This is a genomic window from Prosthecobacter debontii (genome assembly GCF_900167535.1).
Taxonomy (GTDB): domain Bacteria; phylum Verrucomicrobiota; class Verrucomicrobiia; order Verrucomicrobiales; family Verrucomicrobiaceae; genus Prosthecobacter; species Prosthecobacter debontii.
The window spans coordinates 1-52,767 of record NZ_FUYE01000027.1 but is presented as its reverse complement, the minus strand read 5'-3'; the positions used below and the strand labels follow the sequence as shown (position 1 = coordinate 52,767).

Genomic DNA, 52,767 nt, shown 5'->3' with positions numbered 1-52,767 from the left:
CGATACGTTCACGTAAATCCAGAGAAAGAGTGGCCATGCTCAGACTATCTCACACTCCCTCTTGTTACGCTATAGAATTATTTAATATGCTCTAGGGTGGCCACATTCCGACGAAAGCGGTGTCGTCGAGGAAAGGGCTATGCTCTTGCCTCTCTGCCACCGCACTTCGGGACGCTGTCGCGACTGCACAGCCCTCTCTCAAGCGACCTTCACGATCAGTTGGAAGGATGCACCGCGCCCGTCGGTCTTTTGATGCACCAGATCACCGCCCAACTCGCGGGCCAAACGGCGGCTGAGCGCCAAACCCAGACCCACGCCTGGAGCGCTGTGGGCGGCCTCAGTGGCGGATTTGCTGAAGGGCTGGAACAGACGTTTCTTTTGGGCCTTCGGCAAGCCGGGTCCGTAATCGCGCAGGGTGAAGCTGATGCGGTCCCCCAGGCGATGCACCTGGAGATCGAGTGCGCGGGACTGGCAATCCGGGGCGGCGTATTTACTGGCGTTGTCGGTGAGGTTGAAGAGGATCTGTTCAACGGCCATAGCATCCACACGCACGTCGGAGGCGAGGGCTGAGGGTTCGGCTTGGAGATTGATCTGGAGATCCACCTGATCCGCACGTTGACGCAGGCGCGGGAGGATACGGTCTAACAAACTTTCCACTTGAATGGTTTCCATTCGCCCCGCCGTGCGACCGCGCTCAATGCGCGAGTAAGCGAGCACGTTTTCCACCAGATGCATGAGGCGGGTGGATTCATCGCAGAGGGTTTGCAGATAACTGCGACGCTGAGTGGCATCGGGCACCATGTCATCGGCCAGCATCTCTGAATACAGGCGGAAGGTGGTCAGAGGCGTGCGTAGCTCATGTGTGACCGCCGAGACAAAGGCACCGCGTCGTTCACTGAGGCGCACGGCCCGATGCAGCACGAAGGCGATGGCAAGGGAGGCGGCAATCAAACAGAGCCAAGCGATGGCGAGTGTGGGTTTCAGGGCCGAGCCGAGGTCGGCGGGCGAAACAGGGACCCGCCCCGTGAACAGTTTGACTGGGAGCGTGACGAGAGCCAGCGCATCGGTGCGTGCAGCGGAGGGGCTGATGGACTGCAAGCGCGCCTCAGGCAGAAGGTCGCGCACGCTATCGAGCAGACGGGTTTGCAGTTGCTCCCAGTCTAACCAAACACCTTGCAAACGATTTTGGCCTTCGAGTGTGGCGGTGCGCAGCAGCAGCAGTTCATTCTCCAGCCAGACCGCTTGCAGATCTCCTGCCAGGGATGGGAGCGACTGCCGTTGTGTTTTGTCTGCAGAGGGCGTGCCGGAGTCTGATTTTTGACTGCGATATCGGCTGGTGATGATGTCCAGGGGTGAGCGAGTTTCGGCTTCGGAAGTAGAGCTTTCTGCCAAAGTGGACGTGGCGACCTCGGCGACCTTGGAAGGTGGTGGTGCGACCTTCTTTAGAGGGGGTTGATAGCGTTGCTTTTCCTGAGCCGAGACATTGCTGGTGACGATGGCGGAGCGCTGTGTTTGTTCGATGGAATTGGCGACACTTTGCACATCCAATTTGTCGTCCTTACTCATGACAGCCTTGGCCTTTTCTGCCTCTGGCGCGGCTGGCGTCGTGGGTTTGATCTGGATGAGCTGGGTGCTGGTCTGGGCCGTGGCTTGCTTCACCTCGGGATGCCTTTTGAATAGAGTCTCCAGAGTGGTCAGATTCTGTTGGGTGTCTCGGTTGGCTTGGGAATTGAGCACATACCAGCTCGTGGCGAGTTCGCGCTGCGCGCCGCTCGGGGCCTGAGGGCTGGTGAGGGAGACCTGGGTGGTGGGCAACTCAAAGTGCAGCTTCACCAGATCGGGAAGATTCCCAAACAGTGGCGAAGGCATGAGGGCTTGCCCTTTGGGGATGCTCTCGGTCTTGCTGGCAAACAAATCATCGGGCGCATAGAAGGCCTGATAGTGATAGGCTGGGCGTGAGTTTTCCCGGATCAACAGCGCACTGGCCAGGGAATCCATACGCCAGAGCGCGAGCCGCACCTTTTCCTGCACCTGGGCATCCTCAGCCGTGAGCTGGCGCTGATGCTCCAGATCCAGCATGCGTAGGCTGATCCACACCATCGCTCCGGTGAAAACCAGGAGGCAGAGGGTGAAGAGAAACCAGCGGAGGAAAGGGCGCATGGGAGGAGGTGGAGTTCAGTAAGCAGTGTTCAGTGTTCAGTGTTCAGTGTTCATGAAGGTCATATCGGACACGTGGGGGATGATTGAATACTGTTTACTGAAAACTGATCACTGTATTGTCACTGGCTCAACATATAGCCCTTGCCTCGGACGGTGAGCAGGAACTTGGGTTCGCTGCCGTTGTCTTTGAGCTTGGCGCGGAGATTGGCGATGTGCATGTCAATGGTGCGGGTCTCCATCTGACGCGGTTCGATGCGCCAGACGCGGCGGAGAAGTTCCTCGCGTGAGATGGCGCGACCCCGATGAGCGGCGAGGTATTCGATGAGCCCGCATTCGCGATCCGAGAGTTCTTCACGTCCACCGTCATGGTAGCGGAGTTCCATGCGTTCGATGTCAGCGACACCTGAAGGAAAGGGGATCTGCTGAACAGGCTTGGGACGTTCAGGGGATCGGCGTAAAACGGCCTCCACGCGTGCCAGCAGTTCGCGCACGCTGAAGGGTTTCACCACATAGTCATCCGCGCCTAACTTTAAGCCTTTCACTCGATCCGCCTCCTCGCCTCGTGCTGAGAGAATGATCACAGGGGTGCCGGGACGATGATCGCGCAAGGCACGCAGGATCTCGAAGCCGTTGTAGTTGGGCAGCACAAGGTCCAGCAGCATGAGATCAAAGGAAGCCTTCTGAGCCTGCTCCATGCCAGAGCCTCCCTCCGCAGCTTCGAGGACTTCGTAGCCCGAGAACCGCAAGGCATCACACACACCACGCCGGATGGCGCTGTCATCTTCAACAACCAGGATCGTGGACATGGGCGGTGATTCGAAAGGAGACGATTGTGTCCCATGAGTCCTATAAGACTGATGGGACACATTCAAGAACGAAGCGAAGGTTTGGCTATGACGATCACTTAAACGTGATGGCCTTCTTGGCGGCCTGTTCACGCACCGCTTTCACCATGGCTTTGTCAAGGGTGTCGTCAGCGCCACTTTCTTTGGCTTTTTCAGCCACATATTTCTGACGCTCTTCATTGAGCTTGTTGATCTGAGTTTGGATCTTTTCGCGCTCGGCGGCCTTTGCATCCAGGTAGGCCTGACGCTTCTCGGGTGCCAGATCTTTGAGTTCGATTGGCAGCTCGGCTTCGGGGATTTTGTCCAGTTTAACGCCAGCTTTTTTGTTCGCATCCACCAGATCCCAGCCTGTGTTGCTATAGTTAGAGCTGGCTTTGGTCAGGGCCCGCTGCACAGCGGCTCCGGCTTTTTCATAGAAGCTTGCGTTGCTGTCCTGGGCAACCTGATTGGAGGCTCCTCGGTGGCCATCTTTTCCATACATGATGTAGGTCTTGTTCAGCTCGATGCTCAGTTGAGTGATTTCTTTATCCTGCGGAGCTTCGATGTGAACGATGGCTTTATCTTGATCAATGGTCAGGAAGCGACCTTCCGCCAACGCGGCTCCGGTGCGCCAGCCGCCGTTTTCGCCATCCCCCTGATTGCCGCAATGGATGGTGTTGACGACGACGCCTTTCTGGATGGCGGCTTTACAGGCGTCTTGCGAGTTCACCGGTCCTTGGGTGAAGGGCTCATTCCCAGCGATGAAGATGGCCTTGTAAACCTGACCATCTTTGTCCCAAGCCAGTTTGTCCAGAGCCTCGCGAATGACGGCGCCGCAGTATTCATCTCCACCATTGGTGGTGAGTTTGAAAAGCTGCTCGGAGACCTTATCGAGATCGCGCGTGAAGGGCAGCACCTGGCGGATGTAGTTGCTGCCGACACTCAGCCCATTGTTACCGTATTCATATAGAGCTACCTGCACGACCGGGGTTTTGTCGCCCTGCTTGGCGTCGTTGAATTCATTGACGATTTTCCAGAGCTGGGTCTTGGCTTGCTCAATGAGGCCATTCATGCTGCTGCTGGTATCCAGGAGGATGGCAATTTGAACCAAGGCCTCCTGGTCGGTCACGGGTTTGGTCTCGATGATGGTCTGAGACTTGTCTTTTTCCGTGATGGTCACGGTGACGGTGCCCTCAGCGGCGGTGGCTTGAGTGGCCAGTGCAACGCTGCTCAGCAGGCTGAGGCAAGCGGGGCGAAAGAAAGAAGGAAGGGTAAGTGCTTTCATGGCACCCCCAGCCTCACCGACAGACTTCTCGGCGTCTGTAAAGCGTGTGTAAAACGATACCCGTTTTATCCTCCCAGATATCGGACCCAAGGAAGCTGCGTCAAGGTGCCTTGTCTGGAGTTGGTGCAGGCACTTCTGAAACCAGCACGGAGGTTTGGGGGGCCTTGCCGTAGTAAAAAGACAAGTAGTGCATGCCCTTGATGAATGTGGCGTTCACATTGCCAGCATCAAAGGTCACTTTACTGCCAAGTGCGACCACTTCGGAAGGTGGCCAAGCGAGGTGACTGTTAAACACTTGGTTAGGATTCACCACCCTTCGACGCAGAATGCCTGCGCCACGGTGATAGTAATAGTTGCTCAGCAGTCCGGTTTCAGCATCCAGGACGAGGCTGGGGGTGGAGGCGGAGACATCGCCGATGTTGGTGCGCGTGCGTGTCCAGGTCTTGCCGTAGTCTGTGGAAGTGATCTGAAACTGAGCGCGCTCGGTGGTGGTGCCGCCGAGTTCGGTGCGCGCAATGCAGAGGATCTTGCCATCTCCCAGATAGACGGCGGCGGGCTCGGTCGGCCAGTCGCCTCGGAGCAGGCCAGTCTCGATGGGCGTTTGCGTCCAGGTGGCGCCGTTATCACCGCTGGTCAGGGTGCCCCAGGAATTGGTCGGCTTATCTCCGTAATCCCCGGCGAACCACAGGGCCATGAGACCGACGGTGGGGACCTCGAAGACATCGGTGATCTGCATGGGATTGACCTCGAGCTTCGGAGTCGCTACGAGGGTGAAAGTCACGCCATCCGTGGTGCGGTAGAGATCGTGCTGCCACGGCTTACCCACACGCCGTACCCAGAGAAGCATCGTGCCATCCGCATCCAGGCCCTTACCGGTGGGCACCTCGCCATAGCCAGGTGTGTTGGCGACGACGGTTTCATCGGTCCAGGTTTTGCCGCCATCCGTGGAGGTGCGGGCATAAACCGCACGGGCGTCTTCCCCAATCGTGTGCCCTTGGCCACGCGTGTAAACGCAGACCAACTTGTTGCCGATGGCCTGCATCATGGGCCAGGAGTTATAGCCAGGAACATCCTGCACGACATGAACCTTGGCGGGAGCTTCTACTGGCGTCACCTTGACCATGATGAGTCCGGCGGGTTTGATGAAGGTATCGGCTGGATCTCCCGGCTCACGCTGAATGCGCAGCCAGAGAGGTGCATCGGGCACCACCTCATAGCAGGACTCCAGCAGGATGGTCCGGGTCTGAAGTGGTGCGGCGGGAAGCGCGGTCCGCACGGGCATGCCTTGATGGTAACGATCCATCACGGGTGCATGATCCACCAACTGAGAGAGGTGAACTCGATAAACATCTTCAAAGTTAGGGCCGGTGGTCGGATCATTCGTGGTCACCACGATCTCGACCTTCACCGCCTCACATTGACGGGGGAGGGTGACAAGACCCGCAACGGATTGCCCAACGGTACCCCCTGACAAAGACCAGACCGGAATGTGCACGGAGCCGCTGGACATGAGCACCAACGACGGCTGACCGGTCGCGATGGACAGTTGATTGGCAGTCAGGCAGATCGAGTCGGCTTGATGGTGTTCACCGGTGGGCGAGAGTGATGAGCTCTCTCCAAAGCAGGAGACAGTGGCGGTCAAAAGGGCTGCACAGAGAAGGCTGTTTTTCATGGTGGGTCAAAATGACGCAGCGGGATGTGACTCTCTATCGGGATCATTTTCCGCAGGCTGAGAATCTGCGATGTTCCCTAATGCCCTGTAACTGAGTGCGAATTTTTAACTATGGATTCCATACTGGTGATTGGTTGCATGACTTTAAGTCTTATGCAGGGTTGGCATCGGCATGGTGCGGTTTTGTTGGCGGATGGCGATGCGATGCTCGGCGACAATGGTTTTCTTGCGTCCGGCGCGATGATGACGTGCTTTGATACAGCCGGTCTTGCGGCGTTGCAGGAGAAGCTTTTTGACCATGCCTAAAGACACATCGAAGCGGCGAGCGATCTCGGGTTGAGTGCCCTCGCCTTGATCATAGGCTTTGACGATACGTTCACGTAAATCCAGAGAAAGAGTGGCCACGCTCAGACTATCTCACACTCCCTCTCGTTCCGTTATAGAATTATTTAATATGCTCTAGGCAATTTTCAGACCGTAACAACCGACCGGACAAGCGTCGGCTGTAGGTGCGAACGACGGTCCCCAAAATTCCGCTACTGCCGCTGAGGGGATTTCCGACCCACCGCCGCCACATGAAAATCTGTTGCAGACTTCAAATCTCATTCCCTCCCCTCTTTGCGATATCCGCTACCGAACTTCAAAATATGTGCGTATGAAAAAGTTTTTTGAAGTATTCTTTGGCCCTAATGCATGGAAGACGATCCTCGGTTTGGCGGCTATCTTATTCGTCTTTAGCTTTGTCGTTGTGGCTGTCCTTGCCCCTGCAGAGTTAGCTAAAACCTATGGGGCTGGATTTGCTGTAGCTTTGACAGTGCTGCTCAAGCGGTTTGAAATTAATACTCGCCGAAATAGGCTGCTCTATAGTGAACAATGGCATATGAGATGGGGCACTCATCTGCCACCTCAGCCTCACCGCCTCTCTGCGGAAAAATCCAACCTCCAGTGATCCGCCCTTCACGACCGATCACGGAAGACTAAAAACGGACCACGGCTTACGGATTCCTCTCCTTCACGCCTGCTTGCAGGCCTTCACGGTATTGGCCATGAGCATGGCGATGGTCATGGGGCCGACGCCCCCAGGAACGGGAGTGATGGCTTGGCACTTGGGGGCCACTTCATCGAAGGCCACATCGCCGACGAGCTTGTAACCCTTTTCGGTGCCTGGAGCTTCCACGCGGTTGATCCCCACATCAATGACGACGGCCCCTTCTTTAACGTGCTCGGCTTTGACAAATTCCGGGCGCCCGATGGCGGCGATGAGGATGTCCGCCTGTCGGGTGATGGAGGGCAGATCCTTAGTGCGGGAGTGAGCCACGGTGACGGTGGCATCTCCGCCGATGCCTTTGGCCATCAGCAGCAGGGCCATGGGCTTACCCACGATCATGCTGCGGCCCAGGACCACGACGTTGGCCCCTTTGGTCTCGATCCCAGCATCGATGAGCAGACGCTGGCAACCTAGCGGAGTGCAGGGGACGAAGCCGGTGGAGTCTTCCAGAGCCAGCTTGGCCACGTTCACGGGGTGGAAGCCGTCCACGTCTTTGGCCGGATCGATGGCGCGCACGATAGCGGCTTCATCGATGTGCGGTGGGGGGGGGCTCTGCACTAGGATGCCGTGGATGGCCGGGTCGTTGTTCAGCTTCTCCACCTCGGCCAGCAGCTCTTCCTGAGTCGTGGTGGCGGGCAGCTCCAGCTTCACGGAGTGCAGGCCCAGTTCACGGCATTTTTTGTCCTTGGAGCGGACGTAGGCGCGCGAGGCGGGATCATCTCCCACCAGCACCACGGCCAGACCTGGCTTCTTCCCCACCTTCGCCAGTTCGGCGATGTCACGGCGGCATTCTTCCAGGACTTTTTCAGCGACAGCGGGGCCAGAGATCAATTGCATCTCCCTTGGTGACGCAGGGCAGGGGGGGAGTCAACGGCGACGAAAAAACTTTCTGTAACCGGACCGGGCTTCCCGGCATTCGGGTTTCTGAAGGCGGTCACCGTCTTCGTGGAAAAAGAAACCCTCATCCATCTCGAACTCGAATCGCTATGAAAACGTCCGTCCTCATCCTTGCCCTTGGCATCGCCTCCACACTCAGCGTCAGTGCCCGTGACTTTGGCCGCACCACCACGCTGGTGAGTGGTCGCGGAGTCGCCACCCGTCAGGTCAGTGGCTACGTCGTCCCCGGTGCTGCCAGCCGCACCGCCAGCACCACCGGTCCCCATGGCCAAACGGCCACCGCCAGCCGCCAAGTCACTGGCACGGCGGGCAATCGCTCCACCACAGGCCTCTACACCGGGCCTCAGGGCCAGACCGTGAGCACCCAAGGCGGTGTGACCTACAGCAATGGCACCCGCACCGCCACGCGCAGTGCCACAGGGCCTCAGGGACAAACCAAAAGTGTGACGAAAACCACCGCCCGTCCCTGAACCCCTCTCCGGCTTCCCATCTCCTTTCAATGGCCATCCCTCTCCCCTTTGGGGAGAGGTTAGGTGAGGGGGCAGGGAGCCATGTTTATACCCTTTTAAACTTCACGTTAATCTCAGATCATGAAAAAATTCATCCTCATTCTCTCTCTCGCCGCCTTGTCCTTACCTGCGCTGGCGTTGCCTAAAATCGGTGCCATGCGCGATCTTGGTGAAGGCATTTTACCAGATGCCACCCGTGAATCGGTGCGCGAGGTCGTGCGCACGGCCGCTCGTCATCTGCTGAATTTCCGCAAGGAAACCCCGCTCAGTGATGAGCAGCGGCAGCAACTGAAAACGGTGCTGGAGACGCATCGTCCAGAAACCCGCGCTTTGGTGGAGCGTGGACGCGAAGCTCGCAAAGCCTATGCTGCGGCGGTGAAGGCCCATGGGCCTGAGGCGTCGCAGACCCGCGAGGCGGCGCAAAAGCTGGGCGACCTAGCCCGGGATCGTGCCCTGCTGATGGCGCGTGTGGCGGTGGAGGTGCGCCCCCTGCTGACAGACGACCAAATCAAGCGTCTGGAGACAGCGCGGGCGGAGATCGAAACCCTGGTGGATGAGGCGATGAGCGCCGCTCACTGAGGTCAACTGGACTCGGACTAACAAAAAGAACTTCTCATCGATCAACAGACACTCGTTTATGAAAACATGGACCCTACTTTTGGCCTCGGTCGGCTTTCTGACCTTTGGCACCTCGCTTAGCCAGGCTCAAAACTATGTGCTGGAGAGTAAAGTGGCGGTGGTGGCCGCCGTCACCACCCAAGGCACCGAAACCACCCGAAGCCTGCGCGGAGGTGCGGAGGTCACACGTCTCGGCGTCACGGTGAAACCGTTCACAAATCGGGAAATCCTGGCGGAGATGAGCACTCGCACTTTGCTGGATGGCAGCACCTCGGGCTGGTCCTTGGTTTACCTCATGGATGCCCAGCAGCAGGGCGGCATCTATGCCAGCAAGAGCGGCATCATCCCCGTGCCGGTGCCGGAGGATCTGGTCACGCTTCCCACCTACAGTGTCGGTTTGCAGACCGGCACGCAGACTCAGCATCCGGGTGGGGCTACCTACTCCGCGCTGACCGAATTGGCATTGGCTTCGGCTCAGGTTCGTGGTTTATCTGTGAGTGGTTTTGCCAGCAACGGCATCCGCAGCCTCACGGTCAAAGTGCAGGGCAGCACGTATCTCGTGGACACCGTGAGTTCGAAGTTCAACTTCACCGGCGGTGGGGAAGGGGAGTCTGGCGCTGAGTTGCTCAAAGGCAGCATCTCCATCGGCTCGGCGAAGCTATCCACCCTATCGGAGCTGCCTTGATCCTTCGTCACTTGTCGCTTCCTTGGTTATGCTGAAAATGCGGAGGGGCCTTTGGGGTTCCTCCGCCTTCGCCTTGACTCTATGTTCACCGCCCCCGCGCCTGATCCTGACCTGCCGCTCGTCCGTGCGGCTCAGGCGGGCGATATGGAGGCCTTTGATGAAATCATTCGCCGTTATCAGTCCCTCATGAGTGCCCTCCTGCATCGCTTCTCTCCCGCCCGAGCGGATCTTGAGGATCTCGTGCAGGAGACCTTTGTGAAGGCTTGGCGTGCGTTGCCGGAGTGGCAGCCGGAGCGGCCCTTTGCCCATTGGCTCAAGCGCATCGCGGTGCGCACGGGGCTGGAGTTTTATCGGCGGCGGCAGCACTCTCCCTTCTCTCGCTTGCAAGAGCCCAGCGCCGAAGGGCGTGATCCTCTGGACGATCTGCCCGCAGAGACGCCCGATGCCGCCCAGGGTGCGCTGGAGGAGGCGCAGTTCATCCTCTCGCATTTGCCTCCCGAGGATCGTGCCCTGCTCACCCTGCTGCATCTGGAGCAGATGCCGCTGGCGGAAATCGCCCAGCATTTTGGCTGGAGTCGCATCAATGCCAAAGTAAAAGCCTTTCGTGCCCGTCAAAGACTGCAAACCCTGTTAAAACGCCACGGTTATGAACTCCCCTAAACGCGACTGGAAGGATCTCACCGCTCAGGCTCGCCAAGCTTCGGCTCCGGCGGACCTGGATGTCCGGCATGCCATTCTCCAGGAGATCCGGGCTCCTCAGCCGACACGTGTTTCGGCTCCGGCGGAGCTGTGGACCGAGTTGTTTTCCCTGAGCCGGGCCGGTTGGCTCCAGTCCGGTCTGGCCTGTCTCATGGCCCTGGCAGGCTGGGCTTGCTGGCAGGGGCTGCCTGTTTTGAATGAACTGAGCCTGCTCTGGTCTTTGGAAGGACCTTTCTTAGCCCGTTTTTGATCGACGCCATGACCACGACTCCACCGCCTCCTGCTCTGACCTCTCCTGCGGCACCGCCGCGTGGACGGGCCTTGGTGCTTCTGTTTCTGGTCTTTCTGCTCGGTGCCGCCTCCGGGATCGGGGGAGGCCTGCTGCTGCTGCGCGGGCTGGCCCATCGGGCCTGGGCCGGGGAGTTGGGCGAGCACAGCCCCATCGAGATCGTCACCAGCAGCATGGAGCATCAGATAGCTGCCGAGCTCCAGCTGACCCCTGAGGAACGGCAGGCCGTGCAGGACGAATTGGCCGTGACCGTGCAACGCTTTCGCGACCTGAGGCTCAAGCTGCGGAGCGACAGCCGGGACATCGTGGAAGACACCGTGCAGCGCATCGAGCAGCGGCTGCCGCCGGAGAAGCGTGCGGAACTGCGCGCGCGCGCCGGTACGCGCCTGCGTCCCTGGGGCCTGATGAAATGAGAGGTGATCTGTGGGTAACCTCACCAGGACCGACAAAGAGATTGCCGGGGAGGGATACGGAATCGGTGAATGGGGAGACAGTTTGGAAAAAGCATGCGCGTTAGCGTTTCTTGTCCAATGCTGACTCTCCATTGACTTATGGACCAACCTGCTATGACCAGTCGCCGCACTTTCATCTCCGCCATCACCGCCGCGCTGGGCGGTTCTCTCTATGCTGCCGATGGCAGCCCGAAGCGCATCGTCCTCCAGTCCGCCTGGGATACGGTGAATATCGGTGACATCGGCCACACCCCCGGCACTCTGCACATTCTGGAGCAGCACCTGCCAGAACTACAGGTCACGGTCTGGGCCATGAAGCTGGATGAGCGTGTGACAGAGATGCTCAAGCGCCGTTTCCCCAAGGTCACATTCCTGCAAGGCAACGTGCTCGGCAGCAGTGCGAAGGATGTGGAACTGCAAGACGCCATCAAGAACTGCGACCTCTACATCCGCAATTCCGGCATGGGTCAGGACACCACCTGGATCAAGTTTTGCCGTAAGGTGGGCAAGCCCTATGGCATGTATGGGCAGTCGTATTTTAAGACCATGGTGAGCGGTGAAAAGGGCGAGGAAAACATGCAATTCCTCAATGAGGCCTCCTTCATCTACACCCGCGAGAGTCGCACGCTGAAGATGCTGCAGGAGGCCGGTGTGAAAGCTCCCGTGTTGGAATTCGCTCCCGATGGCTGTTTCGGCATCGATGTGCGGGATGAAGAGCGCGGTCTGGCCACGATGAAGAAGCTGGGGTTGGAAGATCGCAAATTCATCACCGTGCTACTGCGCACGAACACGCCCAAGGCCCCTGGCGTCGATGATCCGCGCCCTGAGAAGCTGAATCCTCTGCACCCCACGCCGCAACAGGTGCAGGATGATGAACGTCGTGCCGCAGGCTTCCGTGAACTGATCACGAAGTGGGTGAAGGCCACGGGCAACAAGGTGCTGATCGCGCCTGAGACCATCAAGGAGATGGGGCATAACAAACGATTGATCTTCGACCCCCTGCCTGAGGAGATCCGCAGTCATGTGGTGAATCTGGAGTATTTCTGGAATGCCGATGAAGCCGCCTCCATCTTTGCACGTGCTCACACCGTGGTCTGCCATGAACCCCACTCGCCGATCATCGCCCTGGCCAATGGCACGCCGATCATCCATTGGTTCTCCGAATTCCATGGGCTGAAGTGCTGGATGTTCGAGGACATCGGCCTCAAGGAGTGGCTGCTGGAGATCGATACCGTCCCGGCGGAGAAGGTCTTCCAAGTCGTCATGGCAAATGAGCGCGATTACCCCGCCGCCTTAGCCAAGGTGAAAAAGGCCATGGACTTCGTGCATCAACGCCAGAGCGAGACCATGAAAGTGGTGAAGAAGGTGGTGGGATAAGGCGGCTCCATTCGAGACCGCTCTGCCTCAGAAGCCTGGTATCAGAATTTTGATGCCAGGCTTTGTGCATTTGGCGGTTGATGTTCTGCCTAGCTATGGTGATTGTGCCATGATGCAGGCAAAACATTTTGTATTCGGCTTGGGACTATTTTGGTTGGGGCTAAACGGCATGCCTGCTCAAGAAGCGGTGCCTGAAGTGGACCCTATCCCCCAGGACCCGAAAGCGTTTCTGGAAAAAGATTATCAACGAGAGATGCGGGCATGGGCGGAGCGCTCCCTTCTACAAGCGGCTCAGGAGCGCTGGAAAACTGCGCCCTGGGCGGAGGAAGCCACCGCTCTGGTGAAGGAGGCGTATAAGCAGTATGAGCTGGAGTATGCAGATGCCACCCAGTGTCTGAAAGCCTTGGCACCGCGCTTTAAGGCCCTGCTCGATCAAGGTGCCGATGATCCCCTGCTTTGTTTCTTGGGAGCACTGGCGCTGTATGATGAGCGATTGAATTGGCGAGATGCCAAAGAGGCTTTGAAGAAAGCGAGAGCCCGTTCTCACGAATTGAATGCGGCAGGTCACTGTCAGCTCCTCACGTTTGTCATGGAGCAGCCGGGCTGCACAGGGTCAGAGAGCGAGGAGCTCTTCAATGAGGCGATCCGATCTGTTACAGATGGCAGCTACGGGGAGGACGAAGTCAATGTGATGATCCGCCAGCAGATGGATCTTCTGGAAGCGGTCACGCCCAAAGATCCCAATGACGTGACGCGTTGGCAGCAGGCCATTGCCGACAGTGCCTGGCCTGAGTGGGCGAAGCTGACGCTGGAGGGGGCGGGTGAGGTCAAGCTGGCCTGGATGAAACGCTCCAGCAGTTGGGCGCGTGAAGTGAATGACGATCAGTGGCGGGGCTTTGCCGAGCACCTGAAACGGGGCCGCGATGTCCTGGCTAAGGCCAATCGGCTGCGGCCTGATCGTCCTGAGGCGGCCACAAAAATGATCACGGTCTGTCTCGGTGAGTCAGTGCATTTGTCAGAGCTGCGTGCGTGGTTTGATCGGGCCGTCAGTGCTCAGTTCGATTACCTGCCGGCCTACAAGGCCCTCCTGTGGGCTTATCGGCCACGTTGGTTAGGCAGTCATGAGTTGATGCTGGCTTTTGGCAAGGCCTGTGCGGAAACACGCCGGTTTGAGACGGCGGTGCCCAGCCGCCTGATGGTGGCCTGCGCGGACGTGGTCAGTGAGGTGAAGCAGCCTGAAGCCGTCTTCCGGCATCCGATCGTGAAGGAAGCGGTCAGCCTCATGAGCCGAGGTTATTTAGACACGGCGGGGACCCCACCTTGGACCCGGGCCATGCGGGTCTCTAATGCAACCATGTGTGCCTGGCTGGCTGGGGATTATCCTTTGGCGAAAGAGGCGCTGACTCAGGCGGGCCCACGTCTGCATCGGACCACACAGAATTATCTGGGAGCCATGCTTCAGCATGAAAAAATGTTACGCGCTGATGTGGCGGCTACACTGGGTGAGTATGGAGAAGCCATGCGCCATGCGGCAACACCTCCGCCGGAAGCGACCCTGGAAGAGATGCGCAAACGCCTGATGGCGGTGGATGAAAAGACCCTGTCTCCGGAAGCGCTGGATTACTTCAAGGACGGCAAAGATTTGTTCGAGTTTCAAGAAGGTCTCAACAAAGGTGATTGGGTGAAGATCACGCCTCGGCAGCACCTCTCACAATTCGGCGCGGAGGGAGGGAACTGGGAGGCCGAAAACGGAGATTTGGTTCTCACCGGGCAGGATGAGCGCTGGGTGACCCTCTTTTTCCGGGTGCCGACGAAGGACGATCTCGAGATGCGGGGCGAGCTGGTTTTTGACGTGCCTGAAGACCTCGAGTTCTCTTACGGTAGCTGCGGGTTCGGCCCCTTGCTCCGCTGGCTTCCGCATGGAGTTGGGCGGTCAGAGGGTGGGGTTCGATTCATGACCTTCATCGTTAAAGACCGCAGCGCTTACACCCATGCCTATGGCGTTTCTTCAGACAAAAGCACTCGGCAGCAGCGGTTAAAGCTTCAAGCGGTGAATCCTTTCAGCGTCAAGATGGCTAGCCAAAAAATCAGTTATGACATGAACGGTAAAACCATGGCTCAACGTTTCGCGCTCAGCAAAATGGAGGTGGAGAACGAAGGCGGTTTTGTCGGTTTCACGGCCTACAACATCCCTTGGGGAGCCAAGGTAAGGGTCAAGAACATCGAGGTCCGAAAGATCACCGCCAAGGCCTTGGAGCCTGCTGTGGTGACGAAGCCTGCCGAGTCGGCGGTGAAGCGGGTTCAGGAATCCCTTGAAGCAGCCAATGAAAACGATCGCTCGATTCAATGGGCCATTCTTGCGGCCGTGTTGGTGGGGGGCTTTTTTATCCTGCGGTTGGTGAAGCCATCGGAGGGGTGATGAAGATCCCAGACTCCAGCATGGGTGTTTTTCACGGAGCACGCTTTTCAGCGTGCCCAAGACGGATGTTGGATATCACCCTTCAAGGGTTAGTCTTGCTGGTCTGGGTCCAGGTGGTAGGATGTCGATCCCGCGAAACCGCTTCGTCAGCGGCCACTCCAATGACTGCACAGCCGTGCCCGAAGATCACGAAGGACGATGTCCATCGCATCATCCGGCGTGATTTTGGCACCAATCAGGTGGCGCGAGTGAACGCGATTCTAAGTCGATATGGAGAGGCGGATTGGCAGCGTGAACCTGATCGGGTTCATTTAGCGATCCTCAAGATGGCTCAAGGCGATATCGAGAAAGTGGAGTCCTGCACCACGACAGCATGCTCGGATTATCGTGATGTGCTCGTGGCCGCCGAATACCGCCGTTATGCCGAGCTCACGTGGCCAGGGCGATCCACACCGGCTCTTGAGCAGGAGAAGGCTGCCGAGGAAGATCGAGCCGAGTGTCAGGCTTGGTTGAGGCGATAGGGGAAGCTCCAAGTAAGCTTGTTTGTTTCACGGCTTTGAGGCTGCAAGCAGCTAGTGTGCACACCGACTCTTCACCCCACGGTCATTTAGCTTAATAGGCTCCAAAGCGCACCTTCACCTAGCCTAGCCTCTCCCTGAGGGAGAGGGACTATCGTTTGGAGCCCTATTGAGCTGTAAAAGACGTTCTGCCTCGCCCCACTTGCGGGGCTGCGGAGCCGCCAAGCTCAAAGGGTGCTAGGCTAATTACAAGAGCAGAATTTCGCTCTTTATACCAAAGTGAAATTTAAAGTGGTAAAACATTTCAGCCCACTGCCCACCCCACGAATGAATGTGAAGCGTTATTTCGTCAGGCGGGAATAAGAGGGCCTTGCGGTCCAAAGGACCGCCGGATTCAGCCCAGGGCGAAGCGAAGCAAGCCCTGGGTGGGTGAGAAGAGGCCCACCTCTCAAAAGTCGCGGCCTGAAGGGTCGCGAGAGAGGGAATGGGAGGTGAAAACGTGCCGCCCGTTCCCGCGCTCCTTCAGAGCGCGACGTGGGTAAATCGACGGCGCTCGGGGTTTCCCAGGCCTTGCGGCCTGGGCTGAATCCTGCGGCCCTTCAGGCCGCGCAGATGTCTGAGCCCCTGATGAAAATGAAAGGGTAGAAACAGGACTCTGACGCCCCCCACCTCACCTTTCGCGCCGCGAAAGAGCTGGAGTGAGGAGCGGACTCGATCTAGCCCACGAATTTAACTCATTATTTCATCAGGTTGGTATTATTTCGTCAGATTGGTATAACGAAGCATCTTACCAATGTGCATTCATGAGGATGCTTGAGCTTGCCTCGTGGACTGCTGAGTCGGAGACAGCGATAACTTCATCCGTCTTCCACGCAGTAACCCGCACACGGAGTGTGCGGACCACATCGATTCGCCCTCCTCGCCTATCACCCCACGACAACCCCACAAAAAACGGGCCGCTGGTGAGCGGCCCGTTTGTGAGGGGTAAAGAATGCAAGGGGTTTAGACCTGATCCAATCAGCCTTCGCTGTTTTCGGAGGAAACTTCGGCCACTTCGCGCACCGGATTTTCGGCGGCGAATTTGAGGCGCTTGGTTTCGGCATCGAAGGTGACTTTGACCTGATCACCTTCCTGGATGTTGCCACTCAGGAGGTGCTCGGCCAGCGGGTCTTCGATGTTCTTCTCGACGGCGCGGCGCATTGGGCGGGCACCGTATTGAGGGTCGTAACCTTCCTTCATGAGGAACTCGACCGCAGCTTCGTCCAGCGTGATGTGGATGTTGCGGGTCTTGAGGCGGGCGACCACCTTGTTGACTTCCAGATCTACGATCTTGGCCAGCTCGGTTTTCTCCAGCATGCGGAAGACGATGAGGTCATCCAGGCGGTTCAGGAACTCAGGCTTGAAGAACTTCTTCGCCATTTCGCTGAGCTTGCCCTTGATGCTGTCGTTGTCGGCTTCGTTCTGGGCCATGGCGGCAAAGCCAAGGCTGGACTGCTTCTTGATCGTCTCCGCACCGACGTTGGAGGTGAGGATGACGATGGTGTTCCGGAAGTCGATCTTGCGACCGAAGTTGTCGGTGACCTGACCTTCTTCCAGGATCTGGAGCAGGAGGTTCATGACATCCGGGTGCGCTTTTTCGATCTCGTCAAAAAGCACGACGCTGTAAGGACGGCGGCGGACGGCCTCGGAGAGCTGGCCACCTTCTTCATAACCGACATACCCGGGAGGGGCCCCGATGAGACGGCTAGCGGTGTGTTTCTCCATGTATTCGGACATGTCGAGCTGGATGAGAGCCTCGCTGCTGCCGAACATGAACTCGGCCAGGTTTTTGGCCAGGAAGGTTTTACCCACCCCGGTAGGGCCGAGGAAGAGGAAGGAGCCGATGGGGCGACGTGGATCTTTAAGGTCGGCGCGTGAGCGGCGCAGAGCCTTGCTGATGGCCACGACGGCTTCGTCTTGGCCGATGACCTTGCCCTTCAGTTCCTGCTCCATCTTGAGCAGTTTCTGGGCTTCGGCCGTCTCCATGCGCTGGAGCGGCACGCCGGTCCATTTGGAGACCACGGCCATGATGTCATCCTCGGAGACATTGACGATGCGCTCCGTGTTGTTCTGGCGCCAGGTTTCCAGGATATCGTCGTATTTCTTCTTGGTGTTCTTCTCGCTGTCGCGCAGGCGGGCAGCTTTCTCGAAGTCCTGATCCTTGATGGCGGTTTCTTTCTCCACGCGGATGGATTCGATCTCAGCCTCAATGGTTTTCAGTTCCGGTGGGCGGGTCATCGCAGCGATGCGAGCCTTGGCACCGGCTTCGTCCATGATGTCGATGGCCTTATCCGGCAGGAAGCGGGCGGTGAGGTAGCGCGAGCTGAGCTTCACGGCGGAAGTGATGGCGTTCTCGGCATACTTCGCCTTGTGGTGCATCTCGTATTTGCCCTTCAGACCCATGAGGATCTGGATGGCATCTTCCACGGAGGGCTCCTCGACCTTCACCTGCTGGAAGCGGCGTTCCAGGGCGGAGTCTTTCTCGATGTATTTGCGATACTCGTTCAGCGTGGTGGCACCGATGACCTGGAGCTCGCCACGGCTGAGGGCGGGCTTGATGATGTTGCTGGCATCCATGGTGCCTTCGGCGGAGCCGGCACCGACGATGGTGTGCATTTCATCGATGAAAAGGATGACGTTCTTGGCGCGGCGGATCTCGTCCATCACGGCCTTGATGCGCTCCTCGAACTGACCGCGATACTTGGTGCCTGCCACCATGAGGGCGAGGTCGAGCGTGATCACGCGCTTATCACGCAGGATCTCAGGCACGTTACCGGCGGCGATTTCCTGGGCCAGACCTTCCACGATGGCGGTCTTACCCACACCGGCTTCACCGATGAGCACGGGGTTGTTCTTGGTGCGGCGGCAGAGGATCTGGATGACGCGGGCGATCTCTTCCGTGCGTCCGATGACAGGGTCCATCTCGCCTTTTTGGGCCACCTCAGTGAGGTCACGACCAAAGGCGCGCAGGGCGGGAGTCTTCTCGTTTTTCTTGCCCTTCTTCTTATCCTCTTCGCCACCACCGGCTGGGGAGACGGGTTCGGAGTCTTCGTCCTCCTCTTCAGCACTGCTGGTGAAGTTGGGGTCGAGCTCTTTCAGGATTTCGTTGCGGGCTTTATCCAGATTAATGTCCAGATTGCGCAGCACCTGGGCAGCGACACCTTCCCCCTCGCGCAGCAGGCCGAGCAGGATGTGCTCCGTGCCGACATAGCTGTGGTTGAGGGCTTTGGCTTCCTTGCTTGCCAGGGCCAGCACCTTCTTCACGCGGGGCGTGTAGGGGATGTTGCCCACCATCTTGGTCTCAGGACCGGAGCCGACCTGCTGCTCCACCTGGAGACGCACGGTTTCGAGATCCAGACCGAGTTTAGTCAGGACGTTGACCGCCACGCCTTGACCGAGTTTGATCAGGCCCAGAAGCAAGTGCTCCGTGCCGACATAGTTATGGTTGAAGCGATCTGCTTCTTTCCTGGCCAGGGCCAGGACCTGCTGGGCGCGTGGGGTAAAGTTATTCATCATTGGAATCAGAGGGTTTTTCCTCTGAGGGTTGGTTGATTGAGGAAACGGTAGAAGGTCCGGTCAGAGTTTGCAACCTCGCCCGGGTAATTTCCGCGCGGCGGACATCCCGCTCCTCAGGGGAGAGCTCACGCTCAGCGCTAAGCTGGAGATGGGCAGGTTGGATTTCGAGTAAGAGCATGTCGAGCAGACTCCGGTCGCAGTTGGGGACGAGATCGAGATCTGCGCCCAAGCGGAGAAGGGAAAGCAGGTTGAGGGCCTCTTTCGATGTCAAAATGTGGGCGTAGCGTAAAATCGCAAAAGCCCGACCCACCTGGTCATTCAGCATGGTGGGGTTATCCTCCAGCAGCTTTTGGCGGGCGTTGTTTTCAGAGCTGACCACGCGCTCGATGACTTTTTCGATCTGGGCGATGATCTCGCCTTCTTTTTCACCCAGCGTGTGCTGATTGGAAATCTGGAAGAGATTGCCCAGCGCCTCGGTGCCTTCACCATACAAACCGCGCACGGCGAGACCGATCTTGCCCACGGCTTTGATGACGGGGTTGATCTGCTCCGAGAGCACCAGCGCCGGCAGGTGCAGCATCACCGAGGCACGCATGCCCGTGCCCAGGTTCGTGGGGCAGGCGGTCAGGTAGCCCAGCTTGTCGTCGTAGGCATACGGCAGCATGGCCTCCAGCTCCGTGTCCGCTTTATCCACGAGTTGGTAAGCGCTGCGCAGATTGAGACCAGCCCGGATGCCCTGGATGCGGAAGTGATCCTCCTCATTGATCATGATGGAGAGGCTCTGCTTGCGATCCACCACCACGGCACAGCCTGCGGACCGCGCCGCGTGTTCACGGCTGACGAGGTGACGCTCCACCAGCACCTGCTTGCGGATCTTGCTCAGGCCGCTGTATTCCTCGCTGTATCCTTCCGCCATTTCAGGCAGGGACTCCACACAGGGGCGGGCCAGTTCCAGGATTTCCACACGCTGCCGCTCGGCGGAGTAGCCGGGGAAAGTGAAGCCGCGCAGATTGCGGGCAAGACGGACCCTGGACGTCATGACGACATCGGAGTGCAGCCCGCTGCCTTTCATCCAGTCAGCCGGGTGTTTGATGAGGGTCGAGAATCGCATCGGGGATGATTCGTTAGAGAGAGTAAACGCCCTGTTTGTTCGAACAGACGCAGGGCAGAAAAGAAGTGACAAAAATCAGGGAGGAGACGGCAGCTTCGCCTGGAGAAGATCGATCTCGGTTTTCAGGCGCGCTGCGTCTTCATAGCGTTCATCACGCACCGCATTGGCCAGCTCCTCGCGCAGGTGGCCGATGTTGCCCACCAGGGCATTGCGGGTGACGATGCGGTGCGGCACTTTGCCGATGTGGCGGGTGCCTTTGTGCATGGACTTCAGCAGGCCATCCAGCCCGTCGCGGAAGGTGTGATAGCATTCCGGGCAGCCCATGCGGCCGATCTTTTTCAGCTGAGCTGCCGTGAAGCCACAGGTCGGGCATGAAGTATCTGCCGTGATGGGGGGCGGAGCTTGGCTCAGGAAAGCCTCAGCGAGCCCAAAGCCCATTTCGTCCGTGACCCCTTTGGCCTTAGAACAGGCATCGCAAAGGTTCACCGTGGTCATCTGCCCATTGATGATCTGGGTCAGAAACACGGTGGCTTCACTATCGCAAACGTCACATTTCATAGAGGTGGAGATTCCGGCTTGATGGGCCTTTACCATGTTATACGCACGGCGCGTGCCAGAGGAACAGCTAGGGCACGTAGAATCTCACGTCAACCACCCCTTCATCACGCCGTGAGTCCGTGTTTCTGCGCCCAGGCTGCGAGTTCTTTTTCCAGCCCTGCATGGCGCTCGTGATGGTAGTGATGCGTTTGGAAACCGAGCCGCTTGGCTGTGGCAATGTTCGCCTCCAGATCATCGATGTAAAAGGTCTGCGCCGGATCGAGATCCAGTTCCTCAATGGTCACGCGAAAGATCTCTTCACCCGGCTTGCTGCACTTGGCTGAATACGAATACACCCCGCCGCTGAAAGGGCGGAAGATGTCATAGGTGCTCAGCAGGTAATTTTTATGTAGGCCGCTGGTATTGGACAGCAGCTTCATGGGCACCTTGCCCACCAGAGGCTCCAGCGTGCTTTTCATGGCGAGGTTCTCGGTGAAGATCTCGCACCAGATGGTCTCAAAGTCTTCCTGGGTGCCCGCAAATTCCAGCGCCGCGATGGCCTCGGCCACAAAGGTGTCGTCATCCATGTCGCCATTCTCAAACGGCAGTTTGATGTGATCCAGCCGAGCGGAGAGTGCCTCCGCTGGATATGGGCTGCGCTCCGCGACACGCTGGGCCGCGACGCTGAAGTCGAAGAAGGTCAAAACATTGCCAATATCAGAGAGCAGGACAGGACCGGGCATGGGGGAGGAAGTCGGGGCAGAGACCGAAAGGTCAAGCGACGAATGGGTGACGCGAGGAAGAGCCGGCGATCAAACTCAGTCGAGCCGACGCCTGGATTCTCAGTCAAAGAGCCGTTGGTAAAGGGGCGTGTTGGCGCGGCAGTAAAACACGGCCAGACTCTCGCTGAAACCATTGGCTTGAGAGGCTTCAGGCGTGCAGATGACCACGGCAAAGGCGGCGGAGGAAAGAGGGTGCGAGGAGAACAACCAATTGTCGCAACTCACCCGATTGGCATCGAAGTAGAGCACCCGACCTTCCACCATGAGGTTTCCCACTGAGCGTTTGCGAAAGTGAAAGCCTTCCGAAAAGTCCGGTCCGGCGAGGCTGCTATCTCGCGCGTCTGCAAAATAGGGCAGGTTGCGATGCAAGGGCCACCAAAAGGACGTCCAGCCCGTGGCATCGGTTTGCAGGTGGCGGATTTCCGCCCGCTTTTGATGAAGCTCGGGGAGAGCCTTCGATCCATCCGTGAGGTTCACGCCTCCAGGTCGGGCGACTTCATCGATAAAGGCCACAGGAATCCGGCGGGGTGGGTCCACCATGCGAACGACTCCCCACCCGAGCAGCACGAGGCTGAAGAGGAGGTAGAAGATCCGTGCCGCGGGGCGCCCCAAGACCAAAATCAAGGCCTGCGAGGGGCCGGGGAAGTTGAAGAACCAGTCGTCGTTTTTCAGAGAACACCAGAAGGTGAAAGCGCCGCCTGCGACTAAAAAAGCGGTGAGGAAGGTGATGGAATCCATTGGCTAGACGGATGGATTGGCTCGTGAGTGAGCATGGTTTTCTCACCACCGCTGCCGCACCTGCTGCCTCAGGGACTCGACCTCATCCAGTAGATTCAAGATCAGGCGCAGGCCTTGATCATTGACGGCGCAGTTGGCGCGCAGGTGCTCGATGCGGCGGAGCTGGCGCAGGTCCTCTTGATCGAAGATGGCTTGGCTGGCGGGCGATCTTTCCGCTGGCGGGATGAATCCGGCTTCCCGGTAATGCAGGATGGTGGCGGTATCCACGCCGGTGAGTTCGGCGATGACTTCCAGGCTGTAGCGGGTCTCGGTCTCTGCGCTTTCGTAGGGCAGGGGGGAGGAGTGGGCTGAGCTCATGAGGTTCAGGGCAGGCGTGCTGGAGGTTAAGAGGCTCGGGGCCGGAAGCTGGAGGTGGCGCGCAGGTTTTCCCAGAGCGTGCGCTCTTCACTGGAGAGCGTGGTGGGCAGTTGCACATTCAGCACCACGTAGAAGTCTCCGCGTTCACCGGTTTTACCTTTTGGAAGGCCTCGGTTTTTCGCCCGCAGTTTCTGGCCATTTTCGGCCCCGGCAGGGATGCGCAGTTTGATGGAACCATCCAGGGTGGGCACGACGATCTCCGCCCCGAGCACAGCCTCCCAGGGGGCAATGTCGAGTTCGTAATAGATATCGGCCTCGCGACTGCTGAAGTTGGGATGCGTAGCATGGCGCACCCGCAGGAAGAGATCGCCTGCGGGGGCTCCCCCTTGCCCTGGTTCGCCATGACCGGGCACGCGGATGCGGCGGCCATCGGTCGCTCCCGGGGGGATGCGCACTTGAAATTCGGTGGTCTCCACCTGCCCCGTCTGCGGGTTGACACTCTGCATGGAGATGGGCCGCACGGTGCCGTGCATGGCCTCGTGGAGGGTGACGAGGATGTCTCCCTCGATGTCACTGCCCCGGCGTGCGCGCGGCTGGCCACCCTGGGTGTAGCTGTATTGAAATCCGCCAGGATCATCCTCCGGGAAGCCGTAGCGGGTGCCGCCACTGAAATACTGCTCGAAGAAATCGCTGAACCCGGTGCCGCCGAAGTGGAACTCTGGCTCCGGCACACCGGCCTGGGCGCGTCGGCGAGACTGCCGAGGCGGTGGCGGAGGCATGCCGTTCTCCGCATCCCGCCAGTGTGCCCCGAGCAGATCGTATTTCTTGCGTTTCTCGGGATCACTCAGCACTTCATAGGCTTCGTTGATCTCTTTGAACTTGGCCTCAGCCGCTGGTTTGTCCTGAGCGACGTCGGGATGGTATTGCCGGGCCAGTTTGCGAAAGGCTTTTTTGATCTCATCCTCACTGGCCTCGCGGGAGAGACCGAGCGTGGCGTAGTAGTCTTGGAATTCGACAGACATAGGTTGCGAAAAGACACGAAGCTCTGAGTGAGACACGCTCGCTGAAAGCTTGCCCTATCCATGCAAAAGCCAACGACCGCGTCTGACAAGGCTGAACTTCGTCTCCAGCAGTTCTACGCGTCAAGAATGCCAAAGGAAGCTCAGTAAGGCACCTTATCCACATCGGCGACCCAGTCGGAGAAGACCTGGGCTCCTTTCAGGATCAGACTCGGCTGGGTAACGAAGGCTGCGCTCAGGCACCATCAGCACGAGTTCGCGGTCCAGGAACTCCTCGTCGAAACGGTCACGTCGAGTAGGAGTGAGCTTCACGGCTTGGGCCACAGCCACGCCATGTAGCCCATGTAGGCGGCCAGCAGCAGTGCCCCCTCCCAGCGCATCAGCTTAGTCCCGGTGCGCAGGATTGGCACGAGGATAATGGCAAACGCGACAGTGACATAAATATCGGTCATCTGGATACCCCCGCCCTGGAGGGGGCGGGTCAAAGCAGCACCACCAAGGATGCCGAGAATATTGAAAATATTCGACCCAATGATGTTTCCCAGCGCGATGTCCGGCTCCTTTTTCAGGGCAGCGACCACGCAGGTCACCAGTTCCGGCATGCTGGTGCCAGCGGCCACGATGGTCAAGCCGATCACCGCCTCGCTAATGTTAAAGAGGCGCGCCAAACTGACGGCGCCATCCACCATGAAGCGCGAACCCGCGACCAGCAGGGCCAGGCCGCCCAGGACGAAGACCACATCCCGCCAGACACTGCCCCTCGGTGGAGGTAAGGCTTCGGAATACTCAACCACGACGGCCACCGGCTCTTGCACCCGCTTGGCATATATCACCGTGAAGATCACGTAACCGATCAGGCCCAGGACAAGGCAGACGCCCTCCTCACGACTCACTTGCAAATCGGCCAGGACCCAGCCTGCGAGCAAGGAGACGGCGACCATGATGGGGGCATCGATGCGTAGGATCTGGAGCTGCACTGCCAGGGGGCAGATCAGCGCCGTCAGCCCTAGGATCAGGCCGACATTGAGCGCGTTTGAGCCTAGCACGTTGCCAATCGCAATGGCCCCCTGACCATCCAGCGCTGCCTTGATGCTCACCACCAACTCCGGCGCACTCGTGCCAAAGGCCACCACCGTCAGCCCCACCACCAGCGGCGTTAGTCCCAATCGCAGAGCCAGAGACGAACTCCCCCGCACCAGCCCCTCCCCGCCGAAATACAACAGGACAAGGCCGAGAAGAATAAAGAGCAGGGAGGTGAGCATAGCCGGATGAGCGGGCATGTAGCAGAGACGTCCTGGTTTGTCATGCTGCGATGTCTGTCCCCCCATGCGGTGGCGCGTCGTTTCAGCCCTGCGCTGGCCAGGGACATTCGACTTACACAGGTTCGGTAAAGCAAATAAATCCTCCTTTGTTGGATGGGCGCGCGGTCTGTGATGCAGCTCGTTTTGAGCTGTGCTCAATACATGACCTTATCCGTCTTCGCACTCCAAGCGGTGAAGATGGCGGCTCCCTCGCTGGCGAGCTGTTGGTGAGTGGGGATGATGCGTTCGTTCACAGGCAGCACGAGTTCGCGGTAGAGGAACTCATCGTCGAACCCCGCCTCGGCGGCATCGTGCCGACTGGCCGCGTAATAGAGGCGATCGATACGTGCCCAATAGGTGGCTGCTAGGCACATGGGGCAGGGCTCACAACTGGCATACAGGATGCAACCGGCCAGCGAGTAATGGCCGATGGACAGGCAGGCTTGGCGGATGGCCACCACTTCGGCATGGGCCGTGGGATCGTTGGTGGAGGTGACTTCATTGCTGGCCGTGGCGAGGATGTCCGTGCCTCGTGCAATGACTGCCCCGAAAGGGCCGCCTACGCCGGTGGTGAGATTTTCCTGGGCGAGGTGAATGGCAAGGCGCAACAGGCGTTGGTCATGGGTCGTCATGGCAAATTTCAGCAAAGGTGCGTTTCGTTTCGCGTGGCGGAGTGCGGCCGTTTCCTAGCGCTCTCATCCAGTTCAATCGCAGTCTAACATGCGAACTGAGGCTTGGCCATCTTCGATGCAGATGGCCTAACGACTCGTGCTTGCACCGCTGCTGATGGATTCCGATACGATTGTGCTGCATCGAGGTTTGGCGGCATTTGACGGCATGGACGTTGCTTGGTGAGGCCTTAGCCCCCCGTTTTACCCCCCTTTGGTTAGACCTGTGAAACAGCCTTGTGTTGTGCCGGGATGTCCACGGTCTCGATGCGAGCGGGCGGCTACACCGTGCAACCCATGAAACGATTCCTTGTCTCCTTGCTTTTCTCTACCGCGACCCCGGGAATGGCTGAGCTCATCTTCGATGCAAATACCGGCAGCACGGGAGCGCAAAATGGCGCTGGGGTCTGGGATGCGACGACTGAAAACTGGTGGGATGCCGTGAGCTTGAGTAACAAGGCCTGGGACAATGCAGTGGCTCAGTTTGGCAGCAGCAGCAGTGCTGCCGGGGGCAATATCACGATCAACACGGCGATCTCGGCGACGGGGCTGAACTTTTTGGCGCTCAGTGCCGCCCCCACCACCAGCACGCAGGCCTATGCCTTTGTCACAACGGGTAGCGGGACGCTGAGTCTCACTGGCAGTGCGCCGGTGATCAATATCGCCAATGGGGCCACCTCGGGCAGCAGTGTCAATACCACGGCGATCAATTTCCAGCTTCCTGTCATTGCCACGAACTTAGCGGTGCAAAAGTCCAGTGGCACGAGCATCGGGTATGCTCGGTTTACAGCGGTGAATACGGACCTGACGGGGCCGCTGACGGCTAAGGGGCAGAACGGTGGCATCTTCCTCAGCTTCGGTTCGGCCTCGGTGTTTCCCAATGTGTCGGAGGTGGTGATTGAGTCGAATTCGGTAGCGCATATCCCCTCCGCCGGTGGCACCTACAGCACACCTTTCCGCATCGCGGGTTCAGGCGGAACGACCGAGTGGGGAGCCATCCGGCTGGATGCGACTTCCTCAGTCGTTTTATCCGGTGGCATCACACTGGCGGGAGATGCCCGTGTCCATACGCATACGAACGTCGTCAATTCCTCCATCACGGCCCCGATCGTGGAGGATGGCGGCAGCTTTGCCTTCACTCGCACGGCGCTGCTCCCCACGACGGCAACGGCTCCGCTCTCGATGACTTACACGGCGGCAAATACCTACACCGGAGCGACGAATTTTGGCCGTGCGGTAACCCCCAATTTTCCCACAGCCCTTGCGGCCTCTGAAGGGGGGCTGAATGTGTTGGCCTTCAATGCCACTGGGGCACCGGAGTCGAACATCTTTTACAGCAACACGGCGGTGGCGGCAGGGGCGTTGAACCTGTTCGGGGGACATGGCACGGTGACGGTGCTGCGATTACAAGGCAAGGATGGCACGGTGAATAACCAAAGATTTGGCAATGTGACGGTGGCTCAGAATCTATCGGAGATCGAGCTGATCTCTGGTTCCGGCGGCACGGTGAACCTGACCCTGGGCAGCATCAGCCGCACGGGCAATGGGCTGCTGTCGGTGAAGGCACCCGTCAGCGGCAGCATCACCACCAGCACGCCCTCGGCTTTCTTGGGGGCTTGGGCCACCTTTACAGCCGCGGATGGCAGTGCCTCCTGGGCGGCAGCTCCGGCCGGCGTGCTCACCGGATTTACCGGGGATACGGTCCATCAAACCGGCACGGCGTTGTCGGAGGCTCCGGTGGCAAACCTGCGCATCGGCAATGCCTCCACGGCTGACGTCACTCAGGGGGCGGGCACGGTCACCGTGAACACGCTTTCCATGACGGATACCTGGGTGGATCGCACCGTTTCCGCCGGGGGTGGGACGCTGCGCCTCGGCACGGCAGGTGGCATCCAGATCGTCACAGGCGCGCGCAATCTCACGCTCAGCGGGGGTAAACTGACCGCAGGGGGGGCTGATAATACGGCTGGGCAGGTCTTATTGACGAACCTTTCCAATAGCCGCCTGACGGTGAACTCGGTGATCGAGAACAATGGCAGTGGGGCGGTGACTTTGCTGGTCAATGGCACAGGAGTCTCGGCCCTCACGGCGGCGAATACTTACACGGGCCAGACGATCCTCAGCAGTGGCAGTTTGGAGATCAGCCATGCGAACGCCCTGGGGAGCTCTGCCAGCGCCTCTTATACACAGATCCTGACAGGTGCATCTTTGCTTTTCTCGGGCGACATCACCACCGCGGAGAGGATCATCTTTGCCGGGCGCGGGGTCGGCGGCACGGCGGGGGCTCTGCGCAATGTCAGTGGCAACAACACGATCACGACTGAAGTCCAAGCCCTCACCAATGGGCGCATTCATTCGGAATCAGGCACGCTCACCTTTGCCCCTGTGGCAGGGCTCCCCACCAGCAATGCGATCAATGGCGCGGGTATGCCGATGATCTTCAGTGGCAATGGGGACATCGTCATCAATGGCAGGCTGAACATCGTGGCGGGCACCATCACGAAGGAAGGCACGGGTGCCCTGGTGCTGAATGGAGATAACAGCGTGAATACGGGAGCCATCACCGTGAATGCAGGCATCCTGCGCGTAGGTCATAGCAATGCCATGGGTGGGGCCGGTAGCGTCACCATTGCCAGCGGGGCTGCTTTAGAATTGTCCGGTGGTATCACGGCGGCGAAGACCATGACGGTGGGCGGCACGGGGATCGCCACGCAGGGGGCCATCCGCAGTCTCACGGGTAGCAATACACTGGCTGGGGTCATCACTCTCTCCGCCAGTCTGCGGCTCCAGGCCGAGGCTGGGTCCACGCTGAATTTCGATGTGGCCTCGGGCAATGCGGTCCAGCATGCAGGCAGTGCCACGCTGACCCTCACCCTGGCAGGCAATGGCACCCTCAATTTTGCCGACCCCATCGCCAAGACTTCGACTGGCACTCTCAGTCTGCTCAAGACGGGCAATGGCACGGCCAACATCAAGGCCGCCAGCACCACGCTGAATGGCAGCCTCACGGCCAATGGCGGCATCTTGAACCTGGACTACTCCGCAGGCACGGTCACGGGAAACATGGTCGGCTCCGGCATGGCGATGACCCTTAGCGGTGGGGTTCTCCAGCTCACCGGGCGCAGCGCGGCCAGTGTCACGCAGACCTTTGGCGCAGTCACGGTGGCCATCGGTCAATCGGAGATCCGGGTGGTGCAAAACGGCGGCACGAATGTGAACCTCGCCCTGGGGGCGATTGGGCGCCCCAATATCGGCGGCAGTCTGCGTTTCACCCCGGGCACGGGCACCCTGACCACGACTGGCGGCACGGATAATACAGCGCTCATGTTTGACTCCATGCTCTTTGCCACCGTGGGCAGCAGTGACTGGGCTGCGACGGGAGCCCTCTCCGGGGGTGTCCGCAATATCGTGGGTCTGTCCACTCTCCCTGGCGGAGGCTACACCACCACGACCTCGACGGGCGGAACCCTTTCCGGACATGCCGATGTCACCACCTCGACCGCCAGCGTGCCGGAGTCGCTGACCATCAATAGCCTGCGATTTAATACCTCTGGCGGCAGCGCTCTCAGCATCGCCTCAGGCAAGATTCTCTCCACGGGCGGGATCTTGGTCGGGCCGGAAGCCGGTGCCTTTGAGACCACCATCAGCGGCGGCACCCTGCGCAGCAGTTCCACCGGTACCAGCAGCACCACGGGCGAACTCCTCATCATTCAAAACAACACGGCTGCGGGTCTGGCCATCAGTTCTGTGATTGCCAATAGTGCTGTCTCGACGACTACCAGCTTCACCAAAGGTGGGCCAGGCACCGTTTATTTGGATACGGTCAACCATACCTATGCCGGAACCACCCGCGTGCTGGAGGGCATGCTGCACATTCGCTCAGGCAATATCTCGGCCTCGGGCGAAATCACGCTGGGGTCTGGGGCGAACAGCGGCGTCTTGAAACTTGGCGATGGCAGCACGGCGGTCTCGGTGGCTCTGGATTGGCTGCGCATCGATGGCACAGGCACCGGCAATGCCGTGGTCGGAGGCTCCACGGCCTACTCCACCTTCACCTTGGATAACAACACGGTGGCCAGCGATTTCCGCAATGGCAGGTTGGGTGGGGATGGGGTCAATGAAGACAACCTCAACTTCCGCACCATCGCCGGGGTCTCGCCAACCACAGGGGCGTTGATTGCGACTCTGGGGCCTGCCAATACCTACAAGGGTAAGACGTCCATGCTCCTCGGCACCATCGAGGCTACCCTCCTGGCGGATGTCGGATTCGCCAGTTCTTTGGGGAAAGGCGACCGGGATGCGGATGCGGGCATCATTGAAATGAGTGCGCATGAAGTCAGCAGCGGCACGGCCATTGCCACCTCCGTCTTACGTTACATCGGCAGCACTGACTCCAGCACCAATCGGGAGATCCGCATTCATAACAACGACACCGTGACCCAAATCACAGAAGTGAGCGCGGTGCTGGAAAACACCGGCACGGGCAGCGTCAAGTTCACCACCGCTTTCACCGCCACGGGAGCCAACACCGCGACCCGCCAGTTCCGTCTCGGTGGCACGAACACCGGGGCCAATGAAATCGTCGGCATCAGCGACGCGCCAAACGCCGCTACCTCGGTGGAAAAACTCGGCACTGGCACCTGGATCATCACGGGCGATAGTCCCCACAGCGGCGGCACCACGGTGACGAATGGGCTACTTCAGCTCGGCAATGGCGGTAGCACGGGCAGCGTCGCTGGGAGCGCCATCACTCTGGTCGCCCCCACGTCCATTCTCAGCACTCGGCGCAGCGGCACCTTGACCCTCGATCAGGCCATCACGGGCAGTGGCACCCTGCGCATTGATAACCTGCCTAGCGGCATCACTCGCCTGACCAGTGACCTGAACACCTATGCTTCTACGTTGGTTCAATCCGGCACGCTTCTGGCCAACAATGCCTCCTCTCTCAGTTCAGCCACCGGCACGGGCTCCGTCATCGTTCGTCCTGGTGCCGTGCTCGGGGGCACCGGGCGGATCGCACCTGCCATCCATGGCTCCATCGTTCTTACGGGGGCGACGTTGAGCGTGGGGGATTCCAGCCTTTCCACGCCCCAGGCAGCCGATCTCACGCTGGCGACCACCGGCACGGGTTTGCTCTCCTTGCAGGCGGCCTCCATCTTTGCCTTCGATCTTTTCTCCGGCGCGGGATTTGGGGACAACACTCTCACGGCGGGGGCTGCCGATTTGGCCGTTATTTCCGGCGGCTTGGCCCTTGGCACGGACATCACACTGCGGGTCAGTAATCCCACCGGTATGACGGCTTTTGCCGCTGAGGATAGCTGGAGGCTTTTTGACTGGTCCGGCCTTAGCGGTCTCACCGGGAACTTCACTCGCTATGAGCTTCCCACGCTCAGTGAAGGTCTGGCCTGGGACCTGAGCCAGCTTTACAGTCACGGCGTTCTCAGCATCACCGTCAGTGTCGTGCCTGAGCCCTCCCGCATGCTGCTGCTCGTTCTCGGTCTAGGCGGGCTCATCGTCCGGCGTCGTCGTGGGCGCTGCTAACGACGAAAAACCCATTTTCAGCAAGCTCCGGTGAGCGATGCGGAAAATGGGTTTCTTGCGGGGGCGAGGTCAAAGCTCGCAGGTCTAAAAGGCTGTCTGAAAATAGCCTGACAGCACGTCCAATTTCAAGGAGCGGCACTTGCCACGTGCCGCGGGATGCGGTGTAAAGGAAGAACGTGACATTTCCCAAGCCGTGACTTTGGCAAGTCACACTCCTTGCGCGGGACTTTTCAGACCGCCTCTAAGAATCGAACGGATCAATGAGCCACGAGGCTATCGCGGAGATTCCGCACGTGGTCATGGGTGGTCTTCACTTCAGCGAATTGCTTTTCCACGGTGGCTCGCACGTTGGCGGGCAGATCTGGATCGTCCATCACCTTGCGATAAGCCGCCACAGCCACGTCCTCGCCGCGTTCACACTCGGCCAGCACGGCATGTTCGTCCTTGCTCATCAAGGCCGCTTTGAGGTTGATCCAACCCCGATGGACAGCCCCGGCGACGGAGCCGCTGTTGGCAGGATCCGACTCGCCCAGGCTCTGGACCAGCGATTGCAGTTCCCCGGCAAAGCGGCTGCGCTGGAGCGAGTATTCGCTGAACAGCTTCTTCAGCCGAGAATCCGTGATGTCTTCAGCGGCGGCGCGAAAGCCTGCCTGACCGTCTTTGAGGGTTTCGATGAGGTTATTGAGGGTAGAGATCGTGCTCATAGGTAACCTCTCATCGCGACACCTGCGGCCCATGCGTGGGTCAAATCAATTGAGATGGCTCTTCTCAGGGTTGTGAGGCCACGTGCAAAGCCTGATACTGAGAGGCTTAGTCCACGGTGGCGAGATGTTGGTGGGTGGGAATGAGGAGTTCGTTGACGGGCAGGGCGATTTCGCGTTAGAGCAAGGCATCGTCAAAACCCCAGCGGCGGCATCGTGCCGACTGGCTGCGTAAAAGAGGCGGCCCAATAAAGACCAGCTAGGCATATGGACAGGGCTCGCAACTGGCATAGACGGTGCAGCCTTCCAGAGAGAAGTGGCCGATGACACAGCAGGCGCGGCGGATAGCCACCATCTCGGCATGGGCGGTGGGGCGTTGGTGGAGGACTCTATCAAGCACTGGACTTGATTGTTCATTTCAGCGGTCGTGAAATTCGAGATACATCATCATTTTGTCGATCATCTCAGGCATACAGCTAGTGGCGCGTCGAAGATGATCGTCTCTTCTTTTTATCGCCTCATTTCTTTGTTCACCTGCCTTCATGATGGATTTTCCGGTTTCATCATGCAGCGTTTGGGCAGTGAGCACTGCTTGGAATAAATGTTCCGAAACTTCTAACGACAGAGAATTCACATCGGGGCCAAAGAAGGATTGTATCCGCGGTTTAAGGTCGCCAAAGTCACGGGAGAGTGTGCGATAGTCTTCGACGACAGCTATAGCACCTGCTTTAAAAAACATCTCTTGGATCTTGTCACGGATCGTCAGTCTTTCCGGTAGCAGCTTAAGCGCAAGTTCGCGTTTTTGAAGCTGCAACTGCCCCCGAGTGATCCACCATCCAGCCACACCCAGGATCACCGTGCTGATGAATTGGAGTATTAGACCAGCCAAGTCTGTGAAGGCACTTACGCAATCGTTCATAAGGTTTAATTTCTATGCCTATCGGATCACTGTTTTAAATTTTTGCCAAAGTAGCAGCGATAGATAAACCAAGAAAGCACCCTCCCAAAGCCTGATTTACTAGACGTTTGGCTAGGCAAACGCTGAATAGAAAATATCTGAAAACGCAATAACGGCATGTTGAGTTTGAGTGCTAGCGAACTCGCGCCTGAATCTCTTCCGTGGCCTGAATACGAAGGGGAGAAAGCAAAAAGCCCCGCGAGAGCGAGGCTTTTGGAGTGGCTACCCCGTAAGGATTCGAACCTTAAATAAGAGATCCAAAATCTCCTGTGTTACCATTACACCACGGGGTAGAAAAGGTGAGGGTCGTGAGAATAACGCTCTATTCTCATCGCGCAACTGCTGGATGCATTTTTTGCGATGAGGCAGCGTGTTTTTTGACTCGGGTGGTCAGTCTTTGCCGATCAGGTCGTTTTTGCTCGCCCGGGTTTCTGCGGCGATGACCCCACTGAGGGCGATGAGGGCGATCAAGTTCGGAATGGCCATGAGACCGTTGAAGGCATCGGAGAAATCCCAGACGAAGCCCAGCGGCATCACGGAGCCGACCAGCACGGCGGCGACCCAGAGCAGGCGGTAGGGCAGCACGGCGCGGGTGCCCAGGAGATACTCGGCGGCTTTCTCGCCATAGTAGCTCCAGCCGAGGATGGTGGAGAACACGAAGGTGATGAGGCCGAACATGAGGATGTAGGGGCCGTAGGTGTGCAGCTCGCCAAAGGCGGCCTGGGTAAGCTCCACTTTACTGAGGCCTTCTTTCCAGTGACCGCTGCTGACGATGACCAGCCCGGTCATGGCGCAGACCACGACGGTATCCCAGAAGGTGCCGGTGGAGGAGACGAGTGCCTGGCGGACGGGGGTCTTGGTTTGTGCGGCGGCGGCGACGATGGGGGCGCTGCCGAGCCCGGATTCATTGGAGAAAAGGCCGCGGGCAATGCCGTAGCGCATGGCTTCTTTCATGCCGGCACCGATGAATCCGCCGATGGCGGCCTGGCCAGTGAATGCGGAGGAGAAGATGAGGGAGACGGTCTCGGGGATGACGCTGAAGTTTTTGATCAGGATGCACGCACAGCCGATGACATAGAGGATGGCCATGAAGGGCACTAAAACGCTGCAGACCTTGGCGATGCTCTTCACGCCGCCGAGGATGACGGCGGCGGTGAGGACGGTCATGAGACCACCTGCCGTCCAGGCGATGGTTTCTTTATTCACTGCTGGCAGCAGTGTCTGGAGGTGACCGACCACGGAGTTGGCCTGGGACATGCAGCCAATGCCAAAACCGGCGATGCAGGTGAAGATGGCGAAGATGATGCCCAGCCATTTCATGTTCAGTCCGCGCTCCAAGGCATACATCGGCCCACCGGCGTAGCTGCCATTGGGCATCTGGACGCGGTATTTCACGGCGAGAAGAGCCTCCCCGTATTTGGTGGCGATGCCAAAGACACCGGTCAGCCACATCCACAGCACAGCCCCAGGGCCGCCTGCGGCCACCGCACCCGCCACGCCGACGATGTTGCCGGTGCCGATGGTGGCCGCCAGGGCGGTCATGAGGGCACCGAATTGGGACACATCACCGGCGCTGGTGTCATCCTTGGTGATGGAGAGCTTGATGCCTCGCCCCAGGTATCTCTGGATGAATCCGGTGCGGAAGGTGAGGAACAGATGCGTGCCAAAAAGCAACACAATGAGCGGGGTGCCCCAAACGAATCCAGCGAAGTCGGCGGCGATTTTAGAGATATCCATGCGGGTGTCTTAGTTAGCGGGGAAGCATGGAGTAAGCCAAGAGGAAAAACTGCAGGTGGGAAATTTGGTCCAACCGAAACCGGTCTTTCATTCCAATTTCACCCGCCGGAATCCTGGCTTACGGACGTATCCTCTTTCTTGGCCCCCCAACCAACCCCTGTCTGTCTTGAAAACCACCCTCCGCGTCTTTTCCTACCTCCGCCGTTATCCGTTGATGGCCTCGGCCCAGCTCTTCTGTGCCATCACAGGCACGCTCATGGTGGTGGTCTTCCCCGCGGTGACGCGTGAGGTGCTGGATGTGGTGGTGCCCCAGGGCCAGTGGGATCGCCTCACGCCACTCGTGCTGATGGCCGCAGGGGCCTACTTTGCCCAGCACTTCTTCAATAGCCTGCGCATTCTGCTGAACAATACCTTCGAGCAAAAGGTGATCTATGACCTGCGTAGCGATCTCTACGAGCGGCTGCAAACGCTGCCGCTTCGGTGGTTCGATAATCGGCCCACGGGCGACATCATGACCACGGTGGGGGAGGATATCCCCAATGTGGAGCGGGTTCTCATCGATGGCATTGAGCAAGGCCTCGTCGCTGTCATCCAGATCGCGGTGGTGGGAGTTTTCATGTTTCAGGCGGATGCCACGCTCGCGCTGTGGGCTCTGGTGCCCATTCCATTTCTCATCGCTGGGGCTCTCGGCTACACCCGCACCTCGCGGGAAAGGCACCGGGCCGTGCGCCGGGCCAGCAGCGGGATGAACAGCCTGCTCCACGATAACGTGGCGGGGATGCGCCAGATCAAGGCCTACGCCATGGAGCGTGAGGAGCATGGCCGCTTCAATGGGGCGAGTGCGGCTCTGAAAACAGCCACCCTGCATGTGATGCGCATCTGGGCCGTTTATCGGCCGGGTATGCATTTCCTCACCAGCGTGGGCATGGTCCTGGTGCTGTGGGTGGGGGCTAAAGGCCTCATGGAGGGCCGGATTGAGAAGGGGGACCTCGCCGCCTTCCTGCTGCTGTTGAAATACTTCTACGACCCCATCGAGCAACTGCATCAGCTCAACCAGATCATTCAGAGCGGTCGAGCGGCTGGAGAGCGCGTGTTTGAGATCCTAGATGCCGAACCCGAGGCTGACACCGGGGAAGGGATCGTCCTGAAAGACATCCAGGGCCATGTGCGCTATGAGAATGTCGGTTTCAGCTACGGGGGTAAAATCCCCACCGTGCATGGCATCCATCTGGAGGCTAAACCCGGCCAAACCATCGCGCTCGTAGGCCCCACGGGCACCGGGAAATCCACGCTGATCAATCTCCTGACCCGCTTTTACGAATACGATGAGGGCGTCATCACCATCGATGGCGTGCCTGTGCATGAGATGAACAAGGCCTGGCTGCGGGGCCGCATCGGCTACGTCACCCAAGAGAGCTTCATGTTCAATGGCACCGTGCGGGAGAACTTGCTCATCGGTAAACGGGATGCCAGCGAAGATGAGCTCTGGAAGGTGCTGGCCGATGCCAATGCGGATGCCTTCGTGCGCCGCCTGGACAAAGGGCTGGACACCCGCGTGGGTGAGCGGGGGGTGAAACTGAGCGTGGGGGAAAAACAGCGTTTGTCGATTGCCCGCGCCCTCTTGCGCAATCCGCCCATCCTCTTGCTGGATGAAGCGACTGCGAGTGTCGATACCGAGACGGAACGGCAGATCCAAGCGGCGCTGGATCGCTTGATGATGAATCGGACCAGCTTCGTGATTGCCCATCGTCTGAGCACGGTCCGGCATGCCGATATCATCTACGTGTTAGAGCGGGGGGCAATCGTTGAGAAAGGCTCTCATGAAGAGCTCGTGGCAAATGACGGACTCTATGCCCGCTTGTGCCGCACTTCTTGGATTTGATGTCGGGTCATCCTACTTAGGTTTAGGAAAATTTGTCTCTCCTTTACAAAATTGTTCCAAAGTTAAGTGGACTTTTTGCACGACAACGTCTTCATTCCCAGGCGCTCACATCATGGCGGGACTCATCTTCATCACACTCGTAGGCCTCCTAGCCCTGTTAGCTCTTGCTATCAGCACAAGACGTCCACGTCCACGTGGCGGATGGAAGCACAAGAAGTAGTCAGAATTTCTGTAATCGAGCGTCAGTGTAGGCGCCGCTGACGTCCGGACGCTGGATGATGGAGGCATGATCTTCAATCCATTGTGCTTGCCCGCTTGTCTTGTCTTCGGGACTCGCCAGACTTGGCGCTGTGAACCCCGTCACCCCAGCCCATGCGGACTCACTCCGCGCCTTGCTCTCTCCAGATCGTGTCTTGACCTCAGATGAGGATATCTTGCCTTATAGCTTCGATGGCACGGCGGCGCTGAAGGTGAAGCCTGGGGCGGTCGTCTTCCCCAAGACCTCGGAGGAGGTGGCCGCCTGTGTGAAGCTGGCGCGTGAGGCGGACATCCCCGTGGTGACCCGTGGCTCGGGCACCGGCCTCAGCGGCGGCAGCGTGCCCATCCTGGGTTGTCTCGTGATCTGCCTCACGCAGATGGACCAGATCCTGGAACTGGATGAGAAAAACCTCACGCTGAAAGCCCAGTGCGGGGTCATCACCAAAGAGATCGATGATCTCGCGGCCAAATCCGGCCTGTTCTATCCGCCAGACCCCGGCAGCATGAAGATCAGCACCATCGGCGGCAATGTGGCCGAGAACAGCGGTGGCTTGCGCGGGCTGAAGTATGGTGTGACCCGTGACTACGTGATGGGTGTGCAGGTGGTGCTGCCGGATGGTACCCTGACCTGGCTGGGCAACAAGTGCGTGAAGGATGTGGCGGGCTACTCCATGAAGGACCTCTTTATCGGCAGTGAAGGCACGCTTGGCATCATCACGGAGGTGCTCATCAAGCTGCTGCCGCGTCCACAGTCCCGCAAGACGCTGCTGGCGCTGTATGATCGCATGGAAGCCGCTGCGGAAACCATCAGCGCCATCATCGCGGCCAAGATCATCCCCTGCACCCTGGAGTTTCTGGATCGCACCACCGTGCAGTGTGTGGAGGACTATGCCAAAATCGGCCTACCCACGGATGTGGAAGCGCTGGTGCTCATGGAGACGGATGGCCACCCGGCTGTGGTCCGTGAAGAGGCCGAACAAATGATGCAACTGGCCCGTGCCCATGGTGCGCGGGATGTGCTGGTGGCCGCTGATGAGGCTGAAGGTGCACGCCTGGCCTCAGCGCGGCGCAATGCCTTCTCCGCGCTCGCTCGGGTGATGCCCACGACGATTTTGGAAGACGTCACGGTGCCACGCACGGAGTTGGCCCACATGGTCGGTTTCATCCGTGCCTGTGCCGAGCGGCATCAGGTGCGTGTGGGCACCTTCGGTCACTTGGGTGATGGCAATCTGCACCCCACTTTCCTGACCAATGAGCGGGACCATGAGGAGATGCATCGCGTGGAGGCTGCGCTGGAGGAGATCGTCAATGAAACTCTGCGCCTCGGCGGAACCGTGACCGGTGAGCATGGCGTGGGACTGGCCAAGAAAGCCTTCGTGCGCCGTCAGCTCGGTGAGGGCAGCTATGAGCTCATGCGCAGCATCAAACGCGCTCTCGATCCCCAGAGCCTGCTGAATCCAGGGAAGATTTTTGATCTGTGATGGCCACCTTCATCACTGCTGCTGAAACAGCCTGTGCCCTGGGAGATACCCTGGAGGCCAGCCTAACCAAATGGAGAGAAGGGAGGAGCGGCCTCACTTTGTCCGAGGGGCTGCTGGCGGGTCGCATTGCCGATCGTCGTCTGCTCAAAGGTCGCCGCTATGGCGCTGCCTCGAATGTAGCGGTGAAAGTCGCGCAGCGAGCTGTGGAAAAGGCAGGCTGGACAGAGGAGCAAACACGCAGTGCCTGGATCTTTGCCGCGAGCAGTCGAGGGCAAGCAGGAGAACTGCTGGGCACGAATGCCTGGCGCCGTCCCTCCAAGCGATTCAGCGCCAGCAATACCCTGCACAGTGAGATCGCCGCAGCGGTCAGCATCGAGCTCGGCATTCGCGGTCCGTGGCAGATGATCTCCAATGGCTGCTCCGCCGGTCTGGATGCGCTTGGGTTGGCTCATATGGCCCTGACCTCCGGCATGGCTCCACGAGTTCTCGTGGTGGCCGTGGACTTGCCTCTGGTGCCAGAGTTGCTGAAGGATTTCCAAGATACCCGACTCCTGGCCTCCAAGACGCTCTATGACCCTTTATCTCCCCAGACAGCAGGTTTCCATGCGGGAGAGGCGGCGGTGGCCCTGACGCTGGAGTCTGAAGGGCAGGGCAGGGGGCCATGCATGACCCGCTATGCCGCCAATAGCGATGCCTACGACTCCTTAGTCATCCCGGAGGATGGCGGCAGCCTGGCGGAGTTGCTGGCGGGCTTTGAGGTGCCAGATTTGATTTGCCCGCATGCGACGGGCACGGCCAATCACGCCGTGGCTGAAATCAATGCCCTGCATCGGTGCTATCCTGATGTGCCCCCGCTGCTCCTGCTGAAGCCTTACACCGGCCATACGCTGGGCGCGAGTGGCCTGCTGGATGTGGCCCTGATCAGCGAGGGCCTGCGCCAGGGGAACCTGCCAGGAAACCTGCCGGATCTCAGCCACCCGACAGGCATCTCCCTTGATATGCCTGCCAATCCACGCCGCGTGCTGAAAATCGCTTCTGGGATGGGAGGCCACAATGCGGCCGTGATGCTGGAGGGGAGGTCTTAAGCAGTGTTCAGTGTTCAGTGTTCAGTCGCAAGGTGGTCATTTTGACTGAATACTGAAAACCGTTTACTGAAAACTGGATTGACGCTTCAACCTCCCTGCATTCATCTCCTCCTGTGACCCAATCGCCTGATAAACTCCGCCAACTCCTGGATGCCGCCGGAGTGGTGCGCTGCTTGGATGAAATCGCGGCAGCCATCGATGAACGATGGAAAAACGAATCCCGCATTGCCCTCGTCGGCGTCTATCGCCGAGGGGTGCCCTTTGCCCGCGCTCTGGCGGAACGATTAATCGCTCGCGGTCGGGAGGTGGATTTCGGGAAGATCGACATCACGCAGTATCGGGATGACCTTCAGACCATGACCGTGGTGCCCAAGCTCGAAGGTTCGGACCTCGATTTCGATCTCGAAGACGCGGTGGTCATCCTTTGCGACGAAGTCATCTACACCGGGCGCACCTCCCGTGCTGCCCTGGAGGAGCTGCTGGACTTTGGACGTCCGCGCTGTGTGCAGTTCGCGGTGCTGGTGGATCGTGCCGGACGTGAGCTGCCTTATCAGCCGGACTATGCCGGTCTCCGAGTGGACCTCCCATCTGAAGAGCGCGTGAGTGTGCGCTTCGTGGATGGTGATGGCTATGATGAAGTATTTGTTAGACCTTGGCCTGTGAAGTGACAAAAAGCATGAGCATGATTCCGCGTAAAGACCTCCTGGACATCGCCTCGTTGACGAATGAGGAAATCGAGTTCGTTCTGGCCAATGCCGTCCCTTTCAAAGACCTCTTCAAACGCAGTGTGAAGAAGGTGCCTACCCTGAAAGGTCAGACCGTGCTGACACTCTTTTATGAGCCCAGCACGCGCACTCGTTCCTCGTTTGAAGTGGCGGCCAATCGTCTCTCCGCCGACGTCACACACTTCGATATCGAATCTTCCAGCGTGGTGAAAGGCGAGTCGGTGCTCGATACCGTAGAGACCCTGGAGTCCATGCGCGTGGATTACATCGTCGTGCGTCACAAGCAGTCGGGCATTCCGGGTTTCATTGCCAAGAACACCCGCGCCAGTGTCATCAATGCCGGAGATGGCTGGCATGCTCACCCCACTCAAGCTCTGCTGGATGCCTTCACCCTGCGCGAGAAGTTCAAAGATCTGCGGGGTGCTCGGGCCCTCATCGTGGGCGATATCCAGCACAGCCGTGTGGCTCGTAGCACCAGCCTCATCTTCCGCCGGCTCGGCATGCATGTGGCCTATCTGGCTCCAGGCTCCATCATGCCGCGTGAGACGCCTCCCGAGATCCCCCGCTTTGGCAATTGGGATGATGCCTTCGCTTGGAAGCCGGATGTGATCTATCTTCTCCGTGTGCAGAGTGAGCGTATGGATGAGCCCTTCTTCCCCAGTGCCAGTGAGTATCACAAGAACTATGGCCTAACCGATGCTCGGGTGGAAGTGTTGAAGGAACGTGGTCTTTGGCTCATGCATCCGGGGCCGGTGAATCGCGGTGTCGAGATTACGGATCAAGGGATGAATTATGAGAAGAGCCTGATTAACCAACAGGTTGAAAACGGCATCGCCGTCCGGATGAGCGTACTCTACTGGCTGAAGCCGGGCGCTATCGAATCCTAATGGGTGATGAATAGCATCTTTGGTTAGTCTGATCGTTGAATCGGCTAACCAAAGAAGTGTTCAAAAGGAGTGGGTGATGTGAATAACTGATACGTGCCCAACTCGAAGTGTGGATGTATGAAAATTAGCGTGTTGACATCTCGGTGAAGTCGGGCACCATACGCGTCCCTTTTGCGGCCCCCGCTGCTGAAGCGTGACCTAACAACCCAACTACGATTTGACACGATCCACCCTTCTTTGTCTGATTGCCGTGTGCGCTCAGTCTCTCGCTCTCGCTAATGAAGTGAAGCTCTCGGCCACCCAGCAGGCAGACACAACAGGTCAGATCCTTTACGGTATTCGCACCACGGCTTACACTCACAGTGAGTCGGACCACATCAAGTATGGCGGACGCACGGCGGCAGGCACGTCTTTGCGTTATGGCCAGGTCCGCAGTGCAGCCGCCGATTGGTCCGTCTATCCCGTCGGCACGGTCTTCCAGATCGAAGGTGACGCTTCGCTCTATGTGGTGGATGACTACGGCTCCGCTTTGGTGGGCACCCGCACGATCGATCTCTACAAGCCTAGCACTTCTTCCATGAACTCCTGGGGGGTGCGCAAGGTGAACATCAAGATCCTCAAGTGGGGATCGTTCTCCAAGAGCTTGGCGATCCTGAAGCCGCGCCAGTCCAAGGCCTCGCATGTTCGCCAAATGGTGACGCGTTTGCAGGGGCGTCCGGCGTGACCTAACAGGAAGTGTATTTTGAATGAAGCGGCGGTGCCTTTAGCGGGCATCGCCGCTTTTTGTCCTGTCAGGAGGGGTCGTCGCTGAAGATGTCTTCGATCTTCACTTGAAAGAGGCGGGCGAGCTTGAAGGCCAGAGGCAAGCTGGGGTCATAACGCTCTTTTTCGATGGAGTTGATCGTCTGGCGGCTAACCTCCAGCAGTTTGCCCAATTGCTCCTGGGAATAACCATGTTTCTCGCGGAAATCACGGAGGTGGTTTTTCATTGATACCTCCTGGCTGAGATGACGGAACCGATGCCGTAGTAGAACCACATGAGGTAGAAGGCCCATTCCGCGCGGAATTCCACGCCGCCCATATCGCGGATGAAGAGGTAGCTGAAGCAGGTGAAGCCGGTGGCGATCCCCGAGAAGGCGAGGGCCTCCATCAGAATCTTGCGCCACATCTCGTCTAGACTTGTGAGGGCTTCGAGAATGGTTTTGGCCATGTAGATGAGTGGCAAGACGGGGAGTGCTACCAACCAGTATTGACCGGACAGGCCACCGCTGGATAGACGATTCATAACGATGAGGCCCCCTCCATAAGCAAGGAGGGCTAGGACCATTTTAAGGGAGTATTGGGTGCGTGAAAGCATGGCGATCGATATGTAAAGCACGCTTTACATGTGTCAAGCTTGCTTTACATTAAGACGAAAAAAATCCCACAAGCCGGAACCTGTGGGAGTGAAATCAATCGTTTTGGGAAGCGGTGATCACTTCTGCTTCGACTCGTAACCGGCCACCGGCTTGCCGCTGTCGTCCAGCTTGCCACAGGACCAGAGGAGGCCACGGGCGACGAGATCGAGGAACACGGGATCGCTCATGGTTTCATTGCCATGGCCCATGGTGGTGCCGAAGACCTTGCCCTTGCCGTAGGTGTTGACCCAGATCAGATAGTGATCCTTTTGGGTGTCTTCGCCAAAGGCCTTGGCCAGCGGCACGAAGTTTTCCCAGAGCTTGTCGTTCTTGTAGAGTTCATCCTTTTTGTCCAGCCATTCAGCGGGGAAGCCCTTCATGACAGGGTGCTCTGGAGCGATGTTTTTCACCAGTAGATCGCGGTTTTTCTCATGGCTCATGGAGGTCTGGCCCAGGCACTTGCGCCATTCATCCGTGGTGGCGGCCCGGTAGCTGTGGGTGGAGCAATGCAGCATCACGCCAGGCACGCCGTCCTGGTGAGCTTTGGCGATGCGGTTGATGAATTCGTTATCGGTCACACCGCCGAAGCACTCATTGTGCAGCACCACATCATAACCTTTGGCCCAGTCTTCTTTTTCGTAGATGCTGATTTTGTGGGTCTTGTCCTTTTTACCGTCAGGACCTTCTTCGTGGATGATGGTAAACTCCACATTGGCGCGGGCGCTCAGGCCTTCAGCCAGGATCATCTTTTGATTTTCATAATCATGGCAGCAGCCGCCGGTGATCATGAGCACCTTGAGGGGAGGGGCGGAGGCTGGATCAGCCGCCAGAACGAAGACCGCTGCCGAAGCGAGGGCCAGGAGAGGAAGGAGGATGGCTTTCATGGTGGGGAAAGTGGGAAGAGATAAACGCCGAGAAACGGCACATCTTGGGCGAATTTGGCCAGGTGGAACAAGCTTACTCAGCAGAGGGCTCAGTGGTCGGCACTGCGGCACTGGCGGGAGTTGGCTCGGCTGGCTTGCGGGCGAGGCGCGCGGCATAGAAGCCATCGTGACCCGTTTCGGCAGGATTGATCTTCAATTCCTCCTCCAGGGTCCATTCGGCCCCATGGGCGGCGAGGAACTTTTGCACCTGCTGTTCGTTCTCGCTCGGCAGGATGGAGCACGTGGCATACACCAGCTTACCACCGGGTTTCACAATGGCGCTGTAGCGGGTGAGAATGTCTTGCTGCTCGATGATCAGGCGATCGATCTCGGCATCACTGAGCTTCCACTTCGCGTCGGGATTCCGCCGCAGCACGCCCATGCCGGAGCATGGGACATCGAGGAGAAGTCGATCTGCATAGTTCGTTAGACGCTTCAAAGTCTTGGTGCCTTCGATTAGGCGTGTTTCCGCCACATCCACACCCGCACGCCCTGCGCGCTTGCGCAGCTCATTGAGCTTCCAATCATGAACGTCGAGGGCGATGATCTTGCCTTTGTTCTGCATGAGTGCCGCCAGATGCAGAGTCTTGCCACCGGCTCCTGCACAGGCATCCACCACCTTCATCCCAGGCTCCACCTGGAGGAAAGGGGCCACGCGCTGAGACGACGCATCCTGCACCTCAAACAGACCTTCTTTGAAAGCGGCCATGCCAAAGACGTGATAGCGCTGCTTCATGTGCAGAACGCTGGGGATGTCCTGGATGGTTTCGGTAATGAAACCTTCCTGGGCCAGGCGGGTCTTCAGGCTGCGGCGATCGGTCTTCAGGGTGTTGACGCGAATGAAAACTTCCGCCGGTTGATTCAGGGTGGCGCGGATGGCGATCCAGGCTTGGCCTAACTCTCGATTCAACCGTGCCTCCATCCAATCAGGAACGGAAGCCTGAATCGCGGGAGAGACTTCTTGCTTGGAGCGCTCGATAATGGCTCCCCGGCGCACATGCACCACTTCATCGAAGAAGGGTAACTCATGGCCGGCCATGATCCAGTAAGCGCACCAGACATACCAGAGGCGTTCTTCGGTGATGGCTTCCGGTTGATTGTGCTCCGCATCTGGCAGCCCGGCCAGGTGCCAATACCAGCGCCAGTGCCGCACCACTTCATAGACGGACTCGGCAAACAAACGGCGGTCCCGGCTACCCCACTTGGGATGTTTTTTGAAAGCGAACTCCACCACCTTATCGGCATAACGGCGGTCCACGAAAATGTCCCGCAGGGAGCGGATGATCTGAGCGATGAGGTGGTAGTGAAGTTTCACAGGCGGAAAGAACCCCCTCGTTCGTCTCGGAAGCGGGAAAGTGCAAGCCCAGGTGAGGCGGAGGGGCAAGCATCCCTAAATGCTGATGGAGAAAGGTGAGATCTGATTTTGACGGTTTTTTGACGACGGGGGTCAAAAGGGGGAGATTTGAGCCTGACCTGCTCAGTTGATCTGGAAAACCCTGATCCCTGATCCTTGATTCACGATGGAAGAGTTACTTGAAGCGATTGTAAGCGCCGTCTTGGCCTCGTTGGTTTTGGCCGTGATGGCGACTTGGTATGGGTTGAAATTTCTGGGTCTCGCAGGCCTAGCGACTTTCAGCCCACGTTATCGGCAGAAGCTGAGAGAGGGTTGGAAGGAATCGAAGGTAATGATGATCACTGGCGTGGGGTTGTATTTCACAGGGCTAACTTGGGCTGGACTGTTCTGGTGGGATATGAGTCAGCCATCAGCGACTGAGGCCCTTCCTGTGGCCGTCGAGAATCTACCTCTGACCGATGTGGAACTCGCGGAACTGCGTCTGACAAGGACAATACCAGAGCTGATGGAAAAAGCCCGCGAACTGGGGGAGCGAATGCGGAAAGAGGGTCGCTTGCCCGTTAATCTTGAGGCGGGAGTATCTCCAGAGTCGCATGAACAGGAACCGTAAGGGTGGGCTCACTCGCCAAGAAAAAAACCACACCTCAAAGGAGGTGTGGTTTTTTAGTGTCTAACAAACGATAGTTTGTGGATCAACCTCACTTCACGGGCAGCCACTGCACCGCGTCAATGATGACATGGCCTTTCGTGCCTTGGTTGCTGATCTCCACCCAGCCGGATTGACCTGCTTCGAAGGTGTAGGTGCCCACGGGCTGAAAGCCGTGTTTGCCGCTGGGGAGCTTCGTTTGATTCACCAGCACGGTGTCCTGGCCGGAGGCGTGGTGGATGATCACGGGGACCTCGGTCGCGCGATTGCTCAGAGCGCTGTAGGAGATGAGCACTTCATACTTGCCTGCCGAGAGCTCGGGGGTGAAGCGGGCGCGCTGCTCGCCTTTGTGCTCGTTATTGTCATGGCGATAACCATCCTCGACAAAGCCCGGGGTGGTGTGGCCTTCTTTGTCGAAGCCGGTCAGGCTCGCCTGCATGTCATCCACCACGATGCCGGGCAGATCTTTTTTGATGAAGCGGGATACTTCCGGGATCGGCGGGGATTCGAAGTCCAGGACCTGACCATCGGCCAGCAGGCGGGCCTTCAGCTTCTCGTAGTCGATGCCCTGCACGGTGCTGCCTTGCTCGATGGCCTGCACGGCGGCGGTGGCGGCGCTCTGACCCAGCACCATGAAGACTGGCTCCATGCGGATGCTACCGTAGGAGATGTGGCTGGCGCTCAGGCAGATGGGCACCAGGAGATTGCTGCACTGGTCCGCCTTGGGCCGGATGCTGCGGTAGCTGATGGGGTAGGGGCGGCTGCGCACCTGCACATCGCCTTCATTGCGCACGAAGCCTTCCTTCGTGACGTAACGCTGGATGTTGTGAGAGTCCATGTTGTAGGCCCCCATGCCGACGCTGTCTTCCACGATCTCAGTGCGCTTGCAGTTCTTTTCCGTCATCACGTAGTCGGCGATCATGCGGCGGGCCTCACGCACGTAGAGCTGGCGGGGCCAGTGGCCGTTGTCGGCAAATTCATCCTTGGCCAGACCCAGCTTCTGGAAGGCAGCGCGGATGTTTTCCGGCACGCGTGGGTGGTGGGCATAGGTCCACATGAGACCTTTTTGCCAATCTTCATGAGCTTTCCAGATCTTCGCGCGAGTTTCGTAGTCCGCCTCGGGGTAGTCCCAGTTTGCGCCGATGAAGTCGGTGCTGATGGCGAAGTTGTTGTTCGTATCCGTCTTGCGGTTCGGCATCCAGGAGGGCGCCCAGGAGATGCGGGAGTCTCCGGCTTCCACGTTACGCAGAGCCAGTTCAAACCACGCTTCGTCATAGTTGGCAGGCTTTTCCCAGTCGAGCTTGTTGTTAGGATCATCCGTGGTGCACATGCGGAAGTTATAGGCCTGCACCTTGCGGTCGCCGCTGAACTCTTCGCCGGGGTCTTTTTCGATCCCTGGCAGCAGACCGCTGCTCGGGTCGCCCGGCTTCACATAGGGGTCCACGTCTTTGATGAACTGGTGGCTGCGGCTGTGGCCCACCTGCACACCGTTGAGCGTCTCTCCATACACGCTGTTGGCCTCACGCCCGACATGATAGCTCACGCCGGCCTTGGCCATGAGATCGCCCTCGTAGGTGGCGTCGATGAACATGGGGCCGGTGAATTCACGCCCGCTCTCCATGATGATCTTGGTGATCTTCGCGCCCTCCTTCACCACGCCTTTGTTCAAGTCCAGGCGCTCACCTTTGACGACGGTCACCTGATCGCCAGCTTCCTTGAGCATGGCGTCGTAGATCTCCGTGGCGGCATGGGGTTCGAAGGTCCACATGGTGTCTTCGCTGCCGGTGTTGCCATGCGGCTTGCGGGAGAAATAGGCCTCCCGGGTCTCCTGCTTCCACTTCGTGGCATCGTTGTAGTATTTGAAGATGTTGGCGTAGAACTCCCGCGACATGCCGCCGATGGCCTTCTTATTGCCAATGTCCGTGGCACCGAGGCCACCTGTGGTCAGGCCGCCGAGGAATTGAGTCGGCTCGATGAGGATGGCGGTTTTGCCCATGCGGGCCGTCTGGATGGCCGCCGTGATACCGCCGGAGGAGCCGCCGTAGATGATCACATCAGCAGAATCCGCCGCCGACAGCAGCGCGGGGAAGAGGAGGCAAGAAGCTAAAAAAGTACGCGTCATGTTGGACAGATAAGGGCGGAGTGAGATGGCGGATTCTTTCAACGAAGTGGCTTATCCAGGCGTGAAAGGGGGCGTTTTCCGGTGGGGCAAATTCGCCAAATTCGCCAAATTCGCAGGCGGAACGTCGGGCGGGTTGGTCCGGCTAGGAATACAGTTTTCTCTTTTAGACTTTGTTGCCGGATAACCCGCCTTTGCGATAGATGGTGTTAGGTCTATCAGGGGCGCAGACCTTGCCGCCTTCGCCCACAGGCGGGTTATTCTGCAACCGGATCCCATAGACTAGCAACCTCGCCAGCCGAACAAACCCGCCCTGCGGCTCGGGGCAAATTCGCCAAATTCGCCAAATTCGCAGGCGGAACGTCGGGCGGGTTGGTCCGGCTAGGAATACAGCTTTCTCTTTTAGACTTTGTTGCCGGGTAACTCGCCTTTGCGATGGATAGGGTTAGGTCCATCAGGGGCGCAGACCTTGCCGCCTTCGCCCCACAGGCGGGTTATTCTGCAACCGGATCCCATAGACTAGCAACCTCGCCAGCCGGACAAACCCGCCCTGCGACTCGGGGCAAATTCGCCAAATTCGCCAAATTCGCACCGTGATGTCACGCAGCGACCCCTTTTCACCTCAGCGCAGGCGTACGATTTTCCCTTTCGAGCCTTCGATGTTTTCCACGACGATCTGCGCGTCCAGCTCTCGGAGGGCGAGATTGATCTCGGCCTTGCGGGCATGACCGCCAAAGAGCGCATGCACTTGGCTGAGGGTGAGTGGTCCTCCCTGGAGAGCCTCATGGATACGGACGGACTTTGGGTTGGCCGCGATATCGGCAAAAATGAACGCGGCGCTGCGGCAGCAGTAGTGCCAGAGGGAAAGCGCCGCCTCCAGGTGGGCACAGCCGATGGTGGAGCAGCGGTCTAGAAGGGCGAAGAGGAGTGCCAGACGCATGACCTGGGCTTCCCCTCGGGAGAGGATTTCCCCGAGCTGCCCTGGGGGTTCTTCACTCAGCTCCTCATAGATCTCCGCCCAGAGCTGGCGGGCAGCGGGATCACGCTCCAGTTGACCTCGGTAGCGTGCGGAGATGACGGCGGTATTGAGGTCCACCACGGGGTCGTAGAGGTCAGGTAAACCACCCCCTTCAGGCAGGAGGCGTTCACGATCAGCAAACACCCACAGACAGCGATTGGCCAGCCCATTGCTGATCTCCACACTGGCTAACAAACGATGCAACTCGGGTAGGGTGATGTGGCCGATGAGACTGATGTGGGCATCCTCCACCTCAATGGGGTCCTTACGCCTCAGCACGGCGATACGCGTGCCGTCCCAGGCCTGACGCAGGATGACGGAGACGGTGTTGCCCTCCCGCTTCATGCATTGCAGCACTTGGCCAAACTCACCTTCGAAGAGCAGCAGTCGTTTGTCGGCATCATTCTTGAAGGATTCGATGAGTCCTTCCCCGGAGACGAGTCCGGACTTCACCTGGGCAGTGAGCCAAGGTTCATCCAGGTCTAACAAGACGTTGCGAACTCGCGACCACGAGGTGCCCTTGCGCGCTTTGGCGGTGCGTCCGCAGATGACGGCGAAGAGATTGGCCTGATGGCGTGCCCCATCTGCCATGAACCACGCCCCAGGGCCGATGAGGCTGCCCAGCCCCACCAACAGTTGCACATACATGGCCGCAGGGTCCGCCTCGGTGATCGGAGCCAGACGCCGGATGACTTCTCCTGCAGGGCCATAGAGTGCCTCCAGCGACAGCCGGGGGCGCTGAGGGGCGGCGAAGTGTTGAGGCTGCGAATTTGGCGAATTTGATGAATTTGCCTCCTCGTCGGGCACATAAACGGTGATGCGGGACTCCGGTGTGAGCTGCGAATTTGGCGAATTTGATGAATTTGCCTGCATGGGTGGTGTCGAGTCCTGGCGAGGGTATTGATGTTCGGCCAGTTGAGCGATGAGATGGGTGATGTCAGCCATAGGAGGGTGGGGTGATCAGGGCAGGGTGGGGGTGGAGGGGCCGCCGCTGGCGCGGCTCTCGATGAAGTGACGTAGGCTGGGGAAGTGGATGAGGCGGGTGCCTTTGCTTTGGCCGTCTTCCTTCAGGGAGGAGAAGCGGAGGTGACCTCGGTTCATGAGGTCGTAGAGTTTGGCTTTGGTGAGGCGACTGTAGTCGCAGGCCTCTTTGACTCGCAGCCACTCGGGCTGCCCGGCTGTTGTGGATGTGTTCGCATCTTTCATGCGATGAGGACCGGGTGAATCTCCAGGAAAAGACGCAACCGCTTTTTTCAGGGAGGTCACGGAGGTGGCTCAGGCAGGTGAGGCTAATGCCTTGATGAATAAGGCGTTAGACCATCTCGAAAAAGACTGATTTTTTTAGCCCGACTTGAGTGGATCACTCCCCGGCTGGGGCGATGGGATTAACCAAGGGTTTGTCAAGGAATGAAGCGCGGGGGCTCAAGCTTTTCACTCGGTCGTGGTTCGGGACTCGAGTGAAAAAGAATCTGATTCCAAATTAAGTGTCACAGGGATAGTGATTTGGGGTATTACCCAGAACTGTCTGAACCTTAATCTAAATAAAGCTATGACACAGGAAGAAATCCAAGGCAAAGCTAAAGCGATCGCGACGCAATTGATCAACGACGTTTGGGATCAGTCTGACAAACCGGATTTTAACATGAACACCCCTGAAGGGGCGGTCGCGGCGATCAAAAAGAACATTGGAGATTTCGCTCCCCAGGCGAACAAGAACATCGTGGACAAAAGCACCTTGCTGAAAGCGATCGATAAAGAGTTGGATCTCCAGGTCGGATCTCAGCTTTTGATGCAAACCAATGATCCCGCTGATGACATGCGGCGCGGTCAGGCTGCGGCGCAACTTAAAGAAGGGATTAAAAAGACCCGGGATGGGCTGATGCAGGAATTTCAGCATCAACAACAGCGAGGCCACGATATCGGCATGGGTTCCCAACGCCGTTGAGGTGGATGGTGGGGGAGTGGGCTGCTCTTGATGCCCCGCACGCACGCAGTGGGTGGTGGGGCAGCCTAGGCGAGATCACGTGCCAAGACACTTCATGCACTCGCGGGCGGATTGGCTCTTGCTCTGGCACCGACTCGAGTCCTCAGTCGTAGAAGTCTAGGCGTGTGGCTCGCCCTTCCCCCTTCATGAACGTTTTCCCCCTCATCGTTCGCTACGGCACCATTGCGGTGGCTGTGTTTGGCGTGTTCAGCATGACTCAGGTGCTGAACCAGATCAAAGCGCAGGAGCAGCCCATCCCGCCGCCGCCAGTGGCACCCCCGCTGAAGCCTGAGGGCACGCGGCTGGCGGCCACGGGCATCATTGAGGCTCGGGATGAGAATGTGGCCATCGGGACCCCCATCGCAGGGCTGGTGACGAAGGTGATGGTGAACGTCAATGAGAAGGTGAAAGGGGGGCAGCCGCTGATGCAACTGGATGACCGGGAGCTGCAGGCTCAGCTCATCAAGGCCCAGGCCGAGATCGCGGTGAATCAGGCCCAGCTCGACATCGCTCTGGCGGAGCGGGAGAAGGTGCAGGATAACCTGGACCGGCTGAAATCATTGTCGGACCAACGGGCGATCAGTCAGGACGATCTGCGCAACCGGGCCAATGATCTGAAGGTGGCTCAAGCGCAGGTGGGCTCCGCCGAGGCGCTGCTGGCGGCGGCACAGGCGAATGTGAAGCAGATTCAGCTCTTGATCGAGCGGCTGACCATCCTCGCCCCCCGGGCGGGCACGGTTCTCCAGGTGAACATCCGGGCCGGGGAGTATGCCTCCATCCAAAACCGTCTGGCGGCGATGATTCTCGGAGATCTGGACAAGCTGCAAATCCGCGCGGATGTGGATGAGCAGAACGCCGTGCGGGTGAGACCGGGGGAGGACGCCACGGCCTATGTGAAAGGAGACGCGGTGAATGGCATCCCGGTGAAGTTTGTGCGCATCGAGCCGTTTGTGATCCCTAAACAGAGTCTCACGGGAGCCAGCACCGAACGGGTGGATACCCGCGTGCTGCAGGTGATCTATGAACTGACGGTGCCTGCCGGGATGAATCTCTACGTGGGCCAGCAGGTGGATGTGATGATTGGCGGCAAGTGAAAGTGAATGCAACGCTTGAGGTCAGGGCTCCGCCGAGGGGCGATGCCGCCTCTGCCTCCGTCTTGAAATCGTTCGGATCGCTAAGGCGCTCGGTGTCACCGGCCAAGGGCTGATACCCAACTGATGAAATCATGAGTCAAATTCATGGGCAAGATCGAGTCCGCTTCTCACTCTAGCTCTTGCACTGCGCGAAAGGTGAGTTGGGGGCGTGAGAGTCCTGTTTCTACCCTCTCATTTTATGAGGGCCTCAGACATCAGCGCGGCCTGAAGGGCCGCAGGATTCAGCCCAGGCCGCAAGGCCTGGAAACCCGACGATCAGGGCTGATCCGCCACGTCGCGCTCTGAAGGAGCGCGGGAACGGGCGGCACGTCTTCACCTCCCATTCACTCTCCCGCGACCCTTCAGGCCGCGACCTTTGAGATGTCGGTCTCTTCCCACGCACCCAGGGCTTGCTTCGCTTCGTCCTTGTATATCCATTTGGTTTCTTTCTTTGCAGAGGTTCTGCATAAGTTGAAAACCGGTTTGGCGAAGGCGGGCGGCCGCCCGCCTTCGCCAAGCAGGAGAGAGGCCCCTTCGCCCTTGAACCCCTTGCGGGAGTTCGCAGCCCAGCTTGGCCCTCTTCTGCTTCATCGGTCTGAGATCGAACAGTTGCCTGAACCTCACACGGCGTTTTCGCGCTTTGCGAGAGTTCGTATCCACAAGGTTGATCCAACCCCTCACCAACTCCTTCCATTTAATCCATGTGCCCCGATCCTGTCTACCTCGGCGTTGATGTCTCCAAAGACTCTCTCGAAGTTGCCTTCCTCTCCCAAAATCACTCCTTTCCAAACACTCCCTGCGGCGTGCGCAAGCTGCGCAACCTCATCGCCAAACACCCTCGCTCTGTGCAGGTCATTTGCGAAGCCACCGGCGGCTATGAGCGCCTCATGGTCCAAGCTCTTCACGAAGGCAAAATTCCCCTCAGCCTCGTCAATCCACGCCTGCCCCGTGACTTCGCCCGCGCTCAAAACCGCCTGGCCAAGACCGACCGCATCGATGCCTCCATCCTTGCTGCTTATGGCTCCGCCCTCAAGCCTGCGACCACTCCACCCGCAGATCCCGCCACTGCCCGTCTGGCCCTGCTGGTGGCCCAGCGCGACAGCCTCGTTGAGGAGCGCGCCCGCTATAAAACCCGCCTGCGTCAACATGCCGACCTTTGGTTGGCGGCCCAGATCAGACGCCTCATGACCAACTTGAACCTGGAAATCGTCAAACTCGAAACCTTGATGCGCGAAGTCGCCGCTGAAAACGCCGCACTTCAGGCCAGGTCACAACGGCTGGATGAAGCGGCTGGCATCGACTGGCGCAGCGCCCTGTGCCTGTGCGCCCACATGCCCGAACTCGGCTCCCTCAAACGCGAGCAGGCCGCGGCACTTGCAGGCCTAGCACCGTTCAACCGCGACAGCGGCCAGTGGCGG

47 protein-coding genes and 1 tRNA gene are annotated in these 52,767 nt (G+C 58.7%); 21 read left to right on the top strand and 27 right to left on the bottom strand.

The window, feature by feature from the left end; translation table 11 throughout:
- Positions 1 to 198: 198 nt before the first annotated feature.
- From B5D61_RS24505 to B5D61_RS24485, 5 genes are all read right to left on the bottom strand, one after another.
- Complete coding sequence (locus tag B5D61_RS24505; RefSeq protein WP_078816060.1) at positions 199 to 2,160, bottom strand: sensor histidine kinase; 1,962 nt, start codon at positions 2,158 to 2,160, stop codon at positions 199 to 201.
- Positions 2,161 to 2,279: 119 nt separating this feature from the next.
- A complete protein-coding gene (locus B5D61_RS24500; RefSeq protein ID WP_078816058.1) occupies positions 2,280 to 2,966 on the bottom strand; it encodes a response regulator transcription factor in 687 nt (228 codons plus the stop codon).
- Positions 2,967 to 3,060: 94 nt separating this feature from the next.
- The gene (locus B5D61_RS24495) at positions 3,061 to 4,269 is read right to left on the bottom strand and encodes a vWA domain-containing protein (RefSeq protein WP_078816057.1); all 1,209 of its coding nucleotides are present in this window, start codon (positions 4,267 to 4,269) and stop codon (positions 3,061 to 3,063) included.
- Positions 4,270 to 4,369: 100 nt separating this feature from the next.
- On the bottom strand, positions 4,370 to 5,941 hold the full coding sequence (locus B5D61_RS24490; RefSeq protein ID WP_139373485.1) for a sialidase family protein: 1,572 nt from the start codon (positions 5,939 to 5,941) through the stop codon (positions 4,370 to 4,372).
- A gap of 144 nt (positions 5,942 to 6,085) precedes the next feature.
- Positions 6,086 to 6,346 (bottom strand): helix-turn-helix domain-containing protein, encoded by a 261-nt coding sequence (locus B5D61_RS24485; protein WP_176159654.1) that lies wholly within the window; start codon positions 6,344 to 6,346, stop codon positions 6,086 to 6,088.
- Between the two features lie 250 nt (positions 6,347 to 6,596).
- Between B5D61_RS24485 and B5D61_RS24480 the strand changes: the two genes are divergently transcribed.
- Positions 6,597 to 6,890, top strand: a complete 294-nt coding sequence (locus tag B5D61_RS24480) for a hypothetical protein (RefSeq protein ID WP_078816054.1) — start codon at positions 6,597 to 6,599, stop codon at positions 6,888 to 6,890.
- A 63-nt stretch (positions 6,891 to 6,953) separates the two neighbouring features.
- Here the strand turns inward: B5D61_RS24480 and folD are convergent, their stop codons facing one another.
- The gene (gene folD / locus B5D61_RS24475) at positions 6,954 to 7,826 is read right to left on the bottom strand and encodes a bifunctional methylenetetrahydrofolate dehydrogenase/methenyltetrahydrofolate cyclohydrolase FolD (RefSeq protein WP_078816053.1); all 873 of its coding nucleotides are present in this window, start codon (positions 7,824 to 7,826) and stop codon (positions 6,954 to 6,956) included.
- A 149-nt stretch (positions 7,827 to 7,975) separates the two neighbouring features.
- On the opposite strand from folD, the gene B5D61_RS24470 reads away from it, so the two are divergent.
- The 9 genes from B5D61_RS24470 (at position 7,976) to B5D61_RS24430 (ending at position 15,455) form a co-directional block, all read left to right on the top strand.
- Entirely contained in the window at positions 7,976 to 8,356 is a 381-nt protein-coding gene (locus B5D61_RS24470) for a hypothetical protein (protein ID WP_078816052.1), read from the top strand.
- A gap of 120 nt (positions 8,357 to 8,476) precedes the next feature.
- Positions 8,477 to 8,974: a Spy/CpxP family protein refolding chaperone gene (locus B5D61_RS24465; RefSeq protein ID WP_078816051.1), complete on the top strand. Its 498-nt coding sequence runs from the start codon at positions 8,477 to 8,479 to the stop codon at positions 8,972 to 8,974.
- A gap of 58 nt (positions 8,975 to 9,032) precedes the next feature.
- Complete coding sequence (locus B5D61_RS24460) at positions 9,033 to 9,698, top strand: hypothetical protein (RefSeq protein WP_078816050.1); 666 nt, start codon at positions 9,033 to 9,035, stop codon at positions 9,696 to 9,698.
- 81 nt (positions 9,699 to 9,779) lie between these two features.
- Positions 9,780 to 10,358, top strand: coding sequence for an RNA polymerase sigma factor (locus B5D61_RS24455; protein ID WP_078816049.1), 579 nt, complete (start codon positions 9,780 to 9,782; stop codon positions 10,356 to 10,358).
- Positions 10,345 to 10,647 (top strand): hypothetical protein, encoded by a 303-nt coding sequence (locus B5D61_RS24450; protein ID WP_078816048.1) that lies wholly within the window; start codon positions 10,345 to 10,347, stop codon positions 10,645 to 10,647. The genes B5D61_RS24455 and B5D61_RS24450 overlap by 14 nt, the downstream gene beginning before the upstream one ends.
- A gap of 8 nt (positions 10,648 to 10,655) precedes the next feature.
- On the top strand, positions 10,656 to 11,099 hold the full coding sequence (locus B5D61_RS24445; protein WP_078816047.1) for a hypothetical protein: 444 nt from the start codon (positions 10,656 to 10,658) through the stop codon (positions 11,097 to 11,099).
- Positions 11,100 to 11,237: 138 nt separating this feature from the next.
- Positions 11,238 to 12,515: a polysaccharide pyruvyl transferase family protein gene (locus B5D61_RS24440; protein ID WP_078816046.1), complete on the top strand. Its 1,278-nt coding sequence runs from the start codon at positions 11,238 to 11,240 to the stop codon at positions 12,513 to 12,515.
- 169 nt (positions 12,516 to 12,684) lie between these two features.
- A complete protein-coding gene (locus tag B5D61_RS24435; RefSeq protein ID WP_139373483.1) occupies positions 12,685 to 14,934 on the top strand; it encodes a hypothetical protein in 2,250 nt (749 codons plus the stop codon).
- Between the two features lie 161 nt (positions 14,935 to 15,095).
- Positions 15,096 to 15,455 (top strand): hypothetical protein, encoded by a 360-nt coding sequence (locus B5D61_RS24430; RefSeq protein WP_078816044.1) that lies wholly within the window; start codon positions 15,096 to 15,098, stop codon positions 15,453 to 15,455.
- 1,014 nt (positions 15,456 to 16,469) lie between these two features.
- On the opposite strand, the gene B5D61_RS24425 is transcribed toward B5D61_RS24430, so the two are convergent.
- The 9 genes from B5D61_RS24425 to B5D61_RS24385 all read right to left on the bottom strand — a co-directional run bounded on the left by B5D61_RS24425 (position 16,470) and on the right by B5D61_RS24385 (position 25,484).
- Entirely contained in the window at positions 16,470 to 19,004 is a 2,535-nt protein-coding gene (locus B5D61_RS24425) for an ATP-dependent Clp protease ATP-binding subunit (protein ID WP_078816066.1), read from the bottom strand.
- Complete coding sequence (locus B5D61_RS24420) at positions 18,997 to 20,118, bottom strand: protein arginine kinase (protein ID WP_078816043.1); 1,122 nt, start codon at positions 20,116 to 20,118, stop codon at positions 18,997 to 18,999. Before B5D61_RS24420 ends, B5D61_RS24425 begins: the two co-directional genes overlap by 8 nt.
- A 75-nt stretch (positions 20,119 to 20,193) precedes the next feature.
- A complete protein-coding gene (locus B5D61_RS24415) occupies positions 20,194 to 20,676 on the bottom strand; it encodes a UvrB/UvrC motif-containing protein (RefSeq protein ID WP_078816042.1) in 483 nt (160 codons plus the stop codon).
- Positions 20,677 to 20,780: 104 nt separating this feature from the next.
- Positions 20,781 to 21,398 carry an HAD-IA family hydrolase gene (locus tag B5D61_RS24410; protein ID WP_078816041.1) on the bottom strand — a complete coding sequence of 206 codons (618 nt, stop codon included), beginning with the start codon at positions 21,396 to 21,398 and terminating at the stop codon, positions 20,781 to 20,783.
- Between the two features lie 99 nt (positions 21,399 to 21,497).
- Entirely contained in the window at positions 21,498 to 22,175 is a 678-nt protein-coding gene (locus B5D61_RS24405) for an immunity 17 family protein (RefSeq protein WP_078816040.1), read from the bottom strand.
- 42 nt (positions 22,176 to 22,217) lie between these two features.
- Positions 22,218 to 22,532 (bottom strand): helix-turn-helix domain-containing protein, encoded by a 315-nt coding sequence (locus tag B5D61_RS24400; RefSeq protein WP_078816039.1) that lies wholly within the window; start codon positions 22,530 to 22,532, stop codon positions 22,218 to 22,220.
- Positions 22,533 to 22,558: 26 nt separating this feature from the next.
- The gene (locus tag B5D61_RS24395) at positions 22,559 to 23,554 is read right to left on the bottom strand and encodes a DnaJ C-terminal domain-containing protein (protein ID WP_078816038.1); all 996 of its coding nucleotides are present in this window, start codon (positions 23,552 to 23,554) and stop codon (positions 22,559 to 22,561) included.
- Between the two features lie 305 nt (positions 23,555 to 23,859).
- A complete protein-coding gene (locus tag B5D61_RS24390) occupies positions 23,860 to 24,831 on the bottom strand; it encodes a calcium/sodium antiporter (RefSeq protein WP_217699064.1) in 972 nt (323 codons plus the stop codon).
- A 176-nt stretch (positions 24,832 to 25,007) separates the two neighbouring features.
- On the bottom strand, positions 25,008 to 25,484 hold the full coding sequence (locus B5D61_RS24385; RefSeq protein WP_078816037.1) for a nucleoside deaminase: 477 nt from the start codon (positions 25,482 to 25,484) through the stop codon (positions 25,008 to 25,010).
- A gap of 333 nt (positions 25,485 to 25,817) precedes the next feature.
- Here B5D61_RS24385 and B5D61_RS24380 point away from each other — a divergent pair, with 333 nt between their 5' ends.
- Positions 25,818 to 31,061 carry a beta strand repeat-containing protein gene (locus tag B5D61_RS24380; RefSeq protein ID WP_176159652.1) on the top strand — a complete coding sequence of 1,748 codons (5,244 nt, stop codon included), beginning with the start codon at positions 25,818 to 25,820 and terminating at the stop codon, positions 31,059 to 31,061.
- 257 nt (positions 31,062 to 31,318) lie between these two features.
- On the opposite strand, the gene B5D61_RS24375 is transcribed toward B5D61_RS24380, so the two are convergent.
- The 5 genes from B5D61_RS24375 to B5D61_RS24355 form a co-directional block, all read right to left on the bottom strand.
- Entirely contained in the window at positions 31,319 to 31,765 is a 447-nt protein-coding gene (locus B5D61_RS24375; RefSeq protein WP_078816035.1) for a PA2169 family four-helix-bundle protein, read from the bottom strand.
- A gap of 256 nt (positions 31,766 to 32,021) precedes the next feature.
- Entirely contained in the window at positions 32,022 to 32,117 is a 96-nt protein-coding gene (locus tag B5D61_RS24370; protein ID WP_078816034.1) for a hypothetical protein, read from the bottom strand.
- Positions 32,118 to 32,180: 63 nt separating this feature from the next.
- Positions 32,181 to 32,681, bottom strand: coding sequence for a hypothetical protein (locus tag B5D61_RS24365; RefSeq protein ID WP_078816033.1), 501 nt, complete (start codon positions 32,679 to 32,681; stop codon positions 32,181 to 32,183).
- 258 nt (positions 32,682 to 32,939) lie between these two features.
- A tRNA-Gln gene (locus tag B5D61_RS24360) sits at positions 32,940 to 33,013 on the bottom strand.
- Between the two features lie 97 nt (positions 33,014 to 33,110).
- Positions 33,111 to 34,457, bottom strand: a complete 1,347-nt coding sequence (locus tag B5D61_RS24355) for an alanine/glycine:cation symporter family protein (protein ID WP_078816032.1) — start codon at positions 34,455 to 34,457, stop codon at positions 33,111 to 33,113.
- A 166-nt stretch (positions 34,458 to 34,623) separates the two neighbouring features.
- On the opposite strand from B5D61_RS24355, the gene B5D61_RS24350 reads away from it, so the two are divergent.
- The 6 genes from B5D61_RS24350 to B5D61_RS24325 all read left to right on the top strand — a co-directional run bounded on the left by B5D61_RS24350 (position 34,624) and on the right by B5D61_RS24325 (position 41,499).
- Positions 34,624 to 36,339, top strand: a complete 1,716-nt coding sequence (locus B5D61_RS24350) for an ABC transporter ATP-binding protein (RefSeq protein WP_078816063.1) — start codon at positions 34,624 to 34,626, stop codon at positions 36,337 to 36,339.
- A 320-nt stretch (positions 36,340 to 36,659) separates the two neighbouring features.
- Positions 36,660 to 38,078: an FAD-binding oxidoreductase gene (locus B5D61_RS24345; RefSeq protein ID WP_078816031.1), complete on the top strand. Its 1,419-nt coding sequence runs from the start codon at positions 36,660 to 36,662 to the stop codon at positions 38,076 to 38,078.
- Entirely contained in the window at positions 38,078 to 39,163 is a 1,086-nt protein-coding gene (locus tag B5D61_RS24340) for a beta-ketoacyl synthase N-terminal-like domain-containing protein (RefSeq protein ID WP_078816030.1), read from the top strand. The genes B5D61_RS24345 and B5D61_RS24340 overlap by 1 nt, the downstream gene beginning before the upstream one ends.
- 113 nt (positions 39,164 to 39,276) lie before the next feature.
- Complete coding sequence (pyrR, locus tag B5D61_RS24335; protein ID WP_078816029.1) at positions 39,277 to 39,831, top strand: bifunctional pyr operon transcriptional regulator/uracil phosphoribosyltransferase PyrR; 555 nt, start codon at positions 39,277 to 39,279, stop codon at positions 39,829 to 39,831.
- A gap of 8 nt (positions 39,832 to 39,839) precedes the next feature.
- On the top strand, positions 39,840 to 40,775 hold the full coding sequence (locus tag B5D61_RS24330) for an aspartate carbamoyltransferase catalytic subunit (protein ID WP_245846599.1): 936 nt from the start codon (positions 39,840 to 39,842) through the stop codon (positions 40,773 to 40,775).
- A 217-nt stretch (positions 40,776 to 40,992) separates the two neighbouring features.
- Entirely contained in the window at positions 40,993 to 41,499 is a 507-nt protein-coding gene (locus B5D61_RS24325) for a 3D domain-containing protein (RefSeq protein WP_078816028.1), read from the top strand.
- 67 nt (positions 41,500 to 41,566) lie between these two features.
- Here the strand turns inward: B5D61_RS24325 and B5D61_RS24320 are convergent, their stop codons facing one another.
- The 4 genes from B5D61_RS24320 to B5D61_RS24305 form a co-directional block, all read right to left on the bottom strand.
- Positions 41,567 to 41,764 (bottom strand): helix-turn-helix transcriptional regulator, encoded by a 198-nt coding sequence (locus B5D61_RS24320; protein ID WP_078816027.1) that lies wholly within the window; start codon positions 41,762 to 41,764, stop codon positions 41,567 to 41,569.
- Positions 41,761 to 42,132 carry a hypothetical protein gene (locus tag B5D61_RS24315; RefSeq protein ID WP_078816026.1) on the bottom strand — a complete coding sequence of 124 codons (372 nt, stop codon included), beginning with the start codon at positions 42,130 to 42,132 and terminating at the stop codon, positions 41,761 to 41,763. The genes B5D61_RS24320 and B5D61_RS24315 overlap by 4 nt, the downstream gene beginning before the upstream one ends.
- A 117-nt stretch (positions 42,133 to 42,249) precedes the next feature.
- Complete coding sequence (locus B5D61_RS24310) at positions 42,250 to 43,056, bottom strand: ThuA domain-containing protein (RefSeq protein WP_078816025.1); 807 nt, start codon at positions 43,054 to 43,056, stop codon at positions 42,250 to 42,252.
- A 73-nt stretch (positions 43,057 to 43,129) separates the two neighbouring features.
- Positions 43,130 to 44,410, bottom strand: a complete 1,281-nt coding sequence (locus tag B5D61_RS24305; RefSeq protein WP_078816024.1) for an RsmB/NOP family class I SAM-dependent RNA methyltransferase — start codon at positions 44,408 to 44,410, stop codon at positions 43,130 to 43,132.
- Between the two features lie 205 nt (positions 44,411 to 44,615).
- Between B5D61_RS24305 and B5D61_RS24300 the strand changes: the two genes are divergently transcribed.
- On the top strand, positions 44,616 to 45,059 hold the full coding sequence (locus tag B5D61_RS24300; RefSeq protein ID WP_078816023.1) for a hypothetical protein: 444 nt from the start codon (positions 44,616 to 44,618) through the stop codon (positions 45,057 to 45,059).
- Positions 45,060 to 45,147: 88 nt separating this feature from the next.
- On the opposite strand, the gene B5D61_RS24295 is transcribed toward B5D61_RS24300, so the two are convergent.
- From B5D61_RS24295 to B5D61_RS24285, 3 genes are all read right to left on the bottom strand, one after another.
- Positions 45,148 to 47,217, bottom strand: a complete 2,070-nt coding sequence (locus B5D61_RS24295; protein ID WP_078816061.1) for an FAD-dependent oxidoreductase — start codon at positions 47,215 to 47,217, stop codon at positions 45,148 to 45,150.
- 619 nt (positions 47,218 to 47,836) lie between these two features.
- On the bottom strand, positions 47,837 to 49,177 hold the full coding sequence (locus B5D61_RS24290) for a DUF3987 domain-containing protein (protein ID WP_078816022.1): 1,341 nt from the start codon (positions 49,175 to 49,177) through the stop codon (positions 47,837 to 47,839).
- A 15-nt stretch (positions 49,178 to 49,192) separates the two neighbouring features.
- Positions 49,193 to 49,438: a helix-turn-helix domain-containing protein gene (locus B5D61_RS24285; RefSeq protein ID WP_139373479.1), complete on the bottom strand. Its 246-nt coding sequence runs from the start codon at positions 49,436 to 49,438 to the stop codon at positions 49,193 to 49,195.
- A 235-nt stretch (positions 49,439 to 49,673) separates the two neighbouring features.
- On the opposite strand from B5D61_RS24285, the gene B5D61_RS24280 reads away from it, so the two are divergent.
- The 3 genes from B5D61_RS24280 to B5D61_RS25955 form a co-directional block, all read left to right on the top strand.
- The gene (locus B5D61_RS24280) at positions 49,674 to 50,177 is read left to right on the top strand and encodes a hypothetical protein (protein ID WP_139373478.1); all 504 of its coding nucleotides are present in this window, start codon (positions 49,674 to 49,676) and stop codon (positions 50,175 to 50,177) included.
- A 185-nt stretch (positions 50,178 to 50,362) separates the two neighbouring features.
- The gene (locus B5D61_RS24275) at positions 50,363 to 51,310 is read left to right on the top strand and encodes an efflux RND transporter periplasmic adaptor subunit (protein ID WP_078816019.1); all 948 of its coding nucleotides are present in this window, start codon (positions 50,363 to 50,365) and stop codon (positions 51,308 to 51,310) included.
- Between the two features lie 740 nt (positions 51,311 to 52,050).
- On the top strand, positions 52,051 to 52,767 hold a 717-nt coding region (locus B5D61_RS25955; protein ID WP_139373362.1), incomplete at its 3' end, for an IS110 family transposase.

Excerpts from the sequence above, each read along its gene's own strand:
- B5D61_RS24385 (WP_078816037.1), bottom strand. The coding sequence starts at position 25,484 with ATGACGACCCATGACCAACGCCTGTTGCGCCTTGCCATTCACCTCGCC.
- B5D61_RS24390 (WP_217699064.1), bottom strand. The coding sequence starts at position 24,831 with ATGCCCGCTCATCCGGCTATGCTCACCTCCCTGCTCTTTATTCTTCTC.
- B5D61_RS24315 (WP_078816026.1), bottom strand. The coding sequence starts at position 42,132 with ATGCTTTCACGCACCCAATACTCCCTTAAAATGGTCCTAGCCCTCCTT.
- B5D61_RS24455 (WP_078816049.1), top strand. The coding sequence starts at position 9,780 with ATGTTCACCGCCCCCGCGCCTGATCCTGACCTGCCGCTCGTCCGTGCG.
- folD (WP_078816053.1), bottom strand. The coding sequence starts at position 7,826 with ATGCAATTGATCTCTGGCCCCGCTGTCGCTGAAAAAGTCCTGGAAGAA.
- B5D61_RS24320 (WP_078816027.1), bottom strand. The coding sequence starts at position 41,764 with ATGAAAAACCACCTCCGTGATTTCCGCGAGAAACATGGTTATTCCCAG.
- B5D61_RS24355 (WP_078816032.1), bottom strand. The coding sequence starts at position 34,457 with ATGGATATCTCTAAAATCGCCGCCGACTTCGCTGGATTCGTTTGGGGC.
- B5D61_RS24465 (WP_078816051.1), top strand. The coding sequence starts at position 8,477 with ATGAAAAAATTCATCCTCATTCTCTCTCTCGCCGCCTTGTCCTTACCT.
- B5D61_RS24330 (WP_245846599.1), top strand. The coding sequence starts at position 39,840 with ATGAGCATGATTCCGCGTAAAGACCTCCTGGACATCGCCTCGTTGACG.
- B5D61_RS24435 (WP_139373483.1), top strand. The coding sequence starts at position 12,685 with ATGCCTGCTCAAGAAGCGGTGCCTGAAGTGGACCCTATCCCCCAGGAC.
- B5D61_RS24430 (WP_078816044.1), top strand. The coding sequence starts at position 15,096 with ATGACTGCACAGCCGTGCCCGAAGATCACGAAGGACGATGTCCATCGC.
- B5D61_RS24410 (WP_078816041.1), bottom strand. The coding sequence starts at position 21,398 with ATGCCCGGTCCTGTCCTGCTCTCTGATATTGGCAATGTTTTGACCTTC.
- B5D61_RS24470 (WP_078816052.1), top strand. The coding sequence starts at position 7,976 with ATGAAAACGTCCGTCCTCATCCTTGCCCTTGGCATCGCCTCCACACTC.
- B5D61_RS24285 (WP_139373479.1), bottom strand. The coding sequence starts at position 49,438 with ATGAAAGATGCGAACACATCCACAACAGCCGGGCAGCCCGAGTGGCTG.
- B5D61_RS24295 (WP_078816061.1), bottom strand. The coding sequence starts at position 47,217 with ATGACGCGTACTTTTTTAGCTTCTTGCCTCCTCTTCCCCGCGCTGCTG.
- B5D61_RS24365 (WP_078816033.1), bottom strand. The coding sequence starts at position 32,681 with ATGAACGATTGCGTAAGTGCCTTCACAGACTTGGCTGGTCTAATACTC.
- B5D61_RS24505 (WP_078816060.1), bottom strand. The coding sequence starts at position 2,160 with ATGCGCCCTTTCCTCCGCTGGTTTCTCTTCACCCTCTGCCTCCTGGTT.
- B5D61_RS24460 (WP_078816050.1), top strand. The coding sequence starts at position 9,033 with ATGAAAACATGGACCCTACTTTTGGCCTCGGTCGGCTTTCTGACCTTT.
- B5D61_RS24310 (WP_078816025.1), bottom strand. The coding sequence starts at position 43,056 with ATGAAAGCCATCCTCCTTCCTCTCCTGGCCCTCGCTTCGGCAGCGGTC.
- B5D61_RS24415 (WP_078816042.1), bottom strand. The coding sequence starts at position 20,676 with ATGAAATGTGACGTTTGCGATAGTGAAGCCACCGTGTTTCTGACCCAG.
- B5D61_RS24490 (WP_139373485.1), bottom strand. The coding sequence starts at position 5,941 with ATGAAAAACAGCCTTCTCTGTGCAGCCCTTTTGACCGCCACTGTCTCC.
- B5D61_RS24300 (WP_078816023.1), top strand. The coding sequence starts at position 44,616 with ATGGAAGAGTTACTTGAAGCGATTGTAAGCGCCGTCTTGGCCTCGTTG.
- B5D61_RS24375 (WP_078816035.1), bottom strand. The coding sequence starts at position 31,765 with ATGAGCACGATCTCTACCCTCAATAACCTCATCGAAACCCTCAAAGAC.
- B5D61_RS24400 (WP_078816039.1), bottom strand. The coding sequence starts at position 22,532 with ATGAGCTCAGCCCACTCCTCCCCCCTGCCCTACGAAAGCGCAGAGACC.
- B5D61_RS24500 (WP_078816058.1), bottom strand. The coding sequence starts at position 2,966 with ATGTCCACGATCCTGGTTGTTGAAGATGACAGCGCCATCCGGCGTGGT.
- B5D61_RS24445 (WP_078816047.1), top strand. The coding sequence starts at position 10,656 with ATGACCACGACTCCACCGCCTCCTGCTCTGACCTCTCCTGCGGCACCG.
- B5D61_RS24290 (WP_078816022.1), bottom strand. The coding sequence starts at position 49,177 with ATGGCTGACATCACCCATCTCATCGCTCAACTGGCCGAACATCAATAC.
- B5D61_RS24450 (WP_078816048.1), top strand. The coding sequence starts at position 10,345 with ATGAACTCCCCTAAACGCGACTGGAAGGATCTCACCGCTCAGGCTCGC.
- B5D61_RS24420 (WP_078816043.1), bottom strand. The coding sequence starts at position 20,118 with ATGCGATTCTCGACCCTCATCAAACACCCGGCTGACTGGATGAAAGGC.
- B5D61_RS24370 (WP_078816034.1), bottom strand. The coding sequence starts at position 32,117 with ATGGTGGCTATCCGCCGCGCCTGCTGTGTCATCGGCCACTTCTCTCTG.
- B5D61_RS24425 (WP_078816066.1), bottom strand. The coding sequence starts at position 19,004 with ATGAATAACTTTACCCCACGCGCCCAGCAGGTCCTGGCCCTGGCCAGG.
- B5D61_RS24275 (WP_078816019.1), top strand. The coding sequence starts at position 50,363 with ATGAACGTTTTCCCCCTCATCGTTCGCTACGGCACCATTGCGGTGGCT.
- B5D61_RS24380 (WP_176159652.1), top strand. The coding sequence starts at position 25,818 with ATGAAACGATTCCTTGTCTCCTTGCTTTTCTCTACCGCGACCCCGGGA.
- B5D61_RS24495 (WP_078816057.1), bottom strand. The coding sequence starts at position 4,269 with ATGAAAGCACTTACCCTTCCTTCTTTCTTTCGCCCCGCTTGCCTCAGC.
- B5D61_RS24405 (WP_078816040.1), bottom strand. The coding sequence starts at position 22,175 with ATGGATTCCATCACCTTCCTCACCGCTTTTTTAGTCGCAGGCGGCGCT.
- B5D61_RS24340 (WP_078816030.1), top strand. The coding sequence starts at position 38,078 with ATGGCCACCTTCATCACTGCTGCTGAAACAGCCTGTGCCCTGGGAGAT.
- B5D61_RS24440 (WP_078816046.1), top strand. The coding sequence starts at position 11,238 with ATGGACCAACCTGCTATGACCAGTCGCCGCACTTTCATCTCCGCCATC.
- B5D61_RS24480 (WP_078816054.1), top strand. The coding sequence starts at position 6,597 with ATGAAAAAGTTTTTTGAAGTATTCTTTGGCCCTAATGCATGGAAGACG.
- B5D61_RS24395 (WP_078816038.1), bottom strand. The coding sequence starts at position 23,554 with ATGTCTGTCGAATTCCAAGACTACTACGCCACGCTCGGTCTCTCCCGC.